This window comes from Oceanospirillum sediminis, assembly GCF_014164585.1.
GTDB lineage: Bacteria > Pseudomonadota > Gammaproteobacteria > Pseudomonadales > Halomonadaceae > Oceanospirillum > Oceanospirillum sediminis.
Genome location: NZ_JACJFM010000007.1, coordinates 1 through 57,671, shown reverse-complemented (window position 1 = coordinate 57,671; position 57,671 = coordinate 1). Strand labels below are relative to the sequence as shown.

Here is a 57,671-nt window from a genome sequence, read left to right as displayed (position 1 = left end):
CTACCCAGAACAATGGGTCGTAACCAAATCCACCTTCACCCTGAGCGGCTTCCAGAATACGGCCTTCCCAGCTGCCCTGAGCAATAATCGGGGTCGGATCATCCGCATGACGCAGATAGACCAGTACACACCAGTAGCGAGCGATCCGTTGTTCCGCTGGCAGCCCGGACAGTTCCTGCAGCAGTTTGTCATTATTTTTCTGGTCGGTGGCTCCCGGACCTGAGAAACGTGCAGAATAGATACCCGGTGCACCTTTCAGTGCATCCACTTCGATACCTGAATCATCCGCCATGGCGGGCTGGCCGCTGACCCGGCTGGCTTCGCGGGCTTTCAGTAGTGCATTCTCAACAAAAGTCAGGCCGGTTTCGTCCACCTCAGGCACCTGGTATTCTGACTGAGGTACCACTTCAAATCCCAGAGGTGCCAGTACCTGGCCAAACTCTTTTAACTTGCCTTTATTGCCACTGGCCAGCACCAGTTTCTGAAGGTTTTCGCTATTCTGGCTCATTGTTTTCTTCAGTGTTGATAGGAAGCCTGCTGGCTTCAGATAATAAAGAAGGTGATGATCAGGCATCACAGTGTTAAACAGGGGAAGTTTATCACGATTGTCCGCTCTCTCCTGATAAATGCACCGGGCGGAGCTATTTATCAGAAGGAGAAGCAGGTATGGGGCGATCTGTTTGTATTATTCGCTATTCACCATAGAAGCGGCGGATAAAGCTCAGATCATGAGCGGGAATATTCGGATCAAAACGCACTTTTAACCGGAAACGAGTCGGCTCATCTTCGGTGAAATTGAAGGTTGTGATCTGATAGATGCCGTCTTTTTCCCGTATGGTACGAAATCCCAGATTGGTGCTTTGACCGGCCAGGTTAGATACGTCACCCGTCACCAGAGCTTCTACCGGTTTGTAGCTGTCATCAGCCTGTTTTTTCAGTACTGAGATATTGATCATCGCCTGATAACGGCTGCGAACAATCTTATAGGCTCTGGCCACATCCGGTTGCAGAAAGCCGGTGGTAAAGGTGTTGTAGTGAATCTGATAATCGCCGATCTGTTCGAACTGTTCAGCACGGGCGGGTAGTGCGATTGTCAGTAGCAGACTCAGTGTCAGCAGAAGACGTGACATGATTGACCTCCTGATCAGAATATAGGAGCAGGTGAATAGTTAAAGCTGAATATCAGAACAAAACGTGTCAGAGAAACCAGCGAACATGATGACATGCCCGATGGCTTCCGACCCTGATCTCAGTATCAGACCTGTTCCGGATTAAATAATTCAGGCATTTTTACGATAAAAATGCCTGTCCGTGGCTCAGATCTGGCTACCAGAATCTCAGCGGGTAACCCGATAGATGGCCAGTTCACCAAACAGATTCGGCCATATGCGTGTTGCCCAGTGAGTTTCATGCTCACTGTTGCCCACGGCCCGGTCCAGAATTCTGAACTGACGATCCTTACAGAGCTGTTCAAAGTCCCGGAAGGTCGACAGGTGAATATTCGGGGTATCATACCAGGTGTGTGGCAGAGACTTGGATACCGGCATTTCACCTTTCAGTGCCAGATAGAAGCGGCAGCGCCAGTATGCGAAGTTCGGAAAAGTGACAATGCACTCTTTTCCGACCCTCAGCATCTCTTCCAGCATCAGATCAGGTCGACGCAGTGCCTGCAGTGCCTGAGTCATCACCACCAGATCATAGCTCTGATCCTTAAAATTACTCAGGCCATCATCCAGGTTCTGTTCGATCACATTGACGCCTCGGGAGACGCAGGTGGTTATTTTCGCCGGATCAATTTCCAGACCATAACCGTGCACCTGCTTATGCTGCTGCAGATAGCTCAGCAGCTCTCCGTTACCGCAGCCCAGATCCAGTACCCTGTCGTTCGGGTTGACCCATTCCTGGATAATTTTCAGGTCAGGACGATTCAGGCTCATGATACACCTCCGGCGGTCTGGTCAGCGACCCGATTCATAAAGGCTGAAAAAATCGCTTCATAGCGTTCATTGGGAATCAGGAAGGCATCGTGACCGTGAGGTGATTCGATACAGGCATAGCAGACGTTTTTGCCAGCCTCCGTCAGGGCATTGACGATCTCCTCAGAACGAGCCGGAGAGAAACGCCAGTCTGTACTGAAAGAGATGACCAGAAAATGACTTCTGGCCCGAGCCACAGCATCAGACAGTTTACCGTTGAATTCGGCGGATGGATCATAATAATCCAGGGCCTTGGTCATCAGCAGATAGGTGTTGGCATCGAAGCTGCCTGAGAACATATCGCCCTGATAGCGCAGATAACTCTCAACCTGGAACTCAACATCATAACCGTAGTTAATTTTGTCGGTGCGCAGGTCCCGGCCAAATTTACTACCCATAGAGTCTTCAGACAGATAGGTAATATGGCCGACCATTCTGGCCAGGCGCAGTCCCTGACGGGGCAGGGTATTATGCTCGGCATAACGTCCGTTATGAAACTCAGGGTCACTCATAATGGCCTGACGGGCCACTTCATTGAATGCGATATTCTGAGCTGTCAGGCGAGGAGCGGCCGCAATCACAGCGGTGTTACGCATTCGTTCCGGATGGTGAATGGACCATTGTAAGGCCTGCATTCCACCCAGGCTGCCACCGATAATCGCAGCCCAGACATCAATCTGCAGGTAATCACTCAGCCGACGCTGGCTTTCTACCCAGTCCGGAACCGTCATGACCGGGAAATCAGGACCATAGGTTGTCCCGGTTTCCGGATTGATTGATGTCGGGCCGGTAGAGCCATTACAGCCCCCCAGATTATTCAGGCATACAACAAAAAATTTATGGGTATCAATACACTTGCCGGGACCAATATAAGCATCCCACCAGCCGGGTTTGCGGTCATCCATCGAGTGATAACCGGCAGCATGGTGTGTTCCGCTCAGGGCATGACAGATCAGCACCGCATTGCTGCGTTCAGCATTCAGTGTACCGTAGGTTTCGTAGATAAGTTCGTAGCTGTCCAGCGTACGACCACAGGCTAGTTCCAGCGGGGTGTCAAAACGTGCAATTTGCGGTTCAACAATACCGACAGAATCTTCAGGAATTGCAGTAGGCATTTTTCCCGGATCGTCCTCAATCAAGATATCTGTGGACGGCTTAGCCTCTCTGCAATATGTATTTTACTGCCCGTGAAGGCGCGTAAAAACAATGCCAGCAGAGTACAAGCCGCGGAAAGGACTCACTGTACCATAATTATCTATGAATGCTGCACGGCTTTATGCTGTATACGGGCAGATAATGGCATATTCGCGATATTGCCCGGACCAGAGTGGAGTATAGAAATAACCTTATAGCTTATCTGCTCTGATAAGGTCTTTATTGCTGGGACATGTCACTGTGAAAACAGGATGAATCAGGTCGTCTGAAGGCCGGGAATCTCAGGCAGTTTTTCCGGGGCCTGAATCCGCACGCGTTTCTGCCGACTCAGCTCACCCTGAAGGATATGGACTTTGCTTTTACTGACGCCAAACTGCCGGGCCAGAAATTTACACAAGTGCGCATTGGCTTTGCCATCGACAGGAGGCGCGGTAATTCGGATTTTGAGGCGACCATCATGTTCACCACAGAATTCATCCTTACCGGCTTTAGGCTGAAGATGGCAGGCGATGATCAGATCATCGCCATCCCACTGACAAAATGAAGATGTCATAACCGGGTATTACATACCGGCAACCAGACGCGTCGGCAGACCGGACATCTGGGCCAGAGGACCAACAACCAGAATCTCCAGTACGTTGATACCAATAAAGACAAAGATTGGTGACAGATCCAGGCCGCCCATAGAAGGCAGAATATTACGTACCGGTGCCATAACGGGTTCTGTAATCTGGTAAATCAGCATGGCGCCGGGATGGCCGCTTTGTGGAGCAACCCAGCTCAGAATAATCGAAATCAGCAGAGCAAAGAAATAGATGTCCAGCAAGGTTGAGATCACACCAGTCAGGCCACCCATCAGCAGATTAAACACCGGAGGCATACCTGCTCCGGCAATCTGAAGCACAGCAACCAGTCCCAGGACCTTGATGATAAAGGCAACAATCAGGGTTGCCAGATCAATACGGCCCATCGGACGGATAATGGTCTGAAACGGGCGAACAACCGGCGACGTCAGCTTGGCGACCGCCTGTGAAATAGGGTTATAAAAATCAGCTTTAGAGAATTGCAGAATAAAACGCAGTACCACGATAAACAGGTACAGGCTGACCAGAGTAGAAATCAGATAAACGCCAGCATTACCAACAGATTGTCCCATTGTGGCATAGCTCCTGAAAATGAATGTTGTCTTATTGTATGGAGGCAAAAGCGTTTTTTTCCAGCACTATTCGCAGGTTTAACGGATCTTTTGCCTGTTCTGGCAGCAGAATTACTGATCCAGTAGTTCTGCCAGCTCTTTACCCCGGTTGGCCGAGGCTTTGACGGCTTTTTCAAACAGTTCTGTCAGACCGCCTTCATTAAAGGTTCTGATCGCCTGTTCTGTCGTGCCGCCCGGTGACGTAACCCGGCGGCGTAATTCTGCTGGCTCCACATCACTTTCTGTGGCCATTCTGGCAGCTCCCAGAGCTGTTTGCAGGGTCAATTGACGTGCCACTTCCGGTGTCAGGCCAACGGATTCCCCCGCCTGTTGCATCGCTTCCATCATCAGGAAGAAATAAGCCGGGCCGCTGCCGGAAACCCCGGTAACCGCTTCCATTAACTCTTCCTTGTCTACCCAGAGCGCAATACCTGTGGCTTGCATCATACTTTCAGCCAGTGCTTTCTGAGACTCACTGACCTTGTTATTGGCAAACAGACCGGTTGCACCACAACGCAGTAAAGAAGGGGTGTTAGGCATGGTGCGAATCACGGCGACATCGCCACCCAGCCAGCGTTCCAGTGTCTCTGCTGTCAGGCCTGCAGCTACGGAGATAATCAGAGGTTTGCTGGCTTGCACCTGATCTCTGATCTGATCGCACAGCTCCTTCATCATCTGAGGTTTGACACCCAGGATGATCACATCATGGCTGGCAACAGTAGCGATATTATCGGAACTGACCTGAATATCCCATTGTGCCTGCATCTCTTTTAATGGCGCTTCGGAACGGCGTGTCGCTGTAATCTGCTCCGGGGGATAGCCTTCAGCTATCAGGCCTCCAATGATACTACCGCACATATTGCCGGCACCCAGAAACGCCAGAGTGGCATTTTGCATAGTATAAATTCCTCTGTTTTCGGACAGTTCTGCCTGAATTTTTCCGGATCTCAGATCATTTATAAAAGATCCGGGGCAGTATTCTGTGCTCCGCAAGACAGCGACGACGATTATTTCATGCGTATTACTGTTACGGAGTGATTCGATCAATACCGTTATTATGCCGGATAAGAGCGGGCTCCGAATATAGCCGTGCCAATTCGAACCATGGTGCTGCCTTCGGCAATGGCGGCGTCCATATCCCCGGTCATGCCCATCGACAGGGTATCCATCTGAGGATGATCTGCTTTTAATTCAAACAGGGCAGCCTGCAGAGCGGCAAACGGTTTTCTTTGCTCTTGCTGAGTATCCGCCGGTGCCGGAATCGCCATAAGACCTCTCAGGGTCAGGTTTGGCATCTGTGCTATCTGAGCGGCCAGTTCCGGGAGTTCTGTCAGGGTAATGCCTGATTTTGTGGCTTCTTCACTGATATTGATCTGCAGGCAGATATTCAGTGGTGGCAGGTGTTCCGGGCGCTGATCATTCAGGCGTTGAGCAACTTTCAGGCGATCCACGCTGTGTACCCATTGAAAGCTTTCCGCGATGGCCCGGGTTTTGTTGGACTGAATCGGGCCGATAAAGTGCCAGCAGATATCCAGATCTTTAAGGATTTCCTGTTTTTCCAGTGATTCCTGCAGATAATTTTCACCAAAATCTCTTTGCCCTGCCTGCCAGGCGGCTTTCAGTGCTTCAGCAGGTTTCGTTTTGCTGACTGCCAGCAGGGTAACTGTGTCAGGTGATCGTTGATAGCGCTCGCAACTCTGTCTGATCTGCTCACGGACACCGGATAGATTCTCAGCGATAGTCTCAGCATTAGCTTGGTCAGTCATGGTAGATTATTTCCTGGTTCAGGCGTTATTGCCTGGTCATTAATCATCACATTATACAATCGGGATTCAGGCAAATGGATATTACCGAACTGCTGGCTTTCTGCGCAAAGCAAGGAGCCTCTGATCTTCATCTTTCTGCGGGTATGCCGCCGGTATTACGCATGAACGGCGATATGCGCCGGATTAAGAGTCCGGCACTGACATCAGAAAAAATAGACGCCGGACTGAAATCACTGATGACTCCGGAGCAACAGGAGACATTTCAGAAACAACTGGAACTGGATTTCTCCTGGCAACAGGAAGGCGTTGCCCGTTTCAGAATTAATGCATTCCATCAGCACAAAGGCGTTTCTGCCGTTATAAGAGCTCTGCCATTTCAGGTGCCATCACTGGATCAACTGGGGCTTGGCGAAGTGTTTCGTCAGTTGGCGATGACCACTAAAGGTCTGGTGCTGGTCACTGGGCCAACTGGTACAGGTAAAAGTACCACGCTGGCCGCCATGCTGGATTATGTGAATGAGCATCGTAGTCAGCATATTCTGACTATTGAAGATCCTATTGAATTCCTGCACACCAGTAAAAAGAGTCTGGTCACTCAGCGGGAATTGCATAAAGACACTCTGGGATACAGTGAAGCTCTGCGAGCTGCACTTCGGGAGGACCCGGACGTTATTCTTGTGGGTGAGATGCGGGACCCGGAAACAATCCGTATGGCACTGACAGCAGCAGAAACCGGACATACCGTTTTTTCTACGCTACATACGGATTCTGCGGCAAAAACGGTGAACCGTATTCTGGATGTTTTCCCCGCCGGAGAGAAAGCTCTGGTGCGTTCTATGCTGTCTGAGTCTCTGCAGGCTGTGGTGTGCCAGAATCTGGTCCGTCAGCAGAAAGGCGGACGTGTTGCGGTACATGAGATTATGCGGGTGAACTCTGCTATTCGCCATCTGATAAGAGAAGATCGGATTGCACAAATGCAGACGGTGATGCAGACCGGCGCAGCAGAAGGCATGCAGACTATGGAACAGGGGTTACAGAATCTGGTATCTGATGGGGTGATTTCGGCGGATCAGGTGGATTTTTCCGGCTGAAAAATAGTCGTATTACATTATTACGTTTTATGTAATTTTACTTTTTCCTGGAAGAGCTGCAGAGAAAAAAATCATCAGTGCAGGCCTTAAAAGCCTGACATAACGTATCCTCATAAGCCAGTTTTTCAGGGCCTGAATGTGCGCAATCCGTTATAATACGAGGCATAGAGGTTATCGCCGGGTTTTTGTCTGATGGACCCGGTCTGAGTTCAGCCACCTGCAGGGGTATATGCATTCAGGTGGACTATAGCATCTTCTTTTTATCGTAAAACCTGGTCAAAAGGTGGTCGATTACGGAAGATGTTGATTACATTATTATTTTTATTGAGGTGCAGTCTTTGTTTACCGAGCTTTCTTTGCATGAACGCCTGATTAAGGCGCTGGACAAACTGGAATTCAAACAGCCGACCGATGTTCAGGCGAAATCTATTCCTGCCGCCATGCAGCAAAAAGATCTTCTGGTCAGTGCGGAAACCGGTAGTGGAAAAACAGCGGCATTTTTATTGCCGATGCTGCACTACTTCCTGAACAACCCGTCACCGAATACTGGCACCAGAGGACTGATTCTGGCACCGACCCGCGAGCTGGTGCGACAGATCTATAAGCATTTCACTGAACTGGCGGCTTTTACCCGTGTTGAAGCGACCTGGATTATTGGTGGAGACACCTTTAAGTATCAGAAAGCGATGCTGCGAAAGAATCCGGAGATTGTTATTGCGACGCCTGGGCGTCTGGCTGAGCATCTGGAAAAAGGCTCTCTGGATCTGGATGATCTGGAGTTTCTGGTGCTGGATGAAGCGGATCGTATGCTGGATATGGGGTTTAAAGAAGAGCTGGAGGCGATTACCAGCCGTTGTCGGCCTGAGCGTCAGACGATGCTGTTCTCTGCCACAATCAGCCATCCGGGAGTGCGTAAGGTGGCTGAGAGTACTCTGAATGATCCTGAAACCATTATGATCAGTACGGTGCGGGATCAGCATGAAAGTATTACTCAGCAGTATCTGCTGGCAGATGATAATAAGCATAAGGATGCCATGCTGTTACGTTTGCTTAATGATCTGAAATACGAAAAAGCGCTGATTTTTGTTAACAAAAAAGTTGAAGCCGATCGTCTGGGGGGCTTCCTTCGCTATAAAGATGTACGCAATGTCGTGCTGCATGGGGATATGGAGCAGGATAAGCGTAATCATGTGATGAATCTGATGCGCCGGGGGCATATTAATGTCATGGTCGCTACTGACGTAGCAGCACGTGGTCTGGATATTTCGGGTGTCGGCCTTGTGATCAATTACGATATGGCTCGCAAAGGGGATGATTACGTACATAGGATTGGCCGTACCGGTCGTGCTGGTGAACAGGGTCTGGCTATTTCGATGATCCAGCCGCAGGACTGGAATCTGAAAGCAACGATTGAACGCTATCTGCAGGTTTCTTTTGATAAGACTGGTGTAAAAGGGCTGGAAGGGAGGTATAAAGGGCCTAAAGATGTTCGCAGTAATGGCAAAACCCCAGGTAAGAAAAAGCCAAAAACGGCTGCAGAGAAAAAAGCTCAGAAAGCCCGTCAGAAAGGCAAAGAGAAAAAAGTGGCTAAAAGAGCCGCTCGTCGTAATGAAGAAGCACTGGGGGATGGTGTGGCAGCTAAGCGTCGTCCGACAGCCCCTGTAGAACGTAAGAGTACGGGCTTTGGTACGATCAGAAAACGCTCTGCTGAACCTTATAAGCCTGATAGTGATGAAGAGTAAGTTTTCCCTGTCCTGATATCTGATCTATTTTTCAGGTGGCTCTGCTATCAGAAATGGCTCTGAGTGTTTAGAAAATAAAAAAATGCCCGACAGAAGGGGGATTCTGTCGGGCCAGACCGTGATTAGCTTGATGAGGAGATAAACCATTAAATAAGGAAACCTGAACCTTAATTTAAACTGTGGTTTAAATCGCTGCTTATTCCTAAGCAGTGAATAAATGATAATGATTCTTGTTTTCAAAGTAAAGCCTTTCCTGAAAGATTTTTGCATTTTCTTGCAGTTGTTTTTATCCAGGTGTTTCAGAGTCGGCTGCTGCCTGATAAAGAAGCAATTCGCTCTATTGGGTTATGAGATAATCGGACGATTTCCAGGTTATACAGATGATTGTGGAACGGGCCGGATTAGCAGGCAAAAAAATGCCCGACAGAAGGGGGTTCTGTCGGGCCAGACCGTGATTAGCTTGATGAGGAGATAAACCAAATAAAAAAGGAAACCTGAACCTGTTTAACTGGTTTAAATCGTTGCTTATTGCTAAGCAGTGATTTAATGATATTTGTTCTCATTTGATCTGTAAAGTGATTTTGAGAATTATTCTCAAAATTTTTTCTTAAAATATATAACTTACTGATTTGAATATATTTTAAGAAAAAATAAATTATCCCACCCCCTGAGAGCAGACAAAAAAATGCCCGACAGAAGGGGGATTCTGTCGGGCCAGACCGTGATTAGCTTGATGAGGAGATAAACCAACTGTATTCGGGAACCTGAACCTGAATTGACTGGTTTATTTCGAGCCAGAGAGAGGCTTATGGTAAAGCGGTTAAACCGGCACCCCTGCAGACTTAAGCGCCTTACCAGAAGATCTCCCTGAGCGTGTTTAAATAGTAATGCTTCTCATTTGATTGGTAAAGTATTTTTGAGAATTATTTTCATTTAAATTTTTTCTTATTTAATTTCAGATGGTTAGGCGGCTTTTTAGATTTATCGCGACAAAGACTACTTGTGCCTGAACAGGGAGGGAAAATGTTGACGAGTTGTAAGGGTGAGGATAAAAAAAACCGGCCTTCAAGGGCCGGTTTTTTTATCTGATCAGATCAGTTTTTTTCTGCTGATGCTTCAGGCATCGGCAGACCTGGCAAGTGATACCCTGCCAGATTCAGACACTGCTGGTAATAATGGCGGCTCTTAGTAGCGCGTCCCATATTCGAATACAGTCGGCTAAGCTCAGCGGCCGTTGTTGCCAGAGGATCATGACGGAAGCTGGCCTCCAGATATTCCGCGCCTTTACCCCAGAGCTGATTGCGCAGGCACAGACGACCGGCTGTCAGTAACAGGCTGGCATTGTCTGGCTGGCCCTCCAGCCACTTCTCCGTCTGTTTCAGGTGCTGGTCTGCATCACCCTTGCTGATCAGGCCATAGATAATGACCAGCTTGTCTGACCAGCGTTTGCGTAGTCGCTCATTGATAAAGCGCTCCAGAACCATTTCTGCGTTACAGGCCAGCAGGCCGCGAGCATAGGCTTCAATCAGACGATCATTTTCTTTCAGATCAGATGGCAGATTCTGCCAGATCTTCTGAACCGCTTCGCGCTGCTTATCGTCATTCTCCAGCTTAGTGGTTTCTTTTAGCAGAGAGATGTTCAGGTTAATCAGGAGATCCTGGCCTTCTTTGCCAGAGATCACCTTATTTTTCAGCAGCTGAGGGTAAAGCTCCTGCAGGCTTTTCCAGTCTTCCAGTTTCTTATAGACGCGCATCAGAGTTTTCAGTGCCCAGCGATGACGAGGGTTCTGTTTCTGGATGCGCAGCAGGGCTGCCAGGCACTGCTCGTACTGGCCGCGCTCATACTGGATTTCTGCCTGAGCAATTTCTACCGCTGTTTCCGCGCCAGGGGAGCTATCCAGAGCTTTTTTCAGCAGTTTATCTGTATGGCCACTATGTCCCTGAGCATGAGAGGCTTTAGCGGCTGCCAGGTAATTGACCAAAGGTGTACCTGAGCGCTCTGCACTCTTACTCAGCAGGCGCTCTGCTTTACGCCATTGTCCTTCAGATAGCAGCAGCAGACCTTTTACCGTCGCTTTCTGAGCACGTTTCTCACGGCTGCCCGGTGTCAGTTTATTCAGTGTCTGAACCGGATTACGTACGATTACCAGAGTGCGAATCAGCAGGTAGAAGCCGATCAGAATCAGTCCCTGCAGTACCAGACCAACCCATAGAGACATCTCTACAGTGGTTTTACCCCAGCTCATCAGGATGTAACCCGGATCCTCTTTAATGATCAGGCCCGCGAACATCCCCGCTGCCAGCGCGAGGACAATGGCAATATAGAGACGTTTCATGCCTGTGGCTCCTTACGCTGTGGTTTGAATCGTTGTTTCTGGATTTTACGCAGCAGCTTCAGAGAACCGGATACATCCGGTTTCTTCACCTCAATGGAAGTACTTTCGAGTTTTGCCAGCTGTTTCAGTGCGTTCTGAGTCATGTGCTGGTTCAGGTCAAAGTGAGACTTGATCCACTGTTGAGCCTGTTGCATCAGAGCTTTATACAGGCGGGTATCTTCTTTCATCAGGGCAATCTGGGCCTGTTGCAGATTCAGACGCAGGTTGTGACGCAGATACATGCTTTCCTGGGGTGGAAGCAGAGGTGTGATGGTCTCGTCACGATGACGGATAATCACCAGGCCTTTCATTTCAGACCATAATGTCTTCCAGATTGGTGTACCCTCTTCGCCTTTCAGGTTCAGGCCTTTGCTGACATCACTGGTATTGCCTGGTTCCAGTGGCAGTGGCAGCTGATCAATCTGATTCTCCAGAGCAGCAATAGTAAAGAACATGCCGCTTTTATCAACCGGAGCCAGGCCTGACAAGCTCAGTCGCTCATCTGCAATCGCCTCACGGACAGCGAACAGGCTGGGATCATCCGCTTCCATCAGACGTTCATCGGCGCTGGCCAGCATAGCTTCGGCACCATTGATATCACCTTCCAGTTGCAGCCTGTGGTTGGCCAGACGCAACAGATACTCTGCTTCAGCCTGCAGCCAGTCACTTGGCTTAGGACCTCTGGCATCGGCCAGCTCAGCTGCCAGCTGAATCATCTGCTGACGCTGTTTGCTCTGCTCTCCATCCAGTTTCTGGATTGAAGCTGGCAATTGCTTCAGGCTGCTAAAGCTACTAATCTGGCCATTCTGCTGCTGAACTTTTGAGGTCAGTGCACTGTTGCTATCACTCAGTTCCTGTAGCTGCTGCTGTAATTTCGTCTGCTGCATCCACAGGCCATAACCGGCCGCACCGGCAGCGCCCAGAGAGATCAGGATGGCCAGAGTGGCCAGTCCCTTTCCAGAAGCCTGCTTCTCTTCTGCAGGCTGAGCTTTGGGGTCTGCTTGAGTCGTCGCTTTTTTATCCGCTGCTTTCGGATCAGCTGGATTTTTTTCGTCTGAAGCTTTTTTATCAACAGCAGATGGCTGGGCAGAAGCTGGCTTGCTATTGTCTGCTTTGCCTTTCAGATCAGGCTGATTGCCTTCTTTCTGCTCAGCAGTATTCGCTGCAGTAGTCTGGTCAGCAGAAGGCTGAGTGCTTTGCTCTTTCTGGGATTGATTCTCTGATGTCACGGTCTTTTCATCCGGGCTGTTTTTATCAGCCGGCCCTTTGCTATTTTTCTTTTCGCTCATGGCGTAGCCTCATGCTTAGCTCTGACTGGCAATGCTTTCCAGCGCAGCGAGCTGCCAGCGGCTGCCTGCCCCTTTGGCCTGAACGATACGCTTAAACCCTATCGAACGGGCTTTCTGTCGCAGGCGAGGGCTGGAAACCAGCAGGGTTTTATCTAAAAGCGGAGCAGGTAATCCTGTCAGCTGTTCAAGGTTGTCTAACGCGTCAGAACTGGAAATTATGACGACATCCAGTTCGGCAAACTGCAGAATATCCCGCTCTGCGGATAGCAGGTTCGGGCAGGTTCTGCGGTACAGAATCAGTTCACTGACACTGGCTCCCCTGTTGACCAGGGTATCTTTGAGCAGTGTCCGGCCTCCTTCTCCTTTACACAGGAGAATTTTTTTTCCACTGACATCCGTCAGTCCGGGCATCTCCAGCATAGCTTCGCTGTTGTCGCCCTGTCCGGGCCAGCTGACCGGAAGGCCAAAGTCCTCCAGAATGGCGGCAGACCCCTGACCTGGTGTGAACCAGTACACCTCAACCGGAGGTTGAGGCCAGTACATATCCATACGATCTGTAAACAGGCGTGCCGCATTCGGACTGATGCAGATCACAGCATTAAAGTGATCCAGATCCAGAAGGCGGCTACGATCCTGAGGTGTTTCTTCCATCTCCTCTATTGCCAGCAGAGGAATATGTAATGCATCTGCGCCACGGCTTTGCAGTAATGCTGTCAGTTCTGTCTGATTCTGTGGGCGGGTTACCACAACTCTCAAAGGCATCTGACAGGAGCGTTTCAGCAGCGCAGCAGAATGAGTACCGGGATCAGGCACGGTTATAAACCCGATCCAGTATGGCTTTGGCTCCCTGATCAATCAGCATATCTGCGACAGCAATACCCAGAGCTTCAGGATCACTGACAGCTCCGGTTTTTTCAGCGCGTAACAGCTGGCTGCCATCCGGTTCACCTACTAAAGCACGTAACCGTATGCTGGCGCCATTATCCATCAGTTCAGCAAAGCCACCAATGGGGACCTGACAACCACCTTCCAGATGACGGTTCATGGCACGTTCTGCACGTACCGTGTTCCAGGTATCTTCATCCTTCAGGGGCAGAATCAGATCAATAATATCCTGATCATCGGCGCGGGTTTCAATACCCAGCGCACCCTGGCCAACAGCCGGAAGGCTAAGTTCCGCAGGCAGTTCCTGACGAATACGACCATCCAGTTCCATACGTTGCAGGCCGGATGTCGCCAGAATGATGGCATCAAACTCTCCGGCATCCAGTTTGCCCAGGCGAGTCTGAACATTGCCGCGCAGGCTTTTAACCTGAAGGTCAGGGCGGTTGGCTCTGGCCTGGAGTTCACGGCGCAGGCTGGATGTACCTAATATTGCCCCCTGAGGCAGATCATCAAAGCAGGCGTATTGATTAGAGACAAAAGCATCGGTCGGTGCATGTCGTTCACAGATAACTGGCAGCTCAAAGCCTTCCGGTAATACCATAGGAACATCTTTCATAGAATGCACGGCGATGTCTGCCAGGCCTTCCTGCATCGCCAGTTCCAGCTCTTTTACAAACAAGCCTTTGCCACCAATTTTTGCCAGTGGCGTATCCAGAATTTTATCGCCCTGGGTACTCATTGGCACCAGTTCAACGGTCAGCCCCGGATGAAGGGCTTCCAGGCGGGCCTGAATATGTTCGGCCTGCCACATTGCCAGAGGACTTTTTCGGGTGGCAATACGGATCACTTGTCTGCTCATAGATCAGAAAACTCGGTTGTTTTGTGCACCGCCGGATACTACATCGTAAACCCGCTGATGAACATATCGATTCGCGTCATAAATAAAATTCTGCCGATTCTAGCAAAGCCTGAGCCGTTAGACACGAAGACAAGAGTTTAAGATGAAGAAAAATTAAAGATGTCGGGGATTCATATCTGAACAATTGCGTTCCGATACTCCCCGGTCAGTTATCGGAGAATACAGCAAGGTTTTCGCAGAGAAACTTTGGTTCAGCTACTGAAGCTGTTCCCCTATTATCTGGGGATCAGAGTACCTTACTGGTATACTGCAGATAAAAGTCAGCAGGCTCCATGATCTGTCGGATTAATTATCATCTGGCGATGATTAACGAATACCCTTAAACGGAGCCATTCAGCACGAGGATATGCAATGAGTGATAATACAGGCGCCAACCCGCAGAATTCCGGTACCAACCAGCAGTGGGGCGGGCGTTTCAGTGAACCCGTAGATGCGTTTGTAGCCCGTTTTACCGCATCGGTTGATTTTGATCAGCGTATGGCGAACCAGGATATCCAGGGGTCAATTGCCCATGCGACTATGCTGGCAAAAGTCGGTGTACTGACCGAAGAAGAGCGTGATCAGATTATTCAGGGGCTGACCGAAATTCGTGAAGAGATTGCTAAAGGCGAATTCCAGTGGTCTGTTGAGCTGGAAGATGTGCATATGAATATTGAAGCACGTCTGACCCAGAAAATCGGTATTACCGGTAAAAAACTGCACACCGGGCGTTCTCGTAACGATCAGGTGGCGACGGATATCCGTCTGTACCTGAGAGATGAAATTGACCACATCAGTGCCGAAATGACGCGCTTGCAGGATGGCCTGCTGGGACTGGCGGAGAAAGAAGCCGATACTATTATGCCGGGCTTCACTCATCTGCAGACGGCTCAGCCGGTCACTTTTGGTCATCATCTGATGGCCTGGTTTGAAATGTTGCAGCGTGACTATGAGCGTCTGCAGGATTGCCGTAAGCGTATCAACATTCTGCCGCTGGGGGCTGCGGCTCTGGCTGGTACAACCTACCCGATTGATCGTCACATGACTGCAGAGCTGCTGGGCTTTGAGCGTCCGACCGAGAATTCTCTGGATTCGGTATCGGATCGTGATTTTGCGATTGAATTTTCCTCTGCCGCAAGCCTGATTATGATGCACCTGTCCCGTATGTCGGAAGAACTGGTGCTGTGGACCTCTGCGCAGTTTAATTTTATCAATCTGCCAGATCGTTTCTGCACCGGTTCTTCTATTATGCCGCAGAAGAAAAATCCGGATGTACCAGAGCTGGTACGTGGTAAAAGTGGGCGGGTTTATGGCCACCTGTTTTCATTGCTGACGCTGATGAAATCCCAGCCACTGGCGTATAACAAAGACAATCAGGAAGACAAAGAACCCTTGTTTGATACCGTCGATACACTGCAAGGATCTCTGCGTGCTTTTGCGGATATGATTCCTGCTATCGAGTCCCGCAAAGCCGAGATGCGTGAAGCCGCATTACGTGGGTTCTCAACGGCGACTGACCTGGCGGATTATCTGGTTCGTAAAGGCATTCCATTCCGTGACTCTCATGAAATTGTAGGTAAATCTGTAGCTTACGGTGTTGAGAGTGGTAAAGATCTGGGTGAAATGACGCTGGAAGAGCTGCAGCAGTTCTCTGATGTCATCACGGATGACGTGTTTGATGTACTGACGCTGGAAGGTTCTGTGAGCGCCCGTAACCATATTGGTGGCACCGCTCCGGATCAGGTACGTGCCGCTGTACAGCGCGGTCGTGACGTGCTGAGTCAGCGTTAATGGCCGGTATCCTGAAAAAAGTTGCACTGGTTCTGATAACAGGACTGGTGCTGACGGCCTGCGGTCAGAAAGGGCCGTTATTTCTGCCTGAGAAAAACTCAGAGCAGGCACAGACAGGCAACAGTGAATCCTGCACAGGTGATAACCTGTGCCCGAATGCAGAAGAAAGCTGATGGATTATTTTAATTATCAGGGTGACACCCTGTTTGCTGAAGAGCTGCCGGTGAATGAGCTGGCAGAGCAGTATGGCACCCCCCTGTACATTTACTCTCGTGCAACACTGGAGCGTCATTATAAAGCGTATGACGATGCTCTGGGGGCGCATCCGCATCTGATCTGTTATGCAGTCAAAGCAAACTCTAATCTGGCAGTACTGAATGTGCTGGCTCGTCAGGGTTCCGGATTTGATATTGTCTCGGTGGGTGAGCTGGAGCGTGTACTGGCTGCTGGTGGTGATCCGGCAAAAGTTATTTTTTCCGGTGTAGGTAAACAGCCTGATGAAATGCGCAGAGCACTGCAGGTGGGAATTAAGTGCTTCAATGTTGAGTCCGAGGCCGAGCTGGAACGTCTGAATGATGTGGCAGGGTCTATGGGAGTTAAGGCGCCGGTATCCTTGCGGGTAAACCCGGATGTGGATGCTAAGACCCATCCCTATATTTCTACCGGGCTGAAAGAGAATAAGTTTGGTATTTCTATCGACCGGGCAGAAGACGTGTACCGTAAGGCAGCTGCGCTCCCTCATCTGGATGTGCGTGGTGTGGACTGCCATATCGGCTCCCAGCTGACAGACAGCACGCCTTTCCTGGATGCACTGGATCGTTTACTGGTACTGATCGACCGACTGGCAGAGCAGGGTATAACTATTGACCATCTGGACCTGGGCGGTGGTTTAGGCGTACGTTATGATGATGAAACGCCTCCAGAGCCAGGGGATTATGCCAGTCTGGTACTGGAACGTCTGGGAGAGCGTCAGTTAACGCTGATTATGGAGCCGGGCCGTTCAATTGCCGCCAATGCCGGTATTCTGGTTACCCGGGTTGAGTACCTGAAGCCGACAGAAGCAAAAAACTTTGCCATTGTCGACGCGGCGATGAACGATCTGTTGCGGCCGTCTTTGTACAGTGCCTGGCAGGCGATTATTCCGGTGGTGAAACCGGCTGCAGATAAAGAAACGCAGTCTTATGACCTGGTCGGACCGATTTGCGAAACCGGAGATTTTATCGGTAAAGATCGCGAGCTGGCGCTTGAACAGGGCGATCTGCTGGCTGTTCGTTCTGCTGGTGCTTATGGGTTTGCGATGTCGTCGAACTATAACAGCCGTAACCGTGCGGCCGAAGTGATGGCTGATGGTAGTCAGAGTTACCTGGTGCGTCGTCGGGAAACATTCGCACAACAGATAGCGGGTGAGAGTGTATTGCCCGGTTAACGCTTGTCAGCGGAAATCAATCAGGGGATAACCCCGGCTCTGATCCCTGATCAGAGCCACAGATAAAGATGACCGGTATAGCTGAGCTGGAAACTGAGTATATCAGGCTGTTGTACCGGAGGAGAAAAGGATGCTGCTGAAGTTTTCAAAGATGCATGGTCTGGGCAATGACTTCATGGTTGTTGATCTGGTATCCCAGAGAGCGCGCATCTATCCGGATCAGGTCAGAAGCCTGGCAGACCGGAATTTTGGTATTGGCTTTGACCAGTTACTGGTTGTCGAGCCACCGGGAGACCCGGATATGGATTTTCGCTATCGCATTTATAATGCGGATGGCAGTGAAGTGGAACAGTGCGGTAATGGTGCACGCTGTTTTGCCCGGTTTGTTTATGATAAACGTCTGACCAGCAAGAAAGAGATTCAGGTAGAAACTGCCGGTGGCAATATTGAGTTGCGTCTGACCGATGATGGCTGGGTGACGGTTGATATGGGCGCTCCTCGCCTGATTCCTGAGCAGGTGCCGTTTCAGGCTGCAGAACAGGCCAGCTGTTATGACATTGAAGTTGACGGCAATCATTACCAGATTGGTGCGGTCTCTATGGGCAACCCTCATTCTGTCATGGTGGTGGACGATGTAGACACGGCTCCGGTTGATGTGCTTGGTCCGGCCATTGAATCTCATCCACGCTTTCCTAATCGGGTAAATGCCGGTTTTATGCAGGTGATCAGTCGTAATGAAGTACGACTGAGAGTCTATGAGCGTGGTGCTGGCGAAACCCTGGCCTGTGGTACCGGGGCCTGTGCAGCCGTGGTGGCTGGTCGGATTCAGGGGTTACTGGATAACGAAGTTCAGGTGCACCTGCCCGGAGGCACATTACGAATTGAATGGCAGGGGGAAGGTTCGCCTGTACTGATGACCGGACCTGCAACACGGGTTTTTGAAGGACAGATCTACCTATGACAGATGCTCAGGCAGTGGTTGATTATCTGCAACAACATCCTGATTTTTTCCGGCAGCATGAGGACTTGCTGCTGGAACTCAGCCTGCCCCATCAGAGTGGGCAGGCCGTTTCTCTACTGGAACGGCAGATGACTCTGCTCAGAGAGCGTCTGTCTCAGAAAGAGAAACAGCTGGAAACTTTGCTGGATACTGCACGGCATAATGATGCTCAGCTGGCAAGAGTCCGGCGTCTGGTTCTGTCTCTGCTGGAGTGTCAGGATCTGAATGAGCTGGCTGCGACTCTGGCTGAACAGCTTAGTAATACCTTTGGTACTTCCTATAGTCGCCTGATTATTACTAACCCTGCTCACTCGCAGTATATCAATACCAGTCAGCTGATCGTGCATTCTGAAACGGCTATTGAAGCATTGATTCAGGCGTTTCTGCGCAATGAACGTACCTATTGTGGTGGTGCGACGGCAGAACAGCTGGAGTTGCTGTTTGACCGGGGCATGCTGGCCGATGGTTCCGTTGCGATTATCTCCCTTAATGAAGGTAGCGTAACCGGGTATTTGTTGCTGGGCAGTGAAAACCCGGACTACTTTAAAGCTGAGATGGGGACTGATTTTGCCCAGTACGTGGCTGATGTCATTGTACGTTTACTGAGCTGGTTGCACTGACCTGTCTGTAATCCATTCAGCAAAGTGGATGATCTTTATCCGGGATTTTTCTGAGCGCGCCGGATGATTGTCCTGGAATGTTGTAATGAAAAATATATCCGAGCCTGATTCCGGGCAGATGCATGACAGCCTGATAAATGATATTGACGTTTTTTTATCCGATCTCAGAGAGATTCGTCAGGCATCACCTCATACTGTCAGTAACTATCAGCGTGATTTATTGCAATGCCTGGCCTGGTTACGGCAGGAAACCGATATTACAGGCTGGCATCAGCTGAAACGGGATCATCTGCGTTATTATCTGGTCTTCAGGCATCAGAATGGCCTGTCGCCTCGTTCACTACAGCGTCAGCTGGCAGCGATACGGGCTTTGCTGGTGTATTTACAACAGGAAGGACGATTGACGGATAATCCGGCCGATGGTCTGAAAGCACCTAAAGCGCCGCAGCTATTGCCTAAGCCGGTTGATCCGGATCAGTTGCAGCATCTCCTTAATCAACTGGCAGATGAATCTGATGAAGTCGGGTTAAGAGACAGTGCCATACTGGAGCTTTTTTATGCCTGTGGCCTTCGTCTGGCTGAACTGGTGGCCCTGAATCTGACTCAGGTGAATTTTGCTGAGCAACAGGTTCGGGTGATGGGCAAAGGGGGCAAAGAGCGTCTGGTGCCTTTTGGCACTAAGGCCGGTCAGGCGTTACAAAGGTGGTTGACCGTGCGACAACTCTGGCTGAAGCAAGCGGATGAAGACGCGTTGTTTCTGGGGGTACGAGGTAAGCGTATCAATCGTTCCAGTGTACAGCAGATTCTGGCTCGTATAGGGCTGGAACAGGGTATCAATGATCGTTTACATCCTCATAGATTAAGACATTCTTTTGCCAGCCATCTGCTGGAATCCAGCGGCGATCTGCGTGGCGTGCAGGAGTTGCTGGGACATGCAGATATCAGCAGTACACAAATTTATACCCGGCTCGATTACCAGCATCTGGCCCAGGTCTATGATAACGCCCATCCAAGAGCGCGCAGAACATCTCATCGTCGCAAATAAACATCCTGCCGGTGGAAAATCACCGTAAAGTGATAGCCGGATTCCCGGTTGGTGTTTTATGCTGCGAGTCTGATGACTTCTGAAGTCGAGTGATAATTAACCCTTTAACTTGTCAGGTAATTTATGGCTATCAAAGCGGTAGTGTTTGATCTGGATGACACCCTCTGGGATCTGGATCCTGTTCTGCATCGGGCTGAACAGGTGTTTTATCAGTGGCTGAATAATCATGCGCCAGCGCTGACCGCTCGTTTTACTGCCCGGGAACTGCGCTTATACCGGCTTGGTCTGGCCCGGCGCGATCCTGAACTACGACACTTTGTCACCCGGGTACGCATGCGGGCAACCCATGAGTGCCTGTTATTGTCCGGTTACAGTGAATCAGATGCGACGGCGCTGACAGAACAGAGCTTTGCGGTACTCTGGCAAGCCAGAAACCGGATTGAGCCTTTTCCATGGGCGGTTGAAGCTCTGGAGGGGCTGAAGAGAGAGTACCAGATTGGTGCTCTGAGTAATGGTAATGCGGATGTCTATCAGACGGAACTGGGCGAATACTTTGATTTTGCTTTCAGTGCAGAAGGTTTATCCGTCGCCAAACCGGATGCCAGAGCATTTCAGGCTGTGCTGGATCATCTGACATGCCAGCCCGAAGAGATTGCATTTGTCGGTGATAATCCTGAGCATGATATTCAGGGGGCGGCAGCGATGGGGATGAAGACGATCTGGGTGCAGGTTAAAGACTGGCCGAATCCTCCTGAAGAGATTCCTTTTGATCAGCGCATCGACTCTCTGCAGTTACTGCATCAGGCGGTCAGAAATCTGGGGTGATCAGCAGCGGCCTGCTGACCTGTAACAGGCAAACCAGAAGGGCTTATGTCCTTCTGGTTACTCCATAGGCCGGGCTGTTTTTGTATGGAGTGTCAGGATTAAGAATTATCCTGATCCGCCTTCAGAGACGCTTCGATATGGGTGATGACTTCAGGATCGGCCAGCCACTCATCCAGTTTCTTTCTCAGTTGATCCACACCGTCCTTTTTCAGCGATGAGAACATCTGGATCGTTACCAGGTCCTGCCACTCTTGCAGGGCGCTACGCACCTGCTGCAGAGCATTTTTAGCGGCACCGCGTTTCAGTTTGTCTGATTTAGTCAGCAGGATATGTACCGGTTTATTTACTTCATCAGCCCACTGCAGCATCATCTGATCAAATTCTGTCAGGGGATGGCGAATGTCCATCACCAGTACGATGCCTCTGAGGCTCTGGCGCTGAAGCAGGTACTCTGACAGATGGCGTTGCCACTCCAGTTTTACTTTTTCCGGGACTTTTGCAAAACCATAACCTGGAAGGTCGACCAGGCGTTGATCTGTGCCCTTGTGCAGGCTGAAAAAGTTGATAAGCTGCGTGCGCCCTGGTGTTTTACTGGTTCTGGCCAGGCGGGAGTTCTGGGTCAGGGTGTTGATGGAGCTGGATTTCCCCGCATTTGATCGACCGGCGAAGGCAACTTCGGCCCCGGTTTCAGGCGGGCACTGAGCCAGAGTAGGCGCGCTGATCATATATTGGGCAGTCTGATAGTTCAGTTTCGGGATAGAAGGCACGTCGGTCATAATTTATTCAACTAATGGGGCAAAGATCGGATTAGTATGGGGCGTTCACGTTTCACTACGGATTAGTATATAATGCCACCACTTTTTAAATGGTAGTGTATCATTGCGGCGATTCAGGCACGAACTGAAAAACACAGCCGTACAGCGAATTGATAATATTCTGAGACACTGCCAGGGCTTTATCCGGCGGGAGCCTCGTCGACAGTTTCGGCTACTGAGGCAGTTTTAACGTCTTTCGGTAAGCCTCATGAAAACAACAGTAATCAACTTAAAAAATTAGCAAGATTGGATTAGCGATGAAGAAATTACTGGTAGGTCTGACAGTTTCTCTTAGCCTGGCAGGCTTTGCCCATGCCGCAGGTGATGCAAAGGCCGGAGAAGCAAAAGCAGCTGTTTGTGCGGGTTGTCACGGTGTAAATGGCGTAGCCATGATTCCTAACTACCCGAGTCTGGCAGGTCAGCATGAAAGCTATCTGGCAAAGCAGATCATGGAGATCCGTGACGGTGTTCGTAAGGTACCTGAAATGACTGGTATGGTTACTGGTTTCTCTGATCAGGATGCACAGAATGTAGCGGCTTACTTTTCAGCTAAGCCTAAGAACCTGGGCCAGTCTGATCCGGCTACACTGGAGCGTGGTCGTGAATTGTACCGTGCCGGTGATATGGCAAAAGGTATTCCAGCCTGTACAGCTTGCCATTCTCCGAATGGTATGGGCAATGCCCAGGCGAAATATCCTGTTCTGAGTGGCCAGAATCCGGCTTACACTGAAGCAGCTCTGAAGAAATTCCGCGATGGCGCGCGTACGAATGATCCTAACAAGATGATGAGTGCTATCGCAGCTAAAATGAGTGATAAAGATATTCAGGCCGTTTCTAACTACGTGTTTGGTCTGAACTAAGCTTCAACTCTGCGTCAGTCAGAGCTATCGGAGTGTATACTCTGTCTGCAAAGGGGCCTCAGGGCCCCTTTGTCGTATCTGAGTTATGGAAGTTCTTCCAACAAAGAATGACAGGCATGGTGATCTGTGACAGGAATCTTTGTTGCGTAAGGAACTTTTTTCTTTCAGAAGCGTATTGTTATTAACTACCTGAACAAAAGTATCTCTGTGACAAGTTGCTGTGTTGTATTTTACAGTCAGAGATTGGAGAGTATTGGAATACTTTTGTTCAGGTATGTATTACTCCAACTATTATTCCTTAAGCAGAACACAAGGATCTCCTGTATGTTCACACGTATTGCTAAGCGTATCAGCCAGGTTCTGGTACTGACGGTATTCAGTTCACTGGCTATGGCTGCTGATTTTGTTGAAGGTAAGGACTATATCCGCCTGACGACGCCGGTTGCGGTGTCTCAGCCAGGAAAAATTGAAGTTGCTGAGCTGTTCTGGTACGGCTGTCCTCACTGCTATGACTTCGAACCTTATATTGAACCCTGGATTAAAACCCTGCCTGATGATGTGCGTTTTGAGCGAGTACCGGGCACTTTCAGTAAACTTTGGAAAACTCATGCCTCGGCTTTCTATGCAGCAGAAGCACTGGGGATTGGCGAAAAACTGCATGCTGATTTCTTTAACCGCATTCACCAGCAGAATCAGCGTCTGGCGGACGAGAACTCCATTGCTCAGTTCTTTGCTGAGTACGGCGTGACAGAAGACCAGGCGAAAAAAGCACTGAAATCTTTCGGTGTGAAGTCAAAAGTACAGCAGGCTGGCGCTCGTCTGAGAGGTTATCAGGCGTTAGGTGTGCCTGGTATGGTGATTAATGGTAAATACCGTATCGATACAGGCATGGCGGGTAGCTGGCCGAATATGCTGAAAATTGCGGAATTCCTGATAGAGAAAGAACGTCAGGTTCAGTAAAGGAATGAAAACCTGAGCAGCGGATGAGTTCACAAACGGTCTGCTTTCTGCGTATTACTACGGATTGATATTCGATGGGTAACAGAAACCGGCAGCTTTGCCGGTTTTTTTGTGTCTTATTACACTGTCGAAAACTTTTCTCCTGTCAGTGACAAAAGTATGATTAGTCCAGCCGTTCAACCGTATTTACGTTTGACTGATGTAAACGTAGCGGCTGAACTGATCTGAGTGTTCTGGCGACCTTCTGACCAGAGGCGGACCAGGCATCTGAATAACTAATAAAAATGAGGTTTACCATGACCAAGGGCCCCGGGACTCTGAGTCAGGTTATCAACAAAATTGATGCCCTGACGGAGCTTGTCGGACGATCAATTGCATGGCTTACCCTGGCTATGATGATCGTCATGTTTACAGTTGTTGTACTGCGCTACTTATTTAATACAGGCATGATTGCCATGCAGGAATCTGTAATGTACCTGCATGCTGCAGTTTTTATGGTGGCCGCAGGGTATACCCTGAAGCACGATGGCCATGTTCGTGTTGATATTTTCTACCGTGAAATGTCAGAAAAGAAAAAAGCACTGGTTGATCTGCTGGGTACCGTTTGCCTGTTGCTGCCAGTAACACTGTTTATGGCATCAATCAGCTTTGATTATGTAATGAACTCCTGGGCGGTGATGGAAGGATCTCCTGAGGCCGGTGGCATTCCGGCTGTCTTTCTCCTGAAAACACTGATTCTTGTAATGGTCGGATTACTGCTGTTACAGGGTATTGCCGAAGGCCTGCGCAACCTGCTGGTTGTTATGGGCAAATCCGATGGCGTTGAACATCACATCAATGAGGAGAAAGTATAGTGGTTGAGTTTCTTCCCCTTGTTCTGTTTGGTGCTGTCTGTGTGGTCCTGATGATGGGCTACCCGGTTGCGCTATCTCTGGCTGGTACTGCTCTGGTATTTGCTTTTGGCGGTGCTGCGGCAGGCGTATTTGATATGGCTTTCCTGCAGGCGTTTCCGAACCGTCTGTACGGTATTATGACCAACCAGACTCTGATTGCTGTACCCTTGTTTGTTCTGATGGGGGTCTTGCTTGAAAAGTCCAAAGTGGCAGAGACCCTGCTGGATGCAATGGCGCTGCTGTTTGGTTCTATTCGTGGTGGTCTGGGTATCTCTGTTGTGGTGGTTGGCATGCTACTGGCAGCCAGTACTGGTATCGTCGGAGCGACAGTCGTCACTATGGGACTGATCTCTTTGCCGACCATGCTGAAACGTGGCTATTCCCCGTCACTGGCAACCGGTGCTATTTGTGCAACTGGTACTCTGGGTCAGATTATCCCTCCATCGATTGCTCTGGTTCTGTTGGGTGATGTGCTGTCCAGCGCTTATCAGCAGGCTCAGCTGAATATGGGGGTCTTCAGCCCGAAAACAGTTTCGGTAGGTGATCTGTTTGTTGGTGCCATGATTCCGGGTTTGCTATTGGTGATGGCTTATATCATCTACATGATGTCTGTGGCATTCATGAAACCTGAAGCTGCGCCGGCAGTCAGCCGTGAGCAGATTCAGGCTGACCGTAATGTTCAGGAACCTCTGGTATTAATTCTGTTAAAAGGTCTGGTGCCACCGGTTGTACTGATTATTGCGGTGCTGGGGTCGATTCTGACCGGAGCTGCAACGCCGACAGAGGCTGCAGGTGTCGGGGCATTCGGTGCGGCAATACTGGCGGGTGTTCAGCGTCAGCTGAGCATGAAGATGCTGGCTGAGGTGGTGCGTTCCACAACCAATGTTACGGCTATGGTCTTTATGATTCTGATTGGCGCTTCTATCTTCTCTCTGGTATTCCGGGGATTTGGTGGCGAAGAGCTGATTCATCACTGGTTTGATAATATGCCTGGTGGTGTTGTCGGTGCCATGATCATCGTGATGCTGGTTATGTTTCTGCTGGGCTTTATCCTGGACTTTATTGAAATCACCTTTGTTGTGGTTCCGATTGTTGCTCCTGTGCTGCTGATGATGGGGCTGGATCCGGTATGGCTGGGTATTATGATGGCGATCAATCTGCAAACCTCTTTCCTGACACCTCCATTCGGTTTTGCACTCTTTTATCTGAGAGGGGTCGCACCACCTTCGGTGCCTACATCGGCTATCTATAAAGGGGTCATTCCTTTCATTCTGATTCAGGTCACTATGCTGCTGGCTCTGACAATGTGGCCCGAGTTGGCAACCTGGTTACCGGGTGTTGTTTATGGTGAATAACAAGCCTGAATAACCATCGTGATCGAATATAAATATAGCCTCGCTTAGTCGGGGCTATTTTTTTGAGTACTGATTAATTGTTTATCAGGGCAAAAGCTGAATCTGGTCTATCTTTATAAACAGAATAAAAAGCCTCTGATACCGGAGTATCAGAGGCTCAATAGACTAGTGAATCAGCAGATCATGTTATATCAGCCAGAAATCTGACAGGTTGTGAGACGTACCGTCAGCAAATTCCAGCTGTATGGCACTGTCGACACTGGCAATGTCTGTGATAGTGATCTGATCTCCGGTGGGCTGACCAGAGTTATTGACGGATATCTCCAGATCAACGCTTCCCTGGAAACTGAGATCACTGGCACTGATGCCTTCGCCGAATCGAATGATATCTGGCTGACTATCAGGTGCCTGGTACATTGCAAATGTGACGGTGTCATAACCATCTCCGCTGTTAAACAGGATAATATCCTGTTGCTCCGATGTTTTTATTGTGTCATTTCCGATTCCTCCTTCTAAGATAACGGCAGGTGTATCTGGCTGCACGATTACTGGGTTATCCGTAACTTCCAGTTGGTCGTCACCAGCACCTCCTTTCAGATGCACTGCGGCCGCAGCATTGGTTATTAAAATATCATTTCCGGCTTCACCATCTGCGATAAAGACTTCTGTGGCATATTCGCTGACACTGACATGAATAGTGTCATCACCGGCACCGGCTTTAACACCAATATGCTGACTGCTATCTGCATACAGAATATCTGCACTGTCAGTGCCCATCAGAGGTGTCGGAAGCTGACTGATTTTTATCTCTGTACCATCAGCAAACTTAAGCATGTAGTCGTAGTTGATCTGGTTATAACCATCGGCCACCTGAATGGTCAGAGTATCACCGGTAGGCTCACCATTCTGCAGAATCTGCAGCAGCATATCCTGAGAGTCGGTGAAGGTAATCAGACGCAGATCGTTCTGAGTGATACCGGCTCCGAACTGAATATAATCATCATTCAGGCGGTGCCAGTCTTCAGTCAGTGACAGAGTATCCTGACCATCCCCCAGTCCGAAGCGGATCTCGTTACCGCTGCCGGTGGTGCGGATCTGGTCGTTCCCGGTGCCACCTTCCAGAATTGTGACAGGCGCATCCGGCATGCCTTCGTTATAACCCATCGTGGTGATCAGCGTATCATCGCCAGCCCCGCCTTTCAGATGGGTACCGGCTGCGGATTCCCCTGTGATGGTATCGTTACCGGCTTCACCTTCGGCCGTACGGACCGGTTCACCGGGCAGACTGGAATGCTGCAGAGTAATCAGATCATCACCGTCCCCGGCTTTGATATCCTGGTAGCTACTAATGGTGTCTGCGGCACTGGTGCCCTGCAGATAACCATCGACGGACAACAGCGAGGTTTCTGTACCGTCAGTAAACTTCAGGGTGTAGTTATAGTCAGTCTGGTTATAACCATCGGCCACCTGAATGGTCAGAGTATCACCGGTAGGTTCACCATTCTGCAGAATCTGCAGCAGCATATCCTGAGAGTCGGTGAAGGTAATCAGACGCAGATCGTTCTGAGTGATACCGGCTCCGAACTGAATATAATCATCATTCAGACGGTTCCAGTCTTCAGTCAGTGACAGAGTATCCTGACCATCCCCCAGTCCGAAGCGGATCTCGTTACCGCTGCCGGTGGTGCGGATCTGGTCGTTCCCGATGCCACCTTCCAGAATTGTGACAGGCGCATCCGGCATGCCTTCGTTATAACCCATCGTGGTGATCAGCGTATCATCGCCAGCCCCGCCTTTCAGATGGGTACCGGCTGCGGATTCCCCTGTGATGGTATCGTTGCCGGCTTCACCTTCGGCCGTACGGACCGGTTCACCGGGCAGACTGGAATGCTGCAGAGTAATCAGATCATCGCCGTCCCCGGCTTTGATATCCTGGTAGCTACTAATGGTGTCTGCGGCACTGGTGCCCTGCAGATAACCATCGACGGACAACAGCGAGGTTTCTGTACCGTCAGTAAACTTCAGGGTGTAGTTATAGTCAGTCTGGTTATAACCATCGGCCACCTGAATGGTCATGGTATCACCGGTAGGTTCACCATTCTGCAGAATCTGCAGCAGCATATCCTGAGAGTCGGTGAAGGTAATCAGACGCAGATCGTTCTGAGTGATACCGGCTCCGAACTGAATATAATCATCATTCAGACGGTTCCAGTCTTCAGTCAGTGACAGAGTATCCTGACCATCCCCCAGTCCGAAGCGGATCTCGTTACCGCTGCCGGTGGTGCGGATCTGGTCGTTCCCGATGCCACCTTCCAGAATTGTGACAGGCGCATCCGGCATGCCTTCGTTATAACCCATCGTGGTGATCAGCGTATCATCGCCAGTCCCGCCTTTCAGATGGGTACCGGCTGCGGATTCCCCTGTGATGGTATCGTTACCGGCTTCACCTTCGGCCGTACGGACCGGTTCACCGGGCAGACTGGAATGCTGCAGAGTAATCAGATCATCGCCGTCCCCGGCTTTGATATCCTGGTAGCTGCTGATGACATCGTTACCATCAGTGCCATAAACAGGTGCTGGCAGATTGTTGATATCGTAACTAGTACCATCTGCAAATTCTAACAGGATATTATCCTGGTAAAGTATAGTAATACTATCGCTGGTATTAATACCATTTTCCTTTAATGTAATGATATACTGGCTACCTGAATCATCAAGATCGATATCTGATACTGAAATATTATCGCCAAAGCGAATTATATTTTGTTCGGTTGTTCTTCCTGATGTTGTCAGTGATGCCAGGTTAATTCTGTCAGCTCCATCGCCTCTATTAAATAATAGAACTTCGCTATACATTGAACCTCGAACATAATCATTACCTTCTCCGGGGTTGATTATAGATGCTATATCTCCATGATAGCCGCCAGAGTGTTTATTAAGATAAATGCTGTCATTACCTGAATTTCCATTGATTTCTACATCTGTTCCCCCATAGACAATAATCTTATCTTTACCTGAACCCCCTGATATTTTTATTCCATCTCCGGCGTATGACTTGACTGTATCGTCTCCATCCCCGCCATAAATTTTTATATTTCCAGCCAGATCGCGGTTATCAAGGTTTTCTATAATAGTGATTTGATCATTACCTTCATCACCGTACAGGTCAGCCTGGCTGCCTCCTACAGCATATAGTTTGTCATCTCCTGTGCCACCAGATAACAGGTCATAGGCGTTTTCTGTTGGATAGTCACCAGGTCTGTAACCTGCAAGATCATCATTCCCTTCCTTTCCCTGGATATATTCGTTTTCTGCCCCTGAACCTCTGAGCCGGTTATCTCCGGCATTGCCTGATATAGAAGTCATATTGTTTGATGGCTGATTGTTGTCAGTCATGTAATTTTCCTTTTAATTAAGAGCTTTTCCTGTGCTCTTTATATCCGTTTTGCCATATTGAGTGTTTGTATGGCATGAGTACACTAGTCTATTGATTAGTTTTAAATCTGGTGAATCAATCTCGGGGAATGAATGGTGGGTATAAATGAACCTGTTTGTAGAAACACATAATTACTTCCTTGTGTTTTTTATAGATATTCCTTTTATGCTGGTTTTGTTTTCGGCGGTAATAAGTTTTTATTTAGCTATATTTGCATTAAATAAAAAAAGTATGCAGGAGTTAACTTTAATAGGGTGGTTGTTAAGTTGGATGTGATTTGCTTTTTTAATTATATGTTAATGTTATAAAATGTGGGTATGTTAACCATGTCTCAAAACATGCAGCTATTTGACAGGAATCAAACTCTGTAAGAATTGGACGGTTTTCTGGTATTTTAACTCAAAGAAAATGGTCGGGTGTGGGTTCTAATTGAAATTGTTTAGTCGCATTCCTTCGGTTATTTCGCCGTTATTCAGAATAGCGGCCCTTAGCCCTCTTTTTATGAATAAAGATTCAGGTGCACCACATCGGTAGTCAGGTTTCTTCAGGGTTCAGTGGTGCTGAGTAGTCGGATACAGATTATCAGAGGAATATTGTCTTTTAATGGTCAGGCTGAACCTGAGCATTGAAATGTAATCCAACAGAGATAAATATTTTGAAATTGAGTTCTGATATGAAATATATGATGAAAAAACAGCAATTATTACTCCCTGCTTTGGTGACTCTGGGGAGTGTACTATCAGCGCCGGTTCAGGCTGCGAATCCTGTCTGGCTGGAAGGAAAAAATGAGCAAAGCTATGAGATTCAGGTTTATCACAGTCCTACCTGTGGCTGTTGCAAAGGCTGGGTGGATCATCTGAAGGATCACAACTTTAAGGTGGAATCCATAGAAATGCATGATGTGACGCCAATTAAGCAAAAGCTTGGCGTTCCCCAACAAGGAGCGTCCTGTCATACCGCTGTAGTGAACGGCAAAGTGATTGAAGGTCATGTCCCTGCGCAGGATATTAAGCAGTTACTGAGTGCAGAGTCTGATATCCGTTTGCTTACGGTGCCTGGTATGCCTTCCGGCGGTCCGGGGATGGATTATGAAGGCGCCAGAAAAGATGCTTTTAAGGTCTTCGCGATGACAGAACAGGGTAAGGTCAGTACGTTTAATCAGTATCAGGATTATTAAAAAGATTGTTTAATGCTGGCCAAAGAAGAAGGTACTGCTGTGCAGTACCTTTTGATCTTAGGTGAAGCTATTAAGCGTCGATACGCTTGTACTTCACACGCTTAGGCACATCAGTACCCACACGTTTATGGTAATCCGCTTCATACTCGGTGTAGTTACCGGTGAAGAATTCTACTTTGGAGTCTCCTTCGTATGCCAGGATATGTGTGGCGATACGATCCAGGAACCAGCGATCGTGCGAGATCACAAAAGCACAGCCAGGGAAGGTCAGCAGCGCTTCTTCCAGTGCACGCAGAGTTTCGATATCCAGATCGTTTGACGGTTCATCCAACAGCAGTACGTTTGCTCCCTGCTTCAGAGTTTGCGCCAGATGCAGACGACCACGCTCACCACCAGACAGGTCTTTTACGAACTTCTGCTGGTCGTTGCCTTTAAAGTTAAAGCGACCAGCATAGGCACGGGATGGTACCTGATAGCTGCCGATAGTCAGAATATCCTGGCCATCAGAGATCTCTTCCCAAACGGTTTTGGTCCCGTCCAGATTTTCACGGCTCTGGTTTACAAATGCCAGCTTCACGGTTTCACCGATTTCAACCGTACCGGAATCCGGTTGCTCTTCACCGGCAATCATCTTGAACAGGGTGGATTTACCAGCACCGTTACCACCGACGATACCTACGATGGCACCCTGAGGGATGCTGAAGTCCAGGTTGTCGATCAGTAGCTTGTCACCAAAGGACTTGGTTACGCCGTTGAAGTTAACCACCTTGTCACCCAGACGCGGTCCGGGTGGAATGTAGATTTCGTTGGTTTCGTTACGGCTCTGGAAGTCCTGGGACTGCATCTCTTCAAAGCGTGCCAGACGTGCCTTGCTCTTAGCGTGACGACCTTTGGCATTCGAGCGCACCCACTCCAGCTCAGACTTCATGGATTTCTGACGGGATGCTTCCTGTTTCGCTTCCTGCTCTAAGCGGGCTTCTTTCTGCTCCAGCCAGCTGGAGTAGTTTCCTTCCCATGGAATACCGTGACCACGGTCCAGTTCCAGAATCCAGCCAGCAACGTTATCCAGGAAATAACGGTCGTGGGTAATGGCTACCACAGTACCGGAGTACTCGTGAAGGAAGCGTTCCAGCCAGGCGACAGATTCCGCATCCAGGTGGTTGGTCGGTTCGTCCAGCAGCAGCATGTCCGGGCTGGACAGCAGCAGACGGCACAGGGCCACACGACGACGCTCACCACCGGACAGATGTTCTACTTTGGCATCCCAGTCCGGCAGACGCAGTGCTTCTGCAGCTACTTCCAGCTTACGCTCCAGGTTATGGGCGTCAGAGGCTTCAATGATATTTTCCAGACGGGCCTGTTCGGCAGCCAGCTTGTCAAAATCAGCGTCAGGTTCTGCATAGGCGGCATAAACAGCTTCCAGCTGTGTCTGAGCATCTTTAATTTCAGACAGCGCTTCTTCAACAACTTCACGAACATTCTTGCTGTTATCCAGCACGGGTTCCTGAGGCAGATAACCGACATTAATGCCAGGCTGGGCACGGGCTTCACCATTATATTCGGTATCAACACCCGCCATAATGCGCAGCAGGGTGGATTTACCCGCACCGTTCAGACCCAGAACACCAATTTTGGCACCGGGGAAGAAAGACAGAGAAATATCTTTCAGAATTTCACGTTTCGGTGGGACAACTTTGCCCACGCGATTCATGGTGTAAACAAACTGAGCCATGGCAGCAGTGTGCTCCTGATAGTTAGAGATAAAAAAGAGGGAATCAGCTTTTTAAGATAGATGTAATCATACAACAGGGCACAAAGATCACTAAGGGGATTGTGCGGTATTGTTTATTACTGACCGTACACAATACCGGATGTCAGACAAAGGATCTTTATGCCGGTTCTGAATTCAGTCGCCAGTTAATCGTACAGGCTTTTTTCACCTTCCGGGCGCGTTTTAAAGCGGCGGTGCATCCACATATACTGATCAGGATGCATTCTGATGATCTCTTCCAGTGTTTTATTCAGAGACGTGGCATCAGCCACATCATCTCCAGTTGGGTAATTTTCCAGTGGTGGGAAGAACTCCAGCTGGTAGGTGTTATCTTCTGTGCGGCTGATACTGACGGGAAGAGGTACGCTACCAGTCATTTTAACCAGACGGCTGGTAATACTGACCGTTGCCGCTTCGACACCGAAAAAAGGGGCAAACACACTGACACGGCGACCAAAATCCTGATCCGGAGTGTACCAGAGAATATTACCTTTCCTCAGGGTTCGGATCGCTTTTTTCAGATCTTTTTTATCAATAGTGTCGCGATAAATCTTCTCCCGACAGTGGGTCATAATCTGTTCAAACAGTGGGTTATTGTGCTTGCGATAAAAAATATCAATGTCAAAAAACAGGCTGCTGACAGCTCCGGCCAGGTCAAGAGTACTGACATGGGTTCCCAGAATGATCACACCCTTGCCACTATCAATGGCTTCCTGCATGTAGTGGCCATTTTTAACGACTGAGATCTCTTTCAGAATGGAAGCCGGGCGAAACCAGGCGGTAGCGGTTTCAAATAGGCCAATGCCATTCTGAATAAAGACCTTTCGAACGAGTTGCTGTTGTTCTGCAGTCGAGAGCTCTGGAAAACAGAGCTGGATATTACGTTCTGTGACTTTGCGGCGGCTTCTGGCTAATCGCCGGATTATCAGGCCAGCCCATTTACCCAGGGTATATTTCACGGGCCAGGGTAGCCAGGCACATAACCAGATGATGGCGAAACCTGCACGGGTCGGCCAGTAAACGGGATGCCATAAGTTGTCGGGATAATCTTTGCGAGCCATAAAGCCTTCCTGTCTGAATTCAGGGGAGCTATTTTAACGGTGACGATGATTCCGGGAAAGCCGGGAGTTACTTCGTTCAAACACCTGTTACACTTTAAGTTATCAATCTGCTGATAGTGCCATTGGAATGATGAGCAGTGCAGGTGTCGTGTAATAGAGTGTAATATTTTTTCTCCGGTGATTTTCTGGTTATCCTGTAATATTTATACATATCTGGCAGTTTTTTTAATATTAAAGTTGTTGCTCTATAACTTTATGTTTTTACTTGTTTTTTTCTCTTTTGCTGTAAGCTTGAGAGTATCTGAATATGGATCCTTCAGGTCAGGGTTTTTATGAAAGCGTTTTTTTCCGAATTATCACTGACAACACGTATCTGGGTTGTTCTGACCTTGTTTACTATGGGGTTGTTCGCTAACACCATGCTGGAACTGGGCAGTACCCGCAGCGAAATTCGCAGCTGTTATCAGTCTAATGTGGTGCATATGGTTGAAGCGGCTAAAAATATTCTTCAGCATTTTCATCAGCGCGCCCGTAATGGAGAATTGACCAGAGATGAAGCCCAGGCCAGAGCACTGGAAGCTATTTCTGCGATGCGCTATGACTCCGGCAATTATATTTTTATGGGCGATCAGCAAGGTGTCGCGATCAGCAACGGCATTAAAGAGCTGGTTGGCACTAATATTATGGGGATGCAGGACCCCACAGGACTTTACCTTGTTCGTAAACTTTATGACCAGGCACAGAGTGGCGGTGGATTTGTTAACTATCAATGGCCTGATCCGCTCAATAAAGAGGTCTTGAAGGCAAAGACCAGTTATGCCGATCTGTTTGAGCCCTGGCAGTGGACCCTGGGAACCGGGCTGAACATGGAAGCTTTAGAGCAGGATCTGCATCGGGTGCATGATAATAGTCTGATTAATTTTGGGCTGGTGGTTGTAAGCTTTGGCTGTGTCATTTTTCTGTTTATGAATCAGATCATTACCCGGTTCCGTAAAGTCAGTCAGTCTCTTCGTCATTTGGCTGCGGGGCGTCCGGAGTATGCTGTGCGCCTTGAGGAATCCGGTGGCCGGGAAATGGCAGAGCTGGCCAGAAGCTATAATCAGCTGGCTGAAAATCTGGAAATGGTATCCCGTCAGATGCACCAGAATGGTGAAAAAATCCTGAAGGCGGCACGTAAAATGGAGCTGGATTGTCCCGTCAGTCTGCCGGATAAAATGGATTCCGGTTATCAGGAGCTGATGAACATTATGCAGCAGGTAGCGGAGCAGACAGAGCACCTTCAGGATGCCCATCACCAGCTACAGACACTGGTGGAAAAAGATGAACTCACTGGTTTGTTATCCCGTCAGGCCTTTGAAGTTCAGGTTAATGACCGGATTGAGCAGATAGGGTCTGAAGTCCCTCACAGTCTTTATATTCTGGATTTTGATAACAGCCAGGACCTGTTAGCTCTGGATCAGGCGGGGCTGAATGAACGACTGAAACCCATCGCTGATGAGCTGCGTCAGCTGTTGCCTGCTGGCACCTTTATCAGCCGTTATAAAGAATCAGGATTTATTTTCTGGGCGATACATAATGATTTTGCTGAAGGTATGAGGCTGGCTCTGCAGGTACATCAGGATCTGCAAAGCTTGCTGTCTGGCAATACTATCAGCCTTGGAATCAGTTCTGTTATCGGTGATGAAAAACGCTATGGCCTGCTACACAATGAAGCTCTCAGGGCTTTGCTGAGAGCTCAGTCTGACGGTGGCGCTAAGGTCTATGAGTACTGATTAATGGCTATGGTTTGTGCAAGGAAAATTCAGAGCCTTGTTCAGTGGATGACCTCTGATTCTGTGCTGTAATCAGGATCAGGGGCAAAAAAGCCGGGAGAATTCCCGGCAAATGTGTTCTTCAGACAACCATTGTTCAGAAGAATGCAGTCTTATGCCATGATGTGGTGGCCAGCATCGACATAGTGTACGCCACCAGTAATGGCCGATGACATAGGGCTGACCAGGAAGGCGGCCATATTGCCGACTTCTTCCGGAGTACCCAGACGATGCAGGGGGGAGTGGTTTTCTGCGTTATGAACCAGCTCATCAAAATGATCAATGCCTGATGCTGCACGGGTCATCATAGGGCCTGGTGATACGCTGTTGACGCGAATATTTTTCTCACCCAGTTCGGCTGACAGATAACGTACCGTACTTTCCAGAGCCGCTTTGATCGGTCCCATCATATTGTAGTGATCGACTACTTTTTCTGAGCCGTAGTAGCTCATTGTGATGATAGAACCACCATTTTTCATAAGAGGCTCAGCCAGTTTCGCCATGCGAACCAGAGAATGACAGGAGATGTCCATTGCACGACAGAAACCTGCACTGCTGGAATCGACCACACGACCGTGCAGTTCGTCCAGAGGAGACCAGGCAATAGAGTGGACAACAAAGTCAATTTCGCCCCAGGTTTCTTCTGCTACCTGGAAAACGTTTTCCATTTCGTCGGCACTTTCAACATTCAAAGGCAGGAATAAACGGGCATCCAGGGCTTCTGCCAGAGGCTCAACATACTGACGGGATTTTTCATTCAGATAGGTTACTGCCAGTTCTGCTCCGGCTGCTTTCAGCACTTTTGCACAGCCATAAGCGATGCTGTTTTCATTGGCGATACCAACAATGATGCCTTTTTTCCCTTCCAGAGATAATGTCATGTTATTTACTCCATAAAGACAGATCTGTGTTTGAATTAGTAACTTAATGCACTGCAGTATAATCAGGTTTCATGCCAGTGAGTTGACAGCTATGCGACGTTTTAGTTACAGAGAAAGTGTGGTTTTTATAGTAAAAACAAAGGCCTGTCAGCTCTTTTCTGACCAGAAAAGATGAACAGGCCTTAATAATGTTCAGAATATATGGGACAAAAAATGTCCTGTTCTGGGGCAGAGGCGTTTAATCTGGTGCGTTGTCAGGCTGGTGTAATGCCTGTCGGACTGGCGTTTCACTGCCAGGGGTTCCGTCAAGACCATTATGGATATAACGTTCTTTTTTTCGCTGTTTTACTTTCTCCAGATCAACCAGAATAAAGCCATCAATACAGTAGCCAAAATCAGCGTCCACACTGAAGTCCATAAACTGAATTCCACCTTCTTCGCACAGCTCCGTATACTGCTTGTACAGTGTTGGTACTGTCACACCCAGATGATCCAGCTGTTCTTTAAGAATCAGAAAATCAGCCTGGGCATCATCGCCGTTGAACAGGTTATACATCTCCTGCTGCACCGAAGTGTCAGAAACGTAAGGAGCATTGGCTTTAACCAGAGGCTGTTCAGCACCGTGGTAATGACGGTAATACCAGACAATCAGATCTTTTGCAGCCTGTGGGTAGCTGTTACTCAGACTGACCGGTCCAAACATATAGCGTACTTCCGGGTGGTGTCTGAGATAAGCACCGATACCAAACCAAAGATAATCCAGACTGCGTTTACCCCAGTATCTGGGTTGAACAAAACTTCTTCCCAGTTCAATGCCCTGACTTAATCGGGACTCCAGAGCAGGAGAGATCGTGAACAGTTCGCTGCAGTACAGAGCCTGAATACCTTCCTGCTCAATCAGCTGCCCGGCTTCAGCGATACGATAGGCTCCGACAATATCCAGTTCTTCTTCATCCCAGAGAATAATATGCCGATAGTATTTGTCGTAGCGATCCAGATCTCTTTTTTCACCACTGCCCTCTCCGACACGGCGGAATGAAATCTCTCTCAGGCGGCCCAGCTCTTTCATAACAACAGAGCCTTTTTCGGCATCAAACAGAAAGATCTGTTTGCCATCCCGTGTTTCTCCCAGCAATTGCGATTGCCGCAACTCCCGTCTCAGAAGACGGCGGTCTTCAGGGTGGGCAATGCTTTTTTCTGTATGAAACAGCGGCTTTCTGTCTTTGCATAGCCGGTAGACATGCTTTTTCAGTAGTTTGGCTTTATCCCGATTGGACAGGTGTTCAATATCCAGTTGTGACATAGGGATGCTGCGACCAATACGTACCGGTAAGCGCACCTGACGTTGTTTGAACATCTCTCTGAGTAGCATCAGTGTACCCAGAGGTCTGGCCATCATTGACATGCCGTAGAACAGGGATGAGTTCCGGCCACCGACATAAACAGGCAGAATCGGGCTATTGGTTTTGCGGGCAAAGTGCAGGAAGCCAGGCTGCCAGCGGCCGTCTTTAACGCCTGCAGGACCGGCACGGGATACTTCACCTGCCGGGAAAATAATCACTGCCTCATCGTTCTTCAATGCATCGGTAATACGGGCTGTACTCTGCTTATAGCCTCGCTGAGTCATATTATCGACGGGTAACAATAAAGGCTGCAGCGGCGTAAACTGCATCAGCACATCGTTAGCAACAATACGTACATCGGCACGTACACTGCGTATCAGTTTCAGCAGTGCCAGACCATCCAGCGTACCAATCGGATGATTCGCAACAATAACGACCCGGCCTTCCGTTGGAATATTTTCCCGTTCACTGTCACTGACAGACAGACTGAAATCAAAATAATCCAGTACCAGGTCAACAAACTCCGGGGCATCTGCATCATGGTGCTTATCCAGAAAGCGATTAATCTCCTGCTCACGGCACAGCCAGCGAAGGAAACGGAACAGCCCATTTTTTACCAGAGGATTACGACGGGATATGGCAGGAAATTTGTCACTGACAACCTGTTCAATATTGATCACGGTTTCACCCTGAAGCTGTATGTGAACGACTCAATCGGCTGTCTGATAACCCTTCAGACACGACGCTTTTATGGCAACTCTAGGCATCCGGGATGACAGAAACCTGACATGACAGTGTCAGTTTGGTGACAAGGCGTCAGGTTTAATATCGGTTATCATGCAGGCATACCCCGTCAGTGACTCGATTCTGACGGTTCAATTACGGAGCAGAAAAATGAAACAGGAACACTTCAGTAAACTGGAAAATATGTATTTATCAGGGCGTTGCAACGATACTTATCAGCCTTCTATTCAGGTGGAAAAGGGACTGGCAACGATTCAGTTTGATGTTCAGGAGAGCTTTTTCCATGCGGCCGGTGCGGTGCACGGATCGATATATTTCAAGGCGCTGGATGATGCAGCTTATTTTGCCGCTAACTCAATGGAGACGAGTTATTTTGTGGTGACCTCCAGTTTCACAACATATTTTCTGAGGCCTGTCAGTCAGGGTTATCTGAAGGCCATTGGCAGGGTTGTGAATCGCAGTAAAACTCAGATTATCGCAGAGTCCATTGTGTATGACAGTCGTGGTAAAGAGGTTGCCAGAGGCAGTGGCACTTTTGTACGCAGTGCCACTGCGCTAAGTTCGGAGATCGGTTACTGCTGAAGGTCTGTTTTTTTCTGCAGAATGACGACATCCTGACTGATGACCTCCAGAGTCATCCGGTAATGCCGGGCGATCCAGTGAAAGCTGTTTTCAGAAAAAAAAGTGATATGTGTCGGGTCATTTTTATAGTGCCAGCTGGCAAAAGCTTCCTGGCTGGTGACCCGTTTGGTCATAATGCCCAAGTAGCCTCCCGGTTTCAGAATGGCTGACAGTTGTTCCAGTACCTGTGCAGGAGCAGACAGATGTTCAAACACTTCGGTACTGGTAATGAAATCGTATTGCTGTGTCATGACATCAGGCTGGTTGGCGTAATACACATCAAAAGTATTCATTCGGTAGCCGGTTTCTCTGAACATCTGTGCCAGTACCGGGCCCGGACCACTGCCAAAATCAAGCCCCAGGCTGCCAGCAGGTACACGTTGCCGGATCGGATCAGCCATGCGACTCAGAAACTCCCGGTATCCCATGTCCTGATCATTATTTTCATGCAGATCATACACCGACTTTTCATCATCATGGGACAGATGCTGACACCTATCGACAAAAACCAGATCGCATTGTGAGCAGTGCTGATAGCTCCGCTTTTTATCCTGATGCCAGAAATGTGTCTCGGACGACTGACATAAAGGACAAGTGATGTCCGCTGCTATCCGGGCTGGAGATTCCATGAGTAATCACCTATTACTTAAAACTGAGCCGATTTATCTCGAACCCGAATCATAGCCTGAGTGCTAACTATGAAAAAACTATTCATTGTCATCAATTGGCCGAAAAGCGCTGATCTGCCTGTTTCTCTGGTGCTGGTAGCCGGTGTGGCTCATGGTGTTAATACACCGATTGGCATCTGTCTGCCTTCAGTGTGCCAGTGAATCCGGGAACGATGTGCTGTTTTCCATTCGTATACCTGGCTGTTTGCAGGAATGACCGATGGGACATCGTTCTTTCCTTGAGCTCATTCATTCTCTGGCCTATTAGTTAAATAGAATATCAGGTAATAGGGAAGAGCTTTATGTCCGGGCGAGAGCATGTTTCTATTACGGGCCGGGCGCTGTGGCTGATTACACCATTTATTTCTCTGGCAATCATCACTGGTGTACTAGTGATGTTTGAGTATTTTCGCAGTACAACCAAAGAGATGCATCTTGAGCAGATCGAGTTTTATGTCAAAGAACGTATTGCTCGTGAACGTATCCTGTTTCAGCAGGCAGAGAATCACCTGGCTAAGATACAGGATAAGTTTATCCAGCGTTTTAACAGTCTGGAAGCGGTTGATTATGAGAAGCGCTTTTCTGCCCTGATGCAAAAAGAGACAGATGGTACCTGGCGAAATAGTGAACGCTTTGCTGATCTGAATGAATATTCCGGCAATTTTATTGATGATGATTCTCCGGTGACGTCTGATCTGAAGAAAAAAATGGTCATTTTTTCTGAGCTGACCAATCAGTATGGCCCCGCCTGGCATGGGCAATACCATAATCTGTTTATCATAGGGCAGGAGAACTATATGTCGGTGTTCTGGCCGGAAGTGCACTGGGCGCGGTTTGCAGATACCAGTCTGGATCTGACCCGGCAGCAGAATTACTTCCATGGCCCGGAATCTGATTCCCCACCAGCCCTGACAGCCGATGAGTCAGGGCAATCACTGTGGACCGATGTCTATTTCGATAATGTATCCCGGAAATGGCTGATCAGTAATATTGCGCCTTTATATCTGAATCAGCAGCAGATCGGTACGGTAGGGCATGATCTCTATCTGAATGAATTGTTTCAGCGTACCCTGAATGACAATTACCCTGGAGCATTTAACTTTGTATTTACTCGTCAGGGGCGGGTGATTGTACATCCTGATCTGATGGAGCGCCTGTTTCTGAGAGAAGGCCAGTTGACCGTACAGGATGCTGGATTTCCGCTGTTGACAGAGGCTTATCAGCGTAGCCTTTCGGGCAATCTCTGGCAGGCCTATGAGTCGGCGGATGAAGAGTATTTTCTGGTTATGAGCCATTTAGCTGAACCGGACTGGTTTTTTGTCTCAGCTTATCCTCGTCAGGCCATTACGGATCTGGCATTGAACAAATCCCGCGTCGTGCTATTTATGGGACTCTGTTTGTTGCTGATTATGCTGTCGATAGTTTACTGGGTGATGAAATATTATGTGGCCACCCCCCTACAGCAGTTCATCTGGGCTGCACATAGCGTAGCTGAAGGTGACCGTAATGTATGGCTGGATGATTCCAGGCGTGATGAACTGGGGCAGCTGGCCAGCAGCTTTCTCAATATGCAGAAAGCAATTCGCAGCCATACATCCAGGCTGACCTGTGAAATTTATGAAAAGAACGACGCCCAGAAAAAACTACAGCAGGCTAACGATGAACTGGAACTCAGAGTTCAGCAGCGAACTGCCTCACTGGAACAGGCTAATCAGAAGCTCTCTCTGACGCTTGAGCAGCTCAAGGAAGCCCAGGGGCAACTGGTTGAAGCGGAAAAAATGTCCTCTCTGGGAGGTCTGGTAGCGGGGGTTGCTCATGAGATTAATACACCGATTGGTATCTGCCTGACGGCTGCCTCCGGCATTCAGGATGACCTGGTGAAGCTGAAAGCCAGATATCAGGCAGGCCAGATGTCTGAAAATGATTTTACCGGTTTTCTGGTGATGGCGGATGAAGCGATGTCTATTCTGATCAGCAACAACCGGAGAGCCAGTCAGCTGATTCAGAGTTTTAAACAAGTGGCCGTGGATCAGAGTAGTGAAGAGTGTCGGCGTTTTATCCTGAAAGCCTATATCGAAGAAGTGCTGTTTTCTTTACGGCCCAGGCTAAAACGGACCAGGCATCAGGTTGCCCTGAGCTGTGAAGAGAGCATCGAAATGGAATCCTATCCTGGGGCTTTGTCTCAGGTGCTGACGAATCTGGTGATGAACTCCTTACTGCACGGTTTTGAAGATATTGAACAGGGGCTGATACAGATTGATGTGGTGCAACAGGATCAGAGCCTGATACTGACCTACAGAGACAATGGTGCTGGTATGGATGAGCAGGGCCTGCAGAAAATTTTTGAACCATTCTATACGACCAGGCGCGGTAATGGCGGTAGTGGTCTGGGCGCACATCTGATTTACAATCTGGTGACTCAGAAACTCAGAGGCAGTATTCACTGCACCAGTGCGAAGGGCCAGGGCGTTTGTTTTGTACTGCGTTTGCCATCATGTCTGACGGGTGATGTCCACCCGTAAACGAGACTGTTTGCTGAATGATATGCGCGTTGTTAAATACCTGATTGCCAGAGGCTGATACTACAGTTGATAAGCAAAAGGCCCGCCTGAGCGAGCCTTCTGCAAAGCGTAAGCATCTTGGTCAGCCAGGCTGATCAGAACAGAACACGGGCACGGATTGTGTGTTCTACAGAGCGCAGAGCGTCCAGTGCCTGGTTGCTGTACTCTTTATCCACATCAACCACAACATATCCGACTTTATCATTGGTCTGCAGGTACTGACCTGAGATGTTGATACCGTTGTCAGACAGTACCTTGTTGATGTTGCTCATCACGCCAGGTACGTTCTCATGCAGGTGCAGCAGACGGTGTTTTTCCGGATGAGATGGCAGTGCCACTTCAGGGATATTCACTGCACTGGTGGTGGTGCCGTTGTCGCTGTACTTGATCATTTTCTCAGACACTTCGACACCGATATTTTCCTGAGCTTCCATAGTGGAACCACCTACATGAGGTGTCAGGATAACATTGTCAAATTCACGCAGAGGAGAGACGAACTCTTCTGTGTTTGAGCGCGGCTCAACCGGGAATACGTCAATGGCAGCACCCAGCAGTTTACCGCTGCGAACAACCTCAGCCAGCGCATCAATATCAACAACCGTACCACGAGCAGCATTCAGGAAGATGGAACCTTCTTTCATCTGAGCAAACTGCTCAGGACCCATCATCCATTTGGTTGCTGCGGTTTCTGGTACATGCAGAGAAACGACGTCAGAGGTATTCAGCAGCTCTTTCATAGAGCCGACCTGGTTAGCATTACCCAGTGGCAGCTTAGTAATCACATCAAAGTAGATCACTTTCATACCCAGAGATTCTGCCAGTACAGACAGCTGGGAACCGATGCTGCCATAACCGATGATGCCCAGGGTTTTACCACGGATCTCAAAGGAGTTTTTCGCGGACTTCAGCCAGCCACCACGGTGACAGACTGCATTTTTCTCCGGAACACCGCGCAGCAGCATAATGGCTTCTGCCAGTACCAGCTCTGCAACGGAGCGGGTGTTGGAGTATGGCGCGTTAAATACAGTGATACCACGAACCATAGCAGCGCTCAGATCTACCTGGTTGGTACCGATGCAGAAACAACCCACAGCCACCAGCTTTTCAGCTACGGAGAAAATGTCTTCTGTCAGCTGGGTGCGGGAACGGATGCCGATGAAGTGGGCATCTTTAATAGACTCTTTTAACTGCTCTTCTGGCAGTGACGCGGCATGATACTCAATGTTGGTATAACCGGCTGCCTTGAAGTTATCAACTGCAGACTGGTGTACCCCTTCTAACAGAAGGATTTTGATCTTGCTCTTGTCAAGAGACGTCGTAGCCATTGTACTGGAATCCTCTAGCGGTCACGGCATTTTGCCGTTCTGAAGTAAGCTGTAGCGAACTATCTGTTGTGCAGGAGATTTTTAACCAGATGTACTGGCAGGCAGAGGTGTCTGACTGAGATACAGTCGAATAGGGTTTTAACAACCTCCGTTTATCACCTTCCGGTAACAACAGGGACATCATGTTACCACAAGAAACTGTAATATCCGTTCAAGAATTACTCATTTAATAATGAAGCAGGCTCATATTCTGGCATTTTTTTACCAGAATAGAGCGAAAATACACTGAGAGCGACGATAAATAGCGAATTCTGTCGCAAATAAGGATGCGCTTTTTTCTGTTGTATGATCGACCAAGGTCGTATGAAAACTGATGGCGCGAGGGTGAAATCTGTCCGGTAACACCTGTGTGTCTGAGCGTTACAGACACCCCCGAGATCCTGTTAAAGCACAGAATCCGGCCAGACTTTATCCTTAGGTAAGCGGCCGGATGCAGATACCAGCAGGCCTTCTGTTCTGAGGCGTTCGCTTTGTTCGCCACTGCCATGAAAATCCGATACCTTAAACTGACTGTTGACCACCCGGTGCCAGGGCAGCTGAGTGCCTTCCGGAAGCTGAGACAGAATGCGGGCAACCTGGCGGGCATGCACACCTGGCAGCATCGCTGCCAGACGACCATAAGTGGTAAAACGCCCTTCCGGGATCTGACTGAGCAGCAGCCAGAGCTGCTCCTGAACGGATATTTCCATACTGTTTAATTTATTTTCCGAAAAATTCCACCAGCAGAGCCGTTTTTTTACTGCTCTGTGCTCGAATATGGCCTGATATGCGGTATAGTTTGTCCGACAAAAGTATCACTCTGCTAGTACATTGATACACCGCTTTGGAAACAATGTCTGAGCTGATTCTCTGAACCTGTCCTGATCCCTGTGATATCTCATCATGCACAGCCTTTAAACCGACAGGTTTTAACAATTAAAAGATAATAACACTGGATACCGGATCAGCCCGAGCAGAGAGTCTGCGTCGTCCCGATCCCCTGCTGGAGAATAGCATGCAACTGAACGCTAAATTTAAAAAATGGGCCGCGGGCTCTCTGCTAGCGGCTGCCACCCTGACCACCAGTCTGATTGCTCAGGCTGAATCCTATGTTGCCATTACCCAGATTGTTGAGCACCCGTCACTGGATGCTATTCGTCAGGGCGTTAAGGATGAGCTGGCAGAGCGTGGCTACACCGAAGGTAATAACCTGAAGTGGAACTATGAAAGCGCTCAGGGCAACCCAACCATTGCGGCTCAGATTGCGAAAAAGTTTGCCGGTGACGGCCCTGATGTGATCGTGGCGATTACCACGCCTTCGGCACAAACCGCTGTGGCATCAGCAAAAGGGATTCCGGTAGTTTTCTCTGCAGTGACAGACCCTGTTGGCGCTAAGCTGGTTAAAGCGCTGGATAAGCCAGGCCGTTGGGTGACCGGTACCACCGATATGCTGCCAATGGGCAAGCATATGGATCTGGTGAAGCAAGTTGTTCCTTCAGCCAAATCCATTGGTGTAGTGTTTAATCCAGGTGAAGCCAACTCCGTAAGCTCTGTAAAAATGGTGCATGAAACCGCACCTGAGCGTGGTATGAAGGTAGTAGAAGCCGCCGCAACGAAATCTGCCGATGTACTGGCCGCCGCCCGTTCGCTGGTGGGTAAAGTGGATGCGATCTACCTGCCAATCGACAATACGGTCATCTCCGCTCTGGAAGCGGTACTGAAAGTGGCCGAGCAGGCGGATATTCCTGTGATCACAGGTGATACTGATTCGGTTAACCGTGGTGCGATTGCTGCTGTTGGTTTTAACTACTACCAGGTGGGTCGCCAGACCGGCGTGATGGTAGAACGTATTCTGAAAGGCGAGAAAACCAAAAATATCCCGGTGGAAGGCATCGAAAAAATGGAGCTGGTGCTGAATCCGGCTGCCGCTGAGCGCATGGGCGTGACGCTGCCTCAGGAACTGATTCAGCAGGCGAAAACCATCGTTAAGTAATACTCAGGGTATTGTCAGTAACTGATTACGCTGGCTCTCCCTCTCTGTTCTGCCCGTTAAGTTATCCACACCCGGTTATACCGATCTGGATATTCACACGGGCAGAACTGTTTTCATCGGAACGATTTCCGATCCTCTTTAACCCAGGCAACATTGAGCGGAATTATCGTGAGTGCAATAGCCTTTTTCGGAGCCATTGAGTCCGGCCTGTTATTTGGTCTGGTGGCCTTTGGTGTTTTTATCGCTTTCCGGGTACTGGATTTTCCTGATCTGACCGTGGATGGCAGTTTTCCCCTGGGCGCTGCGGTGGCGGCCACACTGATTGTATCTGGCTGGAATCCCTGGGTGGCCACCGCTATGGCGATGGTGGCGGGTTGTATGGCCGGGGCATTAACCGCCTGGCTGAATGTGCGTCTGCAGATTATGAATCTGCTGGCCTCTATTCTGACCATGATTGCACTCTACTCCATCAATCTGCGCATTATGGGTAAACCTAATGTGGCGTTGCTGGGTGATGAAACGGTACTGACGCCGTGGGAAGAGCTGGATATTGCCTTCTACCTGATCTCGCCGATTCTGCTGACGCTGGTCGTGCTGGTCGTGTACTTCCTGCTGGTACGTTTTATGACCTCCGAAACCGGTCTGGCCATGCGGGCCACCGGTGTAAACGCTAAGATGGCTCGCGCCAATGGCGTACATACTGGCCGGTTAACCATTATGGGTGTCGCGCTGGCAAATGGTCTGGTGGGGCTGGCTGGTGCTCTGTTTGCACAAACCCAGGGTACAGCCGATGTGACTATGGGCGTGGGAACCATTGTCGTGGGCCTTGCTGCTGTGATTGGCGGTGAAGCGATTATGTCGACCCGCACGATTGCCCGCTGGCTGTTTGCCTGTCTGATCGGTGCCATTCTGTATCGTCTGGCGATTGCTGTCGCACTGAACACTGATGCATTGGGCCTGCAAGCGCAGGACCTGAACCTGATTACTGCTGTACTGGTGACGCTGGCGATTGTGATGCCACGTATGAAACAGCTGAAGCGTAGCGGAGGTGCTGCATGATTGAAGTAAAAGAGCTGCACGTCACCTTTGGCAAAGGCACCCCACTGGAGAACCATGCGCTGCGGGGGATTAATCTGCAGATTCCAGAAGGTCAGTTCGTCACGGTGATCGGCAGTAATGGCGCGGGTAAATCGACGTTTCTGAACTCTCTGGCCGGTGAAGTGATGGCGGATACCGGCAGCATTGCAATTGATGATCAGGATGTTACCCGCTGGCCAACCAATAAACGCTCTGGCCTGGTGGCCAGGGTGTTCCAGGACCCATTGGCAGGCACCTGTGAATCCCTGTCCATTGAAGAAAATATGGCACTGGCACTGAAGCGTGGTCAGCGTCGTGGCCTGAGTCGTTCAATGAAAAAAGAGTACAAAGAGCTGTTTCAGGAGCGTCTGAGTCGCTTAGGATTAGGGCTAGAGAAACGTCTGGGTGATCGCATGGGACTGCTATCCGGTGGTCAGCGTCAGGCGGTCAGTCTGCTGATGGCCACTCTTCAGCCGATGAAGATCCTGTTGCTGGATGAGCACACTGCTGCACTGGACCCTAAAACTGCTGCGTTTGTACTGGAGCTGACCCGTGACATTATCGCGGAGCAGCAACTGACGGCACTTATGGTGACTCATTCTATGCGCCAGGCACTGGATGTGGGTGACAGAACTCTGATGCTGCATGAAGGCAATATTGCTTTTGATGTGCAGGGCGATGAGCGTGAAGGTCTGGATGTACCGGATTTGCTGGCGCTGTTCTCGCGTAACAAGGGCGAAGAGCTGAGTGATGATAGTTTGTTGTTGGGGTAATCGTGAGCCAGCAAGAAGTGCTTGAAATTCTTCTCCTGTAATTTCCACTCTGGCTGAATTCTTTTGTCAGAGTGGAAACAGATTCATTGATACTTAATAGCGGTTTCTGAAGTTCTGAGCCATAATCCCTAACTGATACATCACTTCATTCTGGCGTGCTTGTTGATGAGCATCAGGCCTCAACAGAGCCATGAAAAGATAGATATCCGGATTACTAAAACCCTCGCAGTAAACCAGATGGCTATCACTAGTGCGATAAAACTGGAGCTTGCGAATGGGTTGCTCAAGCAAGTGAAGGTGTTTCACCTCCTCTTGCTTGAGAATCGGCAATATATTGGGATGATCATACGGTACATCCCGGCTGAACAGGTCAGGCAGAACACCTTCCTGTTTATAACGTCTGAAATCCATTTCAAGTTGAGTGAGTTCGGAATCATCTATCGTTTCCCGAATCAACTTACTTTTAAATATCCTTATCACTCTGAGAAATCATCCAGATCTTCTGGTTTTGCATTAAGAAGCTTCTCTTCACATAGCCGGGTGATTGTTTCCATTCTGTCAGCATTGGGACGGAACGTGGACTTCACCTCAGGCATTGCTGTTTCGATGAGCTGCACCATGCGTTCATAAAGCTCTGGGCTCAACATATAGCCTGCTGTCTTATTGTTTGAAAGAACGGCAACCGGCTCATCCAGAAAATAGTCATTCAGACTTTTTCTGGCCTCAGAGATTGAGACAGTCTTTTCTGCCAGAATGACATGTGTTGCCATGTGTAACCTCTTAAGTATCAAATTGGGTGCAAGGTTATGTATCAATTTTGATTATATAAGAAGTTTTATTCAGTAACGAACCGCTGTCAAATACTTGTTTGATTCGTAAAGCCATGACCAGGTTATTCCGAATCAGGAAAGATCCATCTCAGAGACGTTCTGTTATCTGAATCAGCTATGCTTCACCTGATAAATCCCCGCCAGTACCAGTGCCGTACCCACCAGCTGAATTGCACTGACCTGTTCTGATAACAACCACCAGCCTGCCAGAATCGTCATCACCGGGCCCAGCATGCCGATCAGTACGGTGCGGGCTGCACCGATATAGCGAATGGCACTGGACTGGAATAATACAGGCAGAACAGTCGAAAACAGCGCCATCGCCAGGCCATACAGATACACCGGAAGCGGTTGTACCAGATTGGCCACCGGGTGAACGATCAGGTAATGCACCTGTACGGCACAGATGGAGACCATCATCGCCAGTACAGAAAAGCGCATTGCACCCAGACGTTTAATGGTACTCTCCGATAAACCGCTATAGCAGGCGTAAGATACGGCGGACGCAAACACCAGCCCGGCACCCAGCCAGATATCACTGCTCTGTTCCGAAAAGCGTAAATCACTGAAAAACACCAGGGCGATGCCAGCATAGCTGAGTAACAGCGCCCACAGAATTTTCCGGTTGAAACGCTGTCCCAGAAACACCACGCCCATCAGCACCACTAGCGTTGGATAGATAAACAGAATGACCCGCTCCAGGCCGGATGAGATATATTCCAGCCCCATAAAATCCAGAATGGATGCGCCGTAGTAACCGGTCAGGCCCAGGAAAATCAGCCAGCCCCAGTCTTTTTGCGTCAATGCCGGGCCTGAACGCAGGGCAGTAAAGCCTATGATCAGAAACATCGGCAGAGCAAAAAACATGCGGATCGATAACAGGGTGATGGCATCCACTGGCGCTTCCAGATAAGCCAGTTTGACGAAGATAGCTTTCATGGAAAACCCTAGTGCGGATAACACGGCCAGCACCATCCCCTTATGCTGACTGGATAACGCAGACCAGCGCCACCTAACAGATTCCCCCGCTGATTTTTCAGCGCTTTCTTCTGCTGATTGTTTAGCATCTTTCAGATGATTATTGCCGGAAGAATAAGGTGAATCGGTATCAGATGATGAGGGCATAACAGGGTTCTCCACAGAGGCTGATGGACAGTGATCAGGCTGAGCATTTATGTTGAGTGTCCAGGAATCAGCATCATAGAGTGCCCTTTGCTCTGTTAGAATTGGTGATTTACCATCTGTGTCTTCGGAAAATACGAACGCTGGTTATGAAATACAATCTGACTGATCTGAGGCTCTTTATCGCGATTGCGGAGTGTCAGAACCTGACCCGAGGGGCTGAGCAGGTCTTTCTTGCTCCGTCGTCTGCCAGCCATCGCATTAAGGTGCTGGAAGACTCTCTGGGCACTGTGCTGCTGCAGCGTAAAGCCCGTGGGGTCGAGTTAACCCGTGCCGGGGAGATTTTTTTGCGCCATGCCCGTCAGGTCTTCGCCGGTCTTGAACAGATGCATGCGGATCTGGCGCCTCATGCGTTAGGGGTACAAGGGCATGTGCGGCTCTGGGCTAATACCCATGCGACACACAGTTATCTACCGGATGATCTGGCACTGTTTCTGGGGCAGCATCCGCAGGTGAGCGTCACGTTAGAGGAGCACTCCAGCCTGGATATTCTGGCCGGTGTCGCCAAAGGTGATGCCGATCTGGGGATTGTGGCCGAGGTGGATGAACGCAGTGATATGGTCATGCTGCCCTATCGGGAAGATCTCCTGGTGATTATTGCGCCCCGGACACATCCTCTGGCACAGGCGCGGCAGATCGCCTTTCAGGAGGTGGTGAATCAGCCCTTTGTGATGCTGCACGCCGGATCTGCCATTCATACCTTTACTATGAACCTGGCCGCCAGCCTGGGACAGCATCTGAATGTCCGGGTGCAGGTGCGAAGCTTTGAAGCGGTCTATCGTATGGTGGCGGCAGGGGTCGGTATTGGCCTGGTGCCCAGAGAAGCGATTCGCCAGCGGCAGGATGATGTGGTGTTTCTGGCACTGAATGAGCCCTGGGCGAAACGGGATCTGAAGGTGTGTTATCACCCCAGAATCCCGCCATCGGGTTTTACCCAGTTGCTGATTGAACATCTGACAAAAGCGCAATAGCCCTGCGCTTTTGGGGCCTAATCAAACGATCCGCTTTAACGGTAACGACCAGTTTTGTTTTGTTCGGACTGAAAAAACGGCTCAGAAGAAACGGCTCAGAAGAAACGGCTCAGAAGAAACGGCTCAGGGCAGACGCTGAACCAGCAGGGTCAGCAGCTGCCAGAACTCTTCTACTGACTGCAGTTCTACCCGTTCTTCCGGTGAGTGTGCGCCACGAATCAGAGGACCAAAAGAGATCATATCCAGCGCCGGGTATTTCGCACCGATAATGCCGCACTCAAGACCTGCGTGAATGACCTTCACATGGGCTTCCTGCCCCATCAGTTCTTTATGACAATGCTGGAAATACTGCAGCAGATCGGATTTCGCATTCGGTGTCCAGCCTGGATAAGCACCATCAAATTCGACATCCGCCCCTATCAGCTGGAAGCAGCTGCGAATCCGTTCTGCCAGCGCCTGAGTCGCACTGTCTTTTAAGGAACGCACCAGCAGGCAGGCTTCGAAATCTGCTTGTGGTGTCGGGCTTTGTTCAGAAGACTGAGTTGAGGGTTTCAGGGTTACGATACCCAGATTATTCGAGGTTTCCACCACACCGGCAAAACCGCTGTTGCTCATCTGCTCTACGCCACAAGGTGCTGCATTCAGTACATTGATCAGCTGACGGCTGTCGTTATCGGACAGCGCCAGATCTGCCTGAACCGTGGAAGTCTTCAGGACCAGCTCATGATCCGTTTCAGCCAGCTCTTTATTGAATAAAGCAACTTGCTGAGTCAGTGCTGCAATAACGCTATCCTGCTGCTCGGCTGCCAGAGCGATGACGGCTTCAGCTTCCCGTGGAATCGCGTTGCGCAGTGTACCGCCATTAAAGCTGGCCAGGCGGAAACTGAATTCGGTCTGCAGTACATTCAGTGCGCGGATCAGCAGACGATTGGCATTGCCCCGGCCTTTGTCGATATCCAGCCCCGAGTGACCGCCACGCAGGCCGGTAAACAGGATTTTCAACGCGCTATTGTCGTTACTTTGCAGAGCAAGGTGATGATTGACGTTAACATCCACACCACCGGCACAGCCCACGTACACATCGCCCCGGTCTTCAGAATCCAGGTTCAGCAGCCATTTACCCTGAAGCCAGTTCTCCCGCAGTTCCAGCGCACCGCGCATACTGCTTTCTTCTTCGATAGTCAGCAGCAATTCAACCGGACCATGCTGAATATCGTCTGCATCCAGAATCGCCAGACCGGCTGCCACGCCCAGACCGTTATCGGCACCCAGTGTCGTGCCCGTAGCCGTCAGCCAGCCATCCTGAATCTGAGTAGCAATCGAATCGGTCAGGAAGTTATGCTCAGAATCCTGATTGGCCTGAGCCACCATATCCACATGGCCCTGAATGACGATGGTCTGACGCTGCTCACATCCGGCTGTGGCAGGCTTTCTGATTAGCAGATTGCCCGCACCATCGCGTTCATGAGCAAAGCCTTTGCTGTCGGCCCAGTGCTCCAGCTTTTCGACAATAGCGGCTTCGTGTTCAGAAGGACGGGGGGTATCAGCCAGCAGTTTAAAAAAGGACCATAATGGCTGAGGCGCCAGTTCAGACAGGTGTGCGTTTGTCATATCTTTGCTCGTATTGTTATCTGTGGTATGCCGTGCTATTCAGCCCGCCACGACCAGGTGTTTCAGGTTCTCTATATTGTATTCAATCCTGAACATTTATCCGAGTGTTATGTTTTTAATTGGCTTGTATGTTGTTTTTAATATGCTTTATTTCTCTTTTATAATGTTTTTGTTTTCTGGTTTTTTCTTATTATTTGACAGTTGAGTTCAGTTTTATTATGCTTTTTAACAAGCTTCTTATCATTTTTTATTCGATAAGGTGAATTCTCAGTTAACGTACCTGACATGCTTTGCAAAAAGATGATGGTAAAGGGGTTAATTGAAACATGAGTACTAAAGAGGATTACCAGAAGAAAATTGAAGCTCAGTTGCATGAGTGGAAAACTGATATTGAGCAACTTAAGGCTAAAGCAGATGCCGCCAATAGCTCTGTGAGTAAAGAATTTCACGAACAGGTCGATGAGCTGAAAGCTAAGCGTGATAAGCTTTCCAGTGAAATTGATCAGCTTAAGCAATCCAGTGGTGATGCCTGGCATGATATGAAATCAGGTGTTGAACTGGCCCGAGAGTCCCTTTCTATCGCAATTAAATCTGCATCTGAGCGATTTGACTGACGTATCTGACAGGCTTTGTTTCTGGCAATAAAAGGATAAAACTTAATAAACTGTTAAGTTTTATTGTTCAGTGTTAATTGTCAATATTTAAATGCAAGCTATCAGGTGTTGTTATGTTTTTTAATCGCAATTTTTTATCCGCTTTTATTGTACTTTTCTCTATTTCATCAACGGTTCTTGCAGCACAGGACGATGTCTCGGTTAAAGATATAAAACAGGAAACTAAAGATGTCATTACAACGTTACAGGCTTATACAAGGGAGCAGAAGCAAGAAGCTCTGAAGACTGCTGAACAGGCGATACAAAATATTGATTCCAGAATTGATCAGCTTGAAAACCGGATTGATCAGCAATGGGATCAACTTGGCGAAGATGTCCGCTCAGAGAGTCGACAGGCGTTGAGGGAGCTTCGTAAAGATCGAATCAGACTGGCGGAATGGTATGGTGGCATGAAGGAAGGCAGCCATGATGCCTGGTCAGAGATGAAAGATGGTTTTAATGAAGCTTATCAGTCTATTGCTGACGCCTGGCAGGATGCTGAAGCGGCATTTGACCAGCAGGCCGATAACTCCTGATTACCAGGGGAGGCTTTTATTGTCTGACAATAGGGTGAAATGTCAGACAGCTATTATTGCCAGTATATAACCAATATGCCGGGGTGGAGATCTTATTCCTCACCCCGGCGCTGCCTTAATTACCGAACCTGATGCAGGTAGCGGTTTTCCAGATGCTGGCGGAAATACTGAGGGTTCAGTGCTTCGCCACTGGCGGCCTGTACCAGTTCAGGTGTGGTCAGGAAGCTGGCTTTCTGCCAGATACTATCACTCAGCCACTGGCTGATCTGACTCAGATCACCAGCTTCAATCTGAGCTTCCATATCACTGATCTGCTGCTGAATACAATGGAACCACTGTGCCGCATACATAGCACCCAGGGTGTAACTCGGGAAATAACCAAAGCTGCCATCGGTCCAGTGAATATCCTGCATACAACCGTCTTTAAAGTTGCCAGCCGTGTCGATGCCCAGATAAGACTGCATCTTCTGCTGCCACAGATCCGGGATATCATCCACCTCGATCTCGCCCTCGACCAGTGCCTTTTCGATCTCATAACGCAGCATCACATGAGCCGGATAAGTCACTTCGTCCGCATCCACCCGGATAAAACCAGGCTCTACACGGGTGTAGTACTGATACAGATTGTCTGGAGTAAAGGCATCCTGTTCGCCAAAGGTCAGCGCGATTTGCGGTGCCAGATGCTTTAACAGACTGCGGCTGCGGCCAATCTGCATCTCAAAGAACAGACTCTGGCTTTCGTGAATCCCCATCGAACGGGCTTCTGACACCGGCTGACCCAGCCAGGCTTTAGGCAGATTCTGCTCATAACGGGCATGGCCGGTCTCATGGATAACCCCCATCAGGCTTTCCGCAAAAGAATCCGTGTTATAGCGCGTGGTCAGGCGCACATCTTCCGGCACACCGCCGCAGAACGGATGGCTGCTGACATCCAGACGGCCTGCCTCAAAATCAAAGCCCATCAGCTCCATCGCGTGTTTGCCCAGCTGTTTCTGCTGTTCAACACTGAACGGGCCCTGAGGCTCAACCACAGGCCGGGACTTTTGTGCATCCTGCACTGTCTGAATCAGATCCGGCAGCCAGCTTCTCAGATCATCGAATAAACGATCTACTTCAGCAGAACGCATACCCGGCTCATACAGATCCATCAGCGCATCATAAGGTGACAGGCCCGTTTTCTCGGCTCGTAACTGGGCTTCCTCACGGCTGAGTTTAACGACCTCTTTCAGGTTATCAGCAAAACCGGCCCAGTCGTTTTCCTGACGCTGAGTACGCCAGGCGTGTTCGCATTTAGAACCGGCTTTGGTTTTTGCCAGTACCAGAGACTCTGGCAGAGCACGGGCATTTTCAATATCGCGCTTAATCTCACGCAGATTAGCCTGCTGTTCGTTATCCAGCGTTTCTTGCTCAGCAGCGGCCAGCCAGTCGCCAACCTCCTCTGCTGTAGCCAGACGGTGGCATAAACCGCCCAGCTCTGCCATAGCATTAGCGCGGGCATCATTACCTTTGGCAGGCATCATTGTCGCCTGATCCCAGCCTGCGATACTCAGCAGGTGGCCGTAGTGATGTAGCTGTTGGAAACGTTCGGTGAGTTTTTTGTAGTTATCCATATCTTTGACTCAGTAATTGGATTCAGGTGACAAAAGTAATCGCAACCGATGATGATGCGGGATGATATCGGACAGTATGATTGAGGTTCTGATGCAGAATAAGACCATCATTCATTTAGCGATCTGCTTGATATGAAAGATAATTCATCGGGCTCTAAGTGTCATTTGATACAGTGCAAACAGAGTAATGAACCTTTGATGACCCTGTTCGTACGGATCTATCTTTCTGTAGAAAATGCGGGTAGAAATGAAGGGGAAAATGCAGGTAAAAACATACTGGATCAGAGTTTAGTTCAAGGTATTAAACCGGTAACTCTTTCCCTGGTTTTACCTCTGGATTGCTATTTTCCTGATTATCCATAACCGATGGCAGACAGTCGATACAAGAATCTTCTCTGTTTTTCAGAAACTTACCAATATTCCACCATCGCCTTTGCTATATATCAGCTTTTTCTATGAACAATAAAAAAAATGTATCAATGAGGCGGAAAAATGTACTGATATATGCGATGCTATGTGAACCATTTCACAAAAAACGTACTTCCGGAGTAGAACTATGAAGCGAAGCACCGCCTTGCTGGCTTTATTACTGCCGTTGTCTGTTAATGCTTATGCCGTGTCAGGCGAAGGTTATCTGGGAGTATTTGGTGGGTCTATGCTGGCCGATGGTCTTGAGACCAATCAGGCCGATCCTCGCATTGTGACTCTGGGGCGTAAACTGAACTCCCGAGTGGCTGTTCAGCTGGAATACTCAGATGCTGAAAGTTTCCGTACCCGTGTCAGTGATTCTTCTGGTGTTGAAACCCCTTGCGCTGCGGAATACAAATCGACCGCTGCTTATGTGGTGCTGACTCAGCCTGCTGGCCGTTTAATCGATTTCAGCTTTAAGCTGGGTTATGTGGATATCGACTACGATTTTGATAAAAGCCTGACTCGTGAGCAGCGTGAGCGCTACAACGATCAGAGTCAGTCATTTGGTGGCGGCCTGACCATTAAAATCAGCAAGGATATGGTTCTGAAAACAGAATATACCCAGCTGAAAGATGATGTGTATTACCTGACTGCAGGTGTTGAGCTGGCGTTGTAATCTGTATTCAGCCCGTTCAAAGACAATTCTATTTTATCCACATGGCTGTTGCTCCAGTTCTGGTATGGCTTAACCAGAGCTGCGTGAGCTGAAATACCTGCATGCTCTTCCTTGTCTTTGTTGTTCCCTATCGCTGTACTTTCTTGCTTTGATACTTTTCGCTTTTATATAGCCCTGATCAGATCGTACATCGGTCTTGCGACTTATTGTGTCTTTGAATCTGTTTTGCCTTTGTCGCGACTCATGTTTTTTATGCAAAAAGCGTCTATTTTTCAGTCAGGCAGCACAAATAAAAGAGACGTCACCCGTGCCACACTCTGTGGAGGGAATGTGGCACATCGGGTGTGTTGCGTCACTATCGGAGGCTGGTTTTGACAGAAGAGTCCACAGGACTTTTCTGAGTGATGATGCATCCATTGGTATGGATCAGCGAGGGATTGTATGAAGTTACCGCAAGACTGGCATGAAGCCAGTGAAGAACAAGCCTGGTTATTGGGCGATAAGCTGAATCAGGCAATTGGACGTGATCATATTCTGACAGCACAAACCCTGGAACAGGTGTTTGACTCCGAAAAAGCCCATAACGATCTTTAGAGTACACGGGTGTCTTACCGGCACCCTTGTCCCCATCGTTGGATCAGCACATTAACTGAAAATCGCTGCCCGCTGTTGTTCCCGTTGAGATGGTATACCTGCTGCTTTCTGCTGCTCCCGTTGAATTCCCTCCTGCAGATCCTGCTCCAGAATCAGATCGCTATGACGGCAAATGGCTTTCAGCGAGGCGTAACGAATCACATTAATAATTTCAGCACCAGACAACACATGCTCCGTCGCGATATGGGATAAATCTACTTCAGGCTCTAACCTGCACCGGGCAGAAAAACCCTGCTGCCACAAACTGAGGCGCTGCTCCGTTGACGGCAACGGGAAGTAAATCATCGACTCAAAGCGACGGTTAAAGGCTTCATCCAGATTATCTTTCAGGTTCGAAGCCAGAATCACAATGCCATTAAACTGCTCAATTCGCTGCAGCAGGTAAGCCACATTCTGATTGGCAAACTGATCATTGGCTCCGGCCGCTTCTACCCGTTTGCCAAACAAGGCATCGGCTTCATCAAAGAACAGAATCCAGTCTTTATCCATAGCCAGAGAAAAGACTTTTTCCAGGTTTTTCTCTGTTTCACCAATGTACTTAGACACAATCAGCGACAGATCCACCTTATACACATCCCGCCCGGTGGCATTACCCAGCAAACAGGCGGTTAAGGTTTTACCCGTACCTGGCGGGCCATAAAATAACGCCCGATACCCCGGACGAATACGATCCGCCATGCCCCAGTCATTCAATAAAACAGCACCGTGCTGAATCCAGTCCTGAATCTCCAGCACCTGATCCATCACCTTATCCGGCAAGACAATATCCTGCCACGACAAACTGGTGGTGACCCGCCGGGCAGGAAAGCTCTCACATCGCTCCGGCTGAAACGGCGTTGCCGTGGTAAAGCGATGCAGATACTCCTCCTGAATCCGCAATGGTGACTTCATTAACAGGGCATCATCCAGACTGTTTTCCAGCTGAAGCACGGTGTGCAGGCCAGAATCACTTTGCTCTGCCGAATGTCTTTTATTCCGCGAGGTCTGATGATCAGGCGGGTGCTTTTTATTCAGCAAATGTAACTATTCAGCTGCCCGGTCAAAGATATCTGGCAGCTGCCCACAAAATAACAGGGTTAAGGCATTACTTGCTGATACCGATTGTTTACGGCATGAGGAAAGATAGCTGCGAATCAGGCAGAACTGTTCCGCTCCCTGATGACTACGGAAGCAACCTGATATCTTCTGATGCACTTTCGTCATCCTGATATCATTTTCGCCCTGATTGTTGGTGAAAGGGACTTCAGATACGTTCAAAAATCTTAGAACGTCATCCTCATAGGCCCTTAACCTT

54 protein-coding genes (1 of these 54 running past the window's edge) are annotated in these 57,671 nt (G+C 49.1%); 26 read left to right on the top strand and 28 right to left on the bottom strand.

Annotation, left to right across the window (positions count from 1 at the left end; all coding sequences use genetic code 11):
* The 8 genes from rdgB to H4O21_RS07430 form a co-directional block, all read right to left on the bottom strand.
* On the bottom strand, positions 1-508 hold the 5' portion of the coding sequence (gene rdgB, locus H4O21_RS07465; protein ID WP_182808228.1) for an RdgB/HAM1 family non-canonical purine NTP pyrophosphatase. It extends 116 nt beyond the left edge of the window; only the first 508 of its 624 coding nucleotides appear in the window; its start codon is at positions 506-508; its stop codon lies off the left edge, out of view.
* Between the two features lie 184 nt (positions 509-692).
* Positions 693-1,130 carry a DUF4426 domain-containing protein gene (locus H4O21_RS07460; RefSeq protein WP_182808227.1) on the bottom strand — a complete coding sequence of 146 codons (438 nt, stop codon included), beginning with the start codon at positions 1,128-1,130 and terminating at the stop codon, positions 693-695.
* 207 nt (positions 1,131-1,337) lie between these two features.
* Complete coding sequence (gene metW / locus H4O21_RS07455) at positions 1,338-1,937, bottom strand: methionine biosynthesis protein MetW (protein ID WP_182808226.1); 600 nt, start codon at positions 1,935-1,937, stop codon at positions 1,338-1,340.
* Positions 1,934-3,091, bottom strand: coding sequence for a homoserine O-succinyltransferase MetX (metX, locus tag H4O21_RS07450; RefSeq protein ID WP_182808225.1), 1,158 nt, complete (start codon positions 3,089-3,091; stop codon positions 1,934-1,936). Before metX ends, metW begins: the two co-directional genes overlap by 4 nt.
* 296 nt (positions 3,092-3,387) lie before the next feature.
* A complete protein-coding gene (locus tag H4O21_RS07445; protein ID WP_182808224.1) occupies positions 3,388-3,684 on the bottom strand; it encodes a DUF167 family protein in 297 nt (98 codons plus the stop codon).
* Positions 3,685-3,693: 9 nt separating this feature from the next.
* Entirely contained in the window at positions 3,694-4,287 is a 594-nt protein-coding gene (locus tag H4O21_RS07440; protein ID WP_182808223.1) for a YggT family protein, read from the bottom strand.
* Between the two features lie 111 nt (positions 4,288-4,398).
* A complete protein-coding gene (gene proC / locus H4O21_RS07435; RefSeq protein WP_182808222.1) occupies positions 4,399-5,223 on the bottom strand; it encodes a pyrroline-5-carboxylate reductase in 825 nt (274 codons plus the stop codon).
* A 158-nt stretch (positions 5,224-5,381) separates the two neighbouring features.
* The gene (locus H4O21_RS07430; RefSeq protein WP_182808221.1) at positions 5,382-6,092 is read right to left on the bottom strand and encodes a YggS family pyridoxal phosphate-dependent enzyme; all 711 of its coding nucleotides are present in this window, start codon (positions 6,090-6,092) and stop codon (positions 5,382-5,384) included.
* Between the two features lie 74 nt (positions 6,093-6,166).
* Here H4O21_RS07430 and H4O21_RS07425 point away from each other — a divergent pair, with 74 nt between their 5' ends.
* Positions 6,167-7,183 carry a type IV pilus twitching motility protein PilT gene (locus H4O21_RS07425; protein ID WP_182808220.1) on the top strand — a complete coding sequence of 339 codons (1,017 nt, stop codon included), beginning with the start codon at positions 6,167-6,169 and terminating at the stop codon, positions 7,181-7,183.
* A gap of 329 nt (positions 7,184-7,512) precedes the next feature.
* Positions 7,513-8,925: a DEAD/DEAH box helicase gene (locus H4O21_RS07420; protein WP_370463913.1), complete on the top strand. Its 1,413-nt coding sequence runs from the start codon at positions 7,513-7,515 to the stop codon at positions 8,923-8,925.
* 1,094 nt (positions 8,926-10,019) lie between these two features.
* On the opposite strand, the gene H4O21_RS07415 is transcribed toward H4O21_RS07420, so the two are convergent.
* From H4O21_RS07415 to hemC, 4 genes are read right to left on the bottom strand one after another with little or no spacing between them, the layout of a single operon-like run.
* Positions 10,020-11,261 (bottom strand): heme biosynthesis HemY N-terminal domain-containing protein, encoded by a 1,242-nt coding sequence (locus tag H4O21_RS07415; RefSeq protein WP_182808218.1) that lies wholly within the window; start codon positions 11,259-11,261, stop codon positions 10,020-10,022.
* Positions 11,258-12,589, bottom strand: coding sequence for a uroporphyrinogen-III C-methyltransferase (locus H4O21_RS07410; protein WP_182808217.1), 1,332 nt, complete (start codon positions 12,587-12,589; stop codon positions 11,258-11,260). The genes H4O21_RS07415 and H4O21_RS07410 overlap by 4 nt, the downstream gene beginning before the upstream one ends.
* A 15-nt stretch (positions 12,590-12,604) precedes the next feature.
* Positions 12,605-13,402, bottom strand: a complete 798-nt coding sequence (locus H4O21_RS07405) for a uroporphyrinogen-III synthase (protein WP_182808216.1) — start codon at positions 13,400-13,402, stop codon at positions 12,605-12,607.
* A complete protein-coding gene (hemC, locus tag H4O21_RS07400) occupies positions 13,395-14,333 on the bottom strand; it encodes a hydroxymethylbilane synthase (RefSeq protein ID WP_182808215.1) in 939 nt (312 codons plus the stop codon). Before hemC ends, H4O21_RS07405 begins: the two co-directional genes overlap by 8 nt.
* Positions 14,334-14,744: 411 nt before the next feature.
* On the opposite strand from hemC, the gene argH reads away from it, so the two are divergent.
* The 7 genes from argH (at position 14,745) to H4O21_RS07365 (ending at position 21,079) form a co-directional block, all read left to right on the top strand.
* Positions 14,745-16,163 carry an argininosuccinate lyase gene (gene argH, locus H4O21_RS07395; protein WP_182808214.1) on the top strand — a complete coding sequence of 473 codons (1,419 nt, stop codon included), beginning with the start codon at positions 14,745-14,747 and terminating at the stop codon, positions 16,161-16,163.
* A complete protein-coding gene (gene lptM / locus H4O21_RS27070; protein ID WP_255487193.1) occupies positions 16,163-16,336 on the top strand; it encodes an LPS translocon maturation chaperone LptM in 174 nt (57 codons plus the stop codon). Before argH ends, lptM begins: the two co-directional genes overlap by 1 nt.
* Positions 16,336-17,589 carry a diaminopimelate decarboxylase gene (lysA, locus tag H4O21_RS07385; protein ID WP_182808213.1) on the top strand — a complete coding sequence of 418 codons (1,254 nt, stop codon included), beginning with the start codon at positions 16,336-16,338 and terminating at the stop codon, positions 17,587-17,589. Before lptM ends, lysA begins: the two co-directional genes overlap by 1 nt.
* 130 nt (positions 17,590-17,719) lie before the next feature.
* Complete coding sequence (gene dapF, locus H4O21_RS07380; RefSeq protein WP_182808212.1) at positions 17,720-18,550, top strand: diaminopimelate epimerase; 831 nt, start codon at positions 17,720-17,722, stop codon at positions 18,548-18,550.
* Positions 18,547-19,209 (top strand): DUF484 family protein, encoded by a 663-nt coding sequence (locus H4O21_RS07375; RefSeq protein ID WP_182808211.1) that lies wholly within the window; start codon positions 18,547-18,549, stop codon positions 19,207-19,209. The genes dapF and H4O21_RS07375 overlap by 4 nt, the downstream gene beginning before the upstream one ends.
* An 85-nt stretch (positions 19,210-19,294) precedes the next feature.
* Positions 19,295-20,254, top strand: a complete 960-nt coding sequence (gene xerC, locus H4O21_RS07370; RefSeq protein WP_220495555.1) for a tyrosine recombinase XerC — start codon at positions 19,295-19,297, stop codon at positions 20,252-20,254.
* A gap of 123 nt (positions 20,255-20,377) precedes the next feature.
* Positions 20,378-21,079 (top strand): HAD family hydrolase, encoded by a 702-nt coding sequence (locus tag H4O21_RS07365; RefSeq protein WP_182808210.1) that lies wholly within the window; start codon positions 20,378-20,380, stop codon positions 21,077-21,079.
* Positions 21,080-21,177: 98 nt separating this feature from the next.
* Here the strand turns inward: H4O21_RS07365 and yihA are convergent, their stop codons facing one another.
* A complete protein-coding gene (gene yihA, locus H4O21_RS07360; protein WP_182808209.1) occupies positions 21,178-21,855 on the bottom strand; it encodes a ribosome biogenesis GTP-binding protein YihA/YsxC in 678 nt (225 codons plus the stop codon).
* A 296-nt stretch (positions 21,856-22,151) separates the two neighbouring features.
* Here yihA and H4O21_RS07355 point away from each other — a divergent pair, with 296 nt between their 5' ends.
* The 4 genes from H4O21_RS07355 (at position 22,152) to H4O21_RS07340 (ending at position 25,962) form a co-directional block, all read left to right on the top strand.
* Positions 22,152-22,754: a c-type cytochrome gene (locus H4O21_RS07355; protein ID WP_182808208.1), complete on the top strand. Its 603-nt coding sequence runs from the start codon at positions 22,152-22,154 to the stop codon at positions 22,752-22,754.
* Between the two features lie 324 nt (positions 22,755-23,078).
* Positions 23,079-23,714, top strand: coding sequence for a thiol:disulfide interchange protein DsbA/DsbL (locus H4O21_RS07350; protein WP_182808207.1), 636 nt, complete (start codon positions 23,079-23,081; stop codon positions 23,712-23,714).
* Positions 23,715-24,010: 296 nt separating this feature from the next.
* Positions 24,011-24,568 (top strand): TRAP transporter small permease subunit, encoded by a 558-nt coding sequence (locus tag H4O21_RS07345; protein ID WP_182808206.1) that lies wholly within the window; start codon positions 24,011-24,013, stop codon positions 24,566-24,568.
* A complete protein-coding gene (locus H4O21_RS07340) occupies positions 24,568-25,962 on the top strand; it encodes a TRAP transporter large permease (protein ID WP_182808205.1) in 1,395 nt (464 codons plus the stop codon). Before H4O21_RS07345 ends, H4O21_RS07340 begins: the two co-directional genes overlap by 1 nt.
* 186 nt (positions 25,963-26,148) lie before the next feature.
* Here H4O21_RS07340 and H4O21_RS07335 read toward each other — a convergent pair whose 3' ends face one another.
* Positions 26,149-29,358, bottom strand: a complete 3,210-nt coding sequence (locus H4O21_RS07335) for a calcium-binding protein (protein ID WP_182808204.1) — start codon at positions 29,356-29,358, stop codon at positions 26,149-26,151.
* A 722-nt stretch (positions 29,359-30,080) separates the two neighbouring features.
* On the opposite strand from H4O21_RS07335, the gene H4O21_RS07330 reads away from it, so the two are divergent.
* Positions 30,081-30,575, top strand: coding sequence for a DUF411 domain-containing protein (locus tag H4O21_RS07330; RefSeq protein ID WP_255487191.1), 495 nt, complete (start codon positions 30,081-30,083; stop codon positions 30,573-30,575).
* A 70-nt stretch (positions 30,576-30,645) separates the two neighbouring features.
* On the opposite strand, the gene ettA is transcribed toward H4O21_RS07330, so the two are convergent.
* On the bottom strand, positions 30,646-32,307 hold the full coding sequence (gene ettA / locus H4O21_RS07325; RefSeq protein WP_182808203.1) for an energy-dependent translational throttle protein EttA: 1,662 nt from the start codon (positions 32,305-32,307) through the stop codon (positions 30,646-30,648).
* A gap of 185 nt (positions 32,308-32,492) precedes the next feature.
* Positions 32,493-33,407 (bottom strand): LpxL/LpxP family Kdo(2)-lipid IV(A) lauroyl/palmitoleoyl acyltransferase, encoded by a 915-nt coding sequence (lpxL, locus tag H4O21_RS07320; RefSeq protein ID WP_182808202.1) that lies wholly within the window; start codon positions 33,405-33,407, stop codon positions 32,493-32,495.
* Between the two features lie 332 nt (positions 33,408-33,739).
* Between lpxL and H4O21_RS07315 the strand changes: the two genes are divergently transcribed.
* On the top strand, positions 33,740-35,179 hold the full coding sequence (locus H4O21_RS07315) for a cache domain-containing protein (RefSeq protein WP_182808201.1): 1,440 nt from the start codon (positions 33,740-33,742) through the stop codon (positions 35,177-35,179).
* 152 nt (positions 35,180-35,331) lie between these two features.
* Here the strand turns inward: H4O21_RS07315 and fabI are convergent, their stop codons facing one another.
* Complete coding sequence (gene fabI / locus H4O21_RS07310; RefSeq protein ID WP_182808200.1) at positions 35,332-36,099, bottom strand: enoyl-ACP reductase FabI; 768 nt, start codon at positions 36,097-36,099, stop codon at positions 35,332-35,334.
* Between the two features lie 238 nt (positions 36,100-36,337).
* On the bottom strand, positions 36,338-38,122 hold the full coding sequence (olsF, locus tag H4O21_RS26270; protein WP_182808199.1) for a bifunctional ornithine lipid synthase OlsF: 1,785 nt from the start codon (positions 38,120-38,122) through the stop codon (positions 36,338-36,340).
* 214 nt (positions 38,123-38,336) lie between these two features.
* On the opposite strand from olsF, the gene H4O21_RS07300 reads away from it, so the two are divergent.
* On the top strand, positions 38,337-38,768 hold the full coding sequence (locus H4O21_RS07300; RefSeq protein ID WP_182808198.1) for a PaaI family thioesterase: 432 nt from the start codon (positions 38,337-38,339) through the stop codon (positions 38,766-38,768).
* Here the strand turns inward: H4O21_RS07300 and H4O21_RS07295 are convergent.
* The gene (locus tag H4O21_RS07295; protein WP_182808197.1) at positions 38,759-39,436 is read right to left on the bottom strand and encodes a class I SAM-dependent methyltransferase; all 678 of its coding nucleotides are present in this window, start codon (positions 39,434-39,436) and stop codon (positions 38,759-38,761) included. The genes H4O21_RS07300 and H4O21_RS07295 overlap by 10 nt on opposite strands.
* 69 nt (positions 39,437-39,505) lie before the next feature.
* Here H4O21_RS07295 and H4O21_RS25785 point away from each other — a divergent pair, with 69 nt between their 5' ends.
* Both H4O21_RS25785 and H4O21_RS07290 read left to right on the top strand, forming a co-directional pair.
* The gene (locus H4O21_RS25785; RefSeq protein WP_255487190.1) at positions 39,506-39,637 is read left to right on the top strand and encodes a hypothetical protein; all 132 of its coding nucleotides are present in this window, start codon (positions 39,506-39,508) and stop codon (positions 39,635-39,637) included.
* 140 nt (positions 39,638-39,777) lie between these two features.
* Entirely contained in the window at positions 39,778-41,997 is a 2,220-nt protein-coding gene (locus tag H4O21_RS07290) for an ATP-binding protein (protein ID WP_182808196.1), read from the top strand.
* A 134-nt stretch (positions 41,998-42,131) separates the two neighbouring features.
* Here H4O21_RS07290 and serA read toward each other — a convergent pair whose 3' ends face one another.
* Together serA and H4O21_RS07280 are read right to left on the bottom strand one after the other, a co-directional pair.
* A complete protein-coding gene (serA, locus tag H4O21_RS07285; RefSeq protein WP_182808195.1) occupies positions 42,132-43,361 on the bottom strand; it encodes a phosphoglycerate dehydrogenase in 1,230 nt (409 codons plus the stop codon).
* A 443-nt stretch (positions 43,362-43,804) separates the two neighbouring features.
* Positions 43,805-44,110, bottom strand: coding sequence for an MGMT family protein (locus H4O21_RS07280; protein WP_182808194.1), 306 nt, complete (start codon positions 44,108-44,110; stop codon positions 43,805-43,807).
* 305 nt (positions 44,111-44,415) lie between these two features.
* On the opposite strand from H4O21_RS07280, the gene H4O21_RS07275 reads away from it, so the two are divergent.
* The 3 genes from H4O21_RS07275 (at position 44,416) to H4O21_RS07265 (ending at position 47,243) form a co-directional block, all read left to right on the top strand.
* Positions 44,416-45,393, top strand: a complete 978-nt coding sequence (locus tag H4O21_RS07275) for an ABC transporter substrate-binding protein (protein ID WP_182808193.1) — start codon at positions 44,416-44,418, stop codon at positions 45,391-45,393.
* A 168-nt stretch (positions 45,394-45,561) separates the two neighbouring features.
* The gene (locus tag H4O21_RS07270) at positions 45,562-46,452 is read left to right on the top strand and encodes an ABC transporter permease (RefSeq protein WP_368737531.1); all 891 of its coding nucleotides are present in this window, start codon (positions 45,562-45,564) and stop codon (positions 46,450-46,452) included.
* On the top strand, positions 46,449-47,243 hold the full coding sequence (locus H4O21_RS07265) for an ABC transporter ATP-binding protein (protein WP_182808192.1): 795 nt from the start codon (positions 46,449-46,451) through the stop codon (positions 47,241-47,243). The genes H4O21_RS07270 and H4O21_RS07265 overlap by 4 nt, the downstream gene beginning before the upstream one ends.
* A gap of 93 nt (positions 47,244-47,336) precedes the next feature.
* Here H4O21_RS07265 and H4O21_RS07260 read toward each other — a convergent pair whose 3' ends face one another.
* The 3 genes from H4O21_RS07260 to H4O21_RS07250 form a co-directional block, all read right to left on the bottom strand.
* Positions 47,337-47,723, bottom strand: coding sequence for a type II toxin-antitoxin system YafO family toxin (locus H4O21_RS07260; RefSeq protein ID WP_368737530.1), 387 nt, complete (start codon positions 47,721-47,723; stop codon positions 47,337-47,339).
* Complete coding sequence (yafN, locus tag H4O21_RS07255; protein ID WP_028302502.1) at positions 47,720-48,013, bottom strand: type I toxin-antitoxin system antitoxin YafN; 294 nt, start codon at positions 48,011-48,013, stop codon at positions 47,720-47,722. Before yafN ends, H4O21_RS07260 begins: the two co-directional genes overlap by 4 nt.
* Before the next feature lie 171 nt (positions 48,014-48,184).
* Positions 48,185-49,198 carry a DMT family transporter gene (locus H4O21_RS07250; RefSeq protein ID WP_220495553.1) on the bottom strand — a complete coding sequence of 338 codons (1,014 nt, stop codon included), beginning with the start codon at positions 49,196-49,198 and terminating at the stop codon, positions 48,185-48,187.
* A gap of 146 nt (positions 49,199-49,344) precedes the next feature.
* On the opposite strand from H4O21_RS07250, the gene H4O21_RS07245 reads away from it, so the two are divergent.
* Positions 49,345-50,226, top strand: coding sequence for a LysR family transcriptional regulator (locus H4O21_RS07245; protein ID WP_182808191.1), 882 nt, complete (start codon positions 49,345-49,347; stop codon positions 50,224-50,226).
* A 123-nt stretch (positions 50,227-50,349) separates the two neighbouring features.
* On the opposite strand, the gene H4O21_RS07240 is transcribed toward H4O21_RS07245, so the two are convergent.
* Complete coding sequence (locus H4O21_RS07240) at positions 50,350-51,837, bottom strand: aminoacyl-histidine dipeptidase (protein WP_182808190.1); 1,488 nt, start codon at positions 51,835-51,837, stop codon at positions 50,350-50,352.
* A gap of 326 nt (positions 51,838-52,163) precedes the next feature.
* Here H4O21_RS07240 and H4O21_RS07235 point away from each other — a divergent pair, with 326 nt between their 5' ends.
* Together H4O21_RS07235 and H4O21_RS07230 are read left to right on the top strand one after the other, a co-directional pair.
* The gene (locus H4O21_RS07235) at positions 52,164-52,451 is read left to right on the top strand and encodes a sll1863 family stress response protein (RefSeq protein ID WP_182808189.1); all 288 of its coding nucleotides are present in this window, start codon (positions 52,164-52,166) and stop codon (positions 52,449-52,451) included.
* A gap of 113 nt (positions 52,452-52,564) precedes the next feature.
* Positions 52,565-53,026: a sll1863 family stress response protein gene (locus H4O21_RS07230; protein ID WP_182808188.1), complete on the top strand. Its 462-nt coding sequence runs from the start codon at positions 52,565-52,567 to the stop codon at positions 53,024-53,026.
* A gap of 119 nt (positions 53,027-53,145) precedes the next feature.
* On the opposite strand, the gene H4O21_RS07225 is transcribed toward H4O21_RS07230, so the two are convergent.
* A complete protein-coding gene (locus H4O21_RS07225) occupies positions 53,146-54,636 on the bottom strand; it encodes a carboxypeptidase M32 (protein WP_182808187.1) in 1,491 nt (496 codons plus the stop codon).
* A gap of 556 nt (positions 54,637-55,192) precedes the next feature.
* On the opposite strand from H4O21_RS07225, the gene H4O21_RS07220 reads away from it, so the two are divergent.
* The gene (locus H4O21_RS07220; protein ID WP_182808186.1) at positions 55,193-55,723 is read left to right on the top strand and encodes a hypothetical protein; all 531 of its coding nucleotides are present in this window, start codon (positions 55,193-55,195) and stop codon (positions 55,721-55,723) included.
* Positions 55,724-56,164: 441 nt separating this feature from the next.
* Entirely contained in the window at positions 56,165-56,317 is a 153-nt protein-coding gene (locus H4O21_RS07215; protein ID WP_182808185.1) for a hypothetical protein, read from the top strand.
* Between the two features lie 51 nt (positions 56,318-56,368).
* Here the strand turns inward: H4O21_RS07215 and H4O21_RS07210 are convergent, their stop codons facing one another.
* Both H4O21_RS07210 and H4O21_RS07205 read right to left on the bottom strand, forming a co-directional pair.
* On the bottom strand, positions 56,369-57,394 hold the full coding sequence (locus H4O21_RS07210) for an ATP-binding protein (protein ID WP_182808184.1): 1,026 nt from the start codon (positions 57,392-57,394) through the stop codon (positions 56,369-56,371).
* A gap of 6 nt (positions 57,395-57,400) precedes the next feature.
* On the bottom strand, positions 57,401-57,671 hold a 271-nt coding region (locus tag H4O21_RS07205; RefSeq protein WP_182808183.1), incomplete at its 5' end, for an IS66 family transposase.

Excerpts from the sequence above, each read along its gene's own strand:
- H4O21_RS07235 (WP_182808189.1), top strand. The coding sequence starts at position 52,164 with ATGAGTACTAAAGAGGATTACCAGAAGAAAATTGAAGCTCAGTTGCAT.
- H4O21_RS07240 (WP_182808190.1), bottom strand. The coding sequence starts at position 51,837 with ATGACAAACGCACACCTGTCTGAACTGGCGCCTCAGCCATTATGGTCC.
- H4O21_RS07410 (WP_182808217.1), bottom strand. The coding sequence starts at position 12,589 with ATGAGCGAAAAGAAAAATAGCAAAGGGCCGGCTGATAAAAACAGCCCG.
- serA (WP_182808195.1), bottom strand. The coding sequence starts at position 43,361 with ATGGCTACGACGTCTCTTGACAAGAGCAAGATCAAAATCCTTCTGTTA.
- H4O21_RS07315 (WP_182808201.1), top strand. The coding sequence starts at position 33,740 with ATGAAAGCGTTTTTTTCCGAATTATCACTGACAACACGTATCTGGGTT.
- H4O21_RS07265 (WP_182808192.1), top strand. The coding sequence starts at position 46,449 with ATGATTGAAGTAAAAGAGCTGCACGTCACCTTTGGCAAAGGCACCCCA.
- H4O21_RS07295 (WP_182808197.1), bottom strand. The coding sequence starts at position 39,436 with ATGGAATCTCCAGCCCGGATAGCAGCGGACATCACTTGTCCTTTATGT.
- H4O21_RS07355 (WP_182808208.1), top strand. The coding sequence starts at position 22,152 with ATGAAGAAATTACTGGTAGGTCTGACAGTTTCTCTTAGCCTGGCAGGC.
- lysA (WP_182808213.1), top strand. The coding sequence starts at position 16,336 with ATGGATTATTTTAATTATCAGGGTGACACCCTGTTTGCTGAAGAGCTG.
- yafN (WP_028302502.1), bottom strand. The coding sequence starts at position 48,013 with ATGGCAACACATGTCATTCTGGCAGAAAAGACTGTCTCAATCTCTGAG.
- H4O21_RS07440 (WP_182808223.1), bottom strand. The coding sequence starts at position 4,287 with ATGGGACAATCTGTTGGTAATGCTGGCGTTTATCTGATTTCTACTCTG.
- argH (WP_182808214.1), top strand. The coding sequence starts at position 14,745 with ATGAGTGATAATACAGGCGCCAACCCGCAGAATTCCGGTACCAACCAG.
- H4O21_RS07250 (WP_220495553.1), bottom strand. The coding sequence starts at position 49,198 with ATGCCCTCATCATCTGATACCGATTCACCTTATTCTTCCGGCAATAAT.
- H4O21_RS07350 (WP_182808207.1), top strand. The coding sequence starts at position 23,079 with ATGTTCACACGTATTGCTAAGCGTATCAGCCAGGTTCTGGTACTGACG.
- H4O21_RS07345 (WP_182808206.1), top strand. The coding sequence starts at position 24,011 with ATGACCAAGGGCCCCGGGACTCTGAGTCAGGTTATCAACAAAATTGAT.
- H4O21_RS07225 (WP_182808187.1), bottom strand. The coding sequence starts at position 54,636 with ATGGATAACTACAAAAAACTCACCGAACGTTTCCAACAGCTACATCAC.
- H4O21_RS07330 (WP_255487191.1), top strand. The coding sequence starts at position 30,081 with ATGATGAAAAAACAGCAATTATTACTCCCTGCTTTGGTGACTCTGGGG.
- dapF (WP_182808212.1), top strand. The coding sequence starts at position 17,720 with ATGCTGCTGAAGTTTTCAAAGATGCATGGTCTGGGCAATGACTTCATG.
- H4O21_RS07415 (WP_182808218.1), bottom strand. The coding sequence starts at position 11,261 with ATGAAACGTCTCTATATTGCCATTGTCCTCGCGCTGGCAGCGGGGATG.
- H4O21_RS07280 (WP_182808194.1), bottom strand. The coding sequence starts at position 44,110 with ATGGAAATATCCGTTCAGGAGCAGCTCTGGCTGCTGCTCAGTCAGATC.
- lptM (WP_255487193.1), top strand. The coding sequence starts at position 16,163 with ATGGCCGGTATCCTGAAAAAAGTTGCACTGGTTCTGATAACAGGACTG.
- ettA (WP_182808203.1), bottom strand. The coding sequence starts at position 32,307 with ATGGCTCAGTTTGTTTACACCATGAATCGCGTGGGCAAAGTTGTCCCA.
- H4O21_RS07365 (WP_182808210.1), top strand. The coding sequence starts at position 20,378 with ATGGCTATCAAAGCGGTAGTGTTTGATCTGGATGACACCCTCTGGGAT.
- fabI (WP_182808200.1), bottom strand. The coding sequence starts at position 36,099 with ATGACATTATCTCTGGAAGGGAAAAAAGGCATCATTGTTGGTATCGCC.
- H4O21_RS07290 (WP_182808196.1), top strand. The coding sequence starts at position 39,778 with ATGTCCGGGCGAGAGCATGTTTCTATTACGGGCCGGGCGCTGTGGCTG.
- H4O21_RS07425 (WP_182808220.1), top strand. The coding sequence starts at position 6,167 with ATGGATATTACCGAACTGCTGGCTTTCTGCGCAAAGCAAGGAGCCTCT.
- H4O21_RS07300 (WP_182808198.1), top strand. The coding sequence starts at position 38,337 with ATGAAACAGGAACACTTCAGTAAACTGGAAAATATGTATTTATCAGGG.
- lpxL (WP_182808202.1), bottom strand. The coding sequence starts at position 33,407 with ATGGCTCGCAAAGATTATCCCGACAACTTATGGCATCCCGTTTACTGG.
- metW (WP_182808226.1), bottom strand. The coding sequence starts at position 1,937 with ATGAGCCTGAATCGTCCTGACCTGAAAATTATCCAGGAATGGGTCAAC.
- H4O21_RS07220 (WP_182808186.1), top strand. The coding sequence starts at position 55,193 with ATGAAGCGAAGCACCGCCTTGCTGGCTTTATTACTGCCGTTGTCTGTT.
- hemC (WP_182808215.1), bottom strand. The coding sequence starts at position 14,333 with ATGAGCAGACAAGTGATCCGTATTGCCACCCGAAAAAGTCCTCTGGCA.
- H4O21_RS07460 (WP_182808227.1), bottom strand. The coding sequence starts at position 1,130 with ATGTCACGTCTTCTGCTGACACTGAGTCTGCTACTGACAATCGCACTA.
- yihA (WP_182808209.1), bottom strand. The coding sequence starts at position 21,855 with ATGACCGACGTGCCTTCTATCCCGAAACTGAACTATCAGACTGCCCAA.
- metX (WP_182808225.1), bottom strand. The coding sequence starts at position 3,091 with ATGCCTACTGCAATTCCTGAAGATTCTGTCGGTATTGTTGAACCGCAA.
- H4O21_RS25785 (WP_255487190.1), top strand. The coding sequence starts at position 39,506 with ATGAAAAAACTATTCATTGTCATCAATTGGCCGAAAAGCGCTGATCTG.
- H4O21_RS07335 (WP_182808204.1), bottom strand. The coding sequence starts at position 29,358 with ATGACTGACAACAATCAGCCATCAAACAATATGACTTCTATATCAGGC.
- H4O21_RS07230 (WP_182808188.1), top strand. The coding sequence starts at position 52,565 with ATGTTTTTTAATCGCAATTTTTTATCCGCTTTTATTGTACTTTTCTCT.
- H4O21_RS07445 (WP_182808224.1), bottom strand. The coding sequence starts at position 3,684 with ATGACATCTTCATTTTGTCAGTGGGATGGCGATGATCTGATCATCGCC.
- H4O21_RS07275 (WP_182808193.1), top strand. The coding sequence starts at position 44,416 with ATGCAACTGAACGCTAAATTTAAAAAATGGGCCGCGGGCTCTCTGCTA.
- H4O21_RS07215 (WP_182808185.1), top strand. The coding sequence starts at position 56,165 with ATGAAGTTACCGCAAGACTGGCATGAAGCCAGTGAAGAACAAGCCTGG.
- H4O21_RS07245 (WP_182808191.1), top strand. The coding sequence starts at position 49,345 with ATGAAATACAATCTGACTGATCTGAGGCTCTTTATCGCGATTGCGGAG.
- H4O21_RS07375 (WP_182808211.1), top strand. The coding sequence starts at position 18,547 with ATGACAGATGCTCAGGCAGTGGTTGATTATCTGCAACAACATCCTGAT.
- proC (WP_182808222.1), bottom strand. The coding sequence starts at position 5,223 with ATGCAAAATGCCACTCTGGCGTTTCTGGGTGCCGGCAATATGTGCGGT.
- H4O21_RS07430 (WP_182808221.1), bottom strand. The coding sequence starts at position 6,092 with ATGACTGACCAAGCTAATGCTGAGACTATCGCTGAGAATCTATCCGGT.
- xerC (WP_220495555.1), top strand. The coding sequence starts at position 19,295 with ATGAAAAATATATCCGAGCCTGATTCCGGGCAGATGCATGACAGCCTG.